Source organism: Pseudomonas sp. Marseille-Q1929 (assembly GCF_017316265.1).
Taxonomy (GTDB): domain Bacteria; phylum Pseudomonadota; class Gammaproteobacteria; order Pseudomonadales; family Pseudomonadaceae; genus Aquipseudomonas.
Genome location: NZ_JAFLWU010000012.1, coordinates 1 through 56895, shown reverse-complemented (window position 1 = coordinate 56895; position 56895 = coordinate 1). Strand labels below are relative to the sequence as shown.

Genomic DNA, 56895 nt, shown 5'->3' with positions numbered 1-56895 from the left:
CCTAGCTCCAGCCCCATAAGCATATTCATTAAACTCCCATCATTACCACCGTACCCTACCACCACAGGTGTAAAATATTGGAATAGCTTCTTTAAAGCAATTTTCCATCCTTGCTCCATCGTTGATACGCCTACCGCATCATTGATAGGGTGCAGATACAAATCACGATGTATCTTTGCGACTAATGGCCGACGTAACTGCGGCCTTACAAAACCAGCTAGCGATTCATGAGCAACTACTAAGGGAGATTGGTGCGCATGCATTGCTAGCGCATCAGCTACCAGATTATCGAAATTCGTGGTGACTACCACCTTATGCCTCGTGTGCTGAATTATTTCCGCCAACAATGAATAACCCAAACTTGGCGATTTCCCTTCCATGGCGGCTTCTAACTCAGCGTACCCCGCCTCCCTATCGCCATCAAACCTTCTTTCAAATATCTTCGGATAATTCTCAGCAGCGGTTTCCCAAGTTAAATCATCTACACCGCAGGAAGTGATCCACTCGTTGAGAGAACGATTGTCTCCACACTCGCGTAAATGTAAGTCTTTGAGCCACCTTTGAGCCAGATGCTGACCTGTTGGGATGCCTGAAGTGAAGGATGCTCCTGCTCCGAGAATGAACGCAAATTGTCGGTCTTTCATCGAACTGTGAATCCGTGACATCTCATCTAGGACACCATCCAGCGTCCACTCAGTAACATTCGAATCTGCCATGTCACTCAATCCTTTTGATCAAACATCGGGCAGCTAACAACCTCGACGTTCTACGAACGAAAAATTTGGTTCCAATGCTAGCAGTTTTATTCGACACAAACGCAGCACTTGATTTTATTGAACCACTTCTTGCTTTTTTGGAGGCTACTTGAATAGCACCGGATTCAGTGACAGTCGAGGCTTGACCGTCGCTATCCGGCGGTGAGCAATCACTCAGAACCTACAATCACAGCCTGATAGCCAACAAAATCAACCACTCCCTTAAGGCCTCCATTGTTGCCTGCCGGCCCCAATCCCCCTTATAGTCCGCGCCATCGCCCACATGGCGATCAGGTTTGGCGACCTGACTATCGGATGCAAAAGCACTGCGCTTTTTTGCAGATGCTGCTGCACCTACGCAAAGCTGCCGTTTATGGCCGCTGTGCGCGGGAGACCTTCGGGTCTGCCGGGTCTCCGATACCGGTTCGCCAACCTGCGTACAGCTGCCACCCTCTCGTTTGGCGACGTTTGAGTGGCGGTCAACCTGCATTTATCGGAGTTTCAACGATGGAAAGATATATCCCGCTGACCGGTATCGATCTGGTTCCCGCATCCCTGCTGATTGATTCCGAAGCGCCGCTTGATGTGCTGCAAGCGATGGCGGATTTTCGCATTCGTACTGTGACGCAAGTCCTGGAAAACATCGCGTTTCGTAGCGAGTTGGAAACAGATGCCGTGGTGCTTTCGGACTTCGCACAATTGCTGGCCATTCCGCTACGCGATGGTTGTGATCTGCTGGATGTCATCGGTCAACGCTTGCGTGCGGAGGCTGCAGATGCGGAGGCAGCACCTGTACCCACTGCGATCTAGCCTTTAGCCAGTCAACGCGCGTTCGGGTCGCTGCACTTGCAACGCGCGTCTTGATATATGTGTTGCTGATCCACCGCCATCGCGGGCAAGCCCGCTCCCACATTTGGATCGTGGTGTATCAGTTACTCAAGAAAACGCAGCCTCTATAAATGCCTCCAGCGCTTTGTCTTCCAGGACTTCGATAGAGAAGTGCCCAAACCGCTTAGGCAACCAAATAATCTGTGCCCCCGACGGGGATTGCAGGTTCGCGCGGGCCAACGGTTTTCCATTTTCGTTCTCTGGCTGAACACCGACGGCCATCAGTTCGTCATACGCCCTCTCGATATCCGGCGTCGAATAGCCGTGGCGATAAATCATCCCTTCTCCTGCGGAGTCCAACAGCCCCTTCAGGTTCCCCGCCAATGGCTGGACCAACATGAAACGCTCTTGACCGGTCAGCGCAATCGCTTAGCGTACGTGCAGGCACCTCTTTCCCAGGCGAGGGTTTTGGAGATCCTGGCATTCAGGATCTGTGCGTAGTAGGCGCAGGCCTCTTCGAGGGGGCAAAAAGGGGAAAGATTTATTTTTTCAGAAATAAATCTGTCCATTTCCACTTTTTCTATGGGACCAGCGCCGATAAAGATTGGCTGGTCCCGCGTGATTCGGAGATCAACGCTTTAGGGCTTCACATTCGTTACGCAAGTTGCTGTCTTGAATGTTGCCGCAGCTTTGTCCGTTGATTTTGGCATTGCAATAAGCGCGTTGATCGCTGTCACTGATGTTGCTACAGCTTTGACCGTTCATTTCTGCCAAGCAACTGGCCCGAAGGTCGCTGTTCTGGATATTGCCGCAGCTTTGACCATTAGTTTTGGCGTTGCAATAAGCGCGTTGATCACTGTCACTGATGTTGCCGCACCTTTGACCATTGGTTTTGGCTTCGCAATAAGCGCGCTGATCGCTGTCACTGATGTTGCCGCAACCAGCATGGGCGTAGGTACTCAACATCAATAACATCGCAATGATGGCTCTCATCACTCTCTCCCTAGGGTGTCAGGAAATAGCCTGACGCTGACTGATCCAAGATGATCTTGCTGCTGCAATGAGCCATCAAATTGGCATCATTTTTTGGGAAAGTTCCATGGGGGGGGGAGTGTAAAAACGTACATCGAGATGCATCACATCCAGCTAGCAATCTGGGCCAACCGCCGGAACGCTCTGACGAACATAATAATTGTCGAACTCGCTGCTTTCGACCAACTGGAAGCCATGGCGGATATAAAAGCGATTCGAAGCGCTTTCTTTGAGAGCACCCACTTTAATAGAGAGCGCAGCTGCATCCGCCATTTTGAAAATCTGAGTGAGAACAGCAGACCCTACACCTGATCCTTGCGCGTTCGGTCTCACATACAAGTGGTCGAGCAAGAGTTCATTGGGGTGATGCTTGACCACTACAAAACCAACCCTCTCTCCAGATACCTCGATGTAGTGTGTGTTGCGGGCTTCAAAACCGCTAAGAAACCGCTCGCGTGCACGCACCGGATCAAATCGCCCAACACGCTCCAGACTTTCGCGCATGGCTTCAATTCGAATGGCTACAAGATTGTCCAGGTCGCTTTGTTGAGCCAGGACCAAAATGACTGGGGAATTTTGATTGGGTGCGACGGGCATATTTTGTGCTCTATTTACCATCCCGGAAGGCCAGTATAGAGGGCCTGATAGGTTCAAGGCAGTCAACAACCGCGACCGCAATTTCACCAGCCCAAAGCTGAAGCGGCGGATGGGGGAGATTGAATCAAAAAAAGGACAGATTCATTTCTGAAAAATAAATCTGTCCCTCATAAACGCAAAAACGCATAAACGATGCTCGAGCCTGTGTCACCCCTTGGTCAGATCAACCAACGGCGTCTGCCGCACCTCAGTCTCTCGCCCATCCTGAATCTCGCTAACCTGCTTCAACGCTCTATCCACCGCCGCCTTATCCGCCAACAAGCTATAGCTGATGCGGAACTGCTTGTGCTCCTTGGGCCCAATTGTCGGTACTAGATTCAGTGGCCGCTGATAACGGCGGTTGTAGGAAAAACTTGTCCCAGGCTCCAGCCCTGTGACATAGCCCTGGCCTTCGGTGTCGGTGTTTTTCCACAGGGAAAACACGGGCAGTGTCTGGGTATTGAAGCCGACCGCAACGCCCAGGCTGCCGGCCTTGTTATGCAACACGGTCAACGTATCGCCTTTGGCATCGGCATACGGCACCACGTTGTACACCGTTTCGTCGTAGTCCCTGGTCGGTGCGCGGTAGGTTTGCCAGTCGGGCAGATCGTCCTTGGCCTTGTCGTTGAACGGCGACACCTGTTTCACCGGCGCGGCGAAACGAGCGCCCTGCTCCAGGAACGGGGTGCTGAAGTTGCTGTGATACAGCGCCTGGTATTCCTTCGGATAGTCGCCGTTGTTGGTCAGCGTGTCGTTGAGGGCGAACACGACACTGCCGGGTTCGGTCACCAGTTCGGTCGCGACCGAGAAGTCGACCTTCTTGAACGCCTGCTCTTTCAGCTCGCCGCGCAGGGTAATGGCGTACGGTGGTTTTTCATCGATATGCAGCGTGACTTTATTCGCAGGAATGTTGGCAGCACGACCGTGCAGGGTCAGCAGTTCGCCGTTGTCGACGCCGGGGTGGCCGACCCATTCGTATCCGCAGCGAGTGACCAGCTCATTGAAACCTTCCAACCAGCCCAGACCACCGCGGCCATTGAGTTCGATAAAAGACGGATTGACCACTTCCTTGACCGGCGAATCCCAGCCCATGCGTACATTGCCAACCGAGGCCTGCAAGACGTTCATTCCGCGAGTCGGCACTACCGAGAGTTTCATCGTGCCGTTATCGATGTCGACGATACTGACGCCCTCCTGCCGACCGCCGTGCAAGGTGCGCAAGGTAACGCTGAAGGGTTTGTCGGTTTTTATTCCGAGTTGTTGACTGGTGATCTGCCAGCTCTGGGCGGCTTTGTCAGTGTCGAGCAGAACGTAATCCCAGGCCATGGCGTGGGACGCCGCGGACAGTGCGCTGATGGCAACAAAAAGTTTGAGCGGGGTCATGGCGGCAGCCTTTCTTGGAGTTGTGCCATTTTTATAAACGCGATGAAACGTTTCAGCAAGCTAAAAGATCGACACGGTGATGTCGCTGATAGCCCATTTCTGCATGCTGTGACCGGCTAAAATCGACCCTAGGATGCTCTTCGCGAAAGGCGGCAATCGGCCAAAAGCTGCCGCTACCTGGGATAAACCTCAAGCGTTCCAACGCCCGAAATGAGCCCCCCCGTAACCGCAAAACAAAGCCTGTCAACATGCCTCTCAACGCGTCGCACATTGACCTATCCGAAGAAAATCTTTAAGCGCCGCCTGATAAAGCGTCAATGGCTGATTGTCCGCATTGAATAGTGCAAACGGAATCATCGTAAGATGTGAAAACGACGTGGAGTTTATCGAGTAGGTTTTCTGCCTGCAAAAGCGCTGATCCTTATTCAATATAAAATCGAACTTGAAAAGGTTTGTCCGCGTACACCAACTGGGGATCAAACCCAGACTCAGGCCCGTCAAGTAATCTTGTCCGCAAGCGCCGCCAGATGAGAACTCCGAGATCTTTATTTCTAATGCCGGCAGGGTCGGAGCGGCGAGGCTGGAGCCCGTATCCTGTGCATCGGAAATGACTTTGAGTGTCGCTGCGTATGCGTCCTTGCCGAAGCGACTGTCTTTCCATGGGGAGTTTATTGCGTAACTGAAGCTGGAGATGATTTCTTGTGTTTCGGGTTCAGCGGGTTCGCTGATTGTCGGCTGGGACGAATAAGATGTGCAGCCGGAACAGAGTATCGCAATGCTGACAAACACAAATCCGTTGGCTATTAAGCGACGCATACTCAATTTTCCCTAACTATCAATTAGCCGACATTCCTGTCACTTAATGCCGTATAGCATCTTATCTACACGCCGGATTGCTGAATCAGCATAACAGGGCAGACTGTATGCGCGACACATCGGGAGAGAGAAAAGGCCACCGCCATGCGTTCTTTGCCCCAATCCGATGCGAACGATTGGGCAAGTGCAATGCAAATGGGCGGTCAGATGGAGTGCAATTACCCACCCTAGAGGCCAACAATGTGGTGTAGGCCAATTTGGAAAGGCAGCATCAGAGCACATATCCAGCCCCCCTCCAAAACTGGTGCAACCGGTGTTACGAGTGTAACGCCCTTCACCAAATGCCCGGTTTCATTGGCTTTTATGCCTGTTACACAGTTGGGCGACATAGCGTACCCCCGATGTAACGCTGCCCCTGCGTGTAACGCTAAAGTCAGCATCTTCCAGGGTCCCCACCATCGAACCCAAGCCAAGAGCATGACCCACCCGCTTCGCTGAAGGAGCAATACCACAGGGGCTAAGGGGCTACCCCAATAAAACCGTGTCACCAGTGTTACGCATGTTACATAAGTATATAACTATATGATTTTATTAGATTTATATTGCGTTACACAGCTATGTCTGGCTTGCCGACATGCGTGTTACATGGCGAAGAGTTGTTACATCAATTAATGCCTTGGCAGGAGCTGACTGTGATGATTGCGGCGGGTACCATCGACCTAGGGGCTGCGTTTAAAAGGGCCGCTACCGGCCAAAAGCAGTTCCTCAATTCAGTGGCGTTTTCGTCCGAAAAAACACCATTCAGAAATGTCTGAAAGAGGACGCGCAGGCACCTACCTCAAGGACGATGCAGCCCTGTCGCATCCCGCCAGTACAAGGTTTGTTCGAACTGAAAGCTAATAAGAAAGAAGGCCGAACACGAGTGAAATATGGACTGAGCGATTTTATCCAAATCTTCCATAGCCGACTCCCCCTCTGGTTCGGGCCCTTTAATTCTGATGGTGCAACGCACCGCGACAGGGAAGGCGATACCCATTGTATTCTCAGCATAAATCGTAGGGTCATCGAGTACGTCATTGGTACTCAATTTAAGTCCCGAGTTAAATTCAGCGGATAGCCCATTTCCTGCGACCTCTATTTCCCAAGCACCAGCATTCGCAAGTGCTTTGCTCAGCGTCGAAATTGTGAGCGTACTATCAGCTTCCAAGCACAGATCAAGACTCATGAATCCTCCCTTTTCCTTGGCTGCACACTTGCACCAAAATTTTTGAATGCGATCTTCTCGACAGTGTATTTGGCTAGCGGTTTGAATGTCTGCTTTTGGCCGAAAGCAGTCATCACTACCCTGTTCAACATCGCCTTTCGTAGCGAGTTGGAAACTGATGCCGTCTTCGCACAATTGCTGGCCATTCCGCTACGCGATGGTTGTGATCTGCTGGATGTTATCGGTCAACGCTTGTGTGCCGGGGTTGCGGGTGCGGAAGCAGCGCCTGTACCCACTGCGATCTAGCCCTTAGCCAGTCAACGCGCATTCGGGTCGCTGCACTTGTAACGCGCGTCTTGATATATGCGTTGCTGATCCACCGCCATCGCGGGCAAGCCCGCTCCCACAGTTGGATCGTGTTGTATCAGATACTCAAGAAAACGCTGTCTCTATAAATGCCTCTAGCGCTTTGTCTTCGAGGATTTCGATAGAGAAGTGCCCGAAGCGCTTAGGCAACCAAATAATCCGTGCTCCCGACGGCGATTGCAGGTTCGCGCGGGCCAGTGGCTTTCCATTTTCGTCCTCTGGCTGAACACCGGCGGCCATCAGTTCGTCATAGGCCTTCTCGATATCCGGCGTCGAATAGCAGTGGCGATAGATCATCCCTTCTCCCGAGGCGTCCAACAGCTCCCTCAGGTTCCCCGCCAATGGCTGGACCAACATGAAACGCTCTTGACCGATCAGCGCAATCGCGTAGCGCACGTGCAGGCCACCTCGTTCCCAGACGAGGGTTTTGGAGATCCTGGCATTCAGGATCTGCGCGTAGTAGGCACAGGCTTCTTCGAGATTGTTCACCAGTACATCTACGTGACTGAACTTCAGATCCATTGCCGCCCTCCTGTTGAATGACGTGCGTGTTAATCAGATTGCGCAAACCGGTCGCTCGCCCAGCCGCTCTACCAGCCTGACGAGATAACCATCAGGATCCTGAACGATGAATTCGCGCTGGCCGACTTCCAGATGTTCCGCCCGATACCAGGTGTCTTTGCATTCCAGGTACAGCGCAAATCCAGCCTCTTCTAGTTTCTGCATGATCGGTGCGACAGCCTCAACATCAATTTGTAGGTTGATACCTCTGCCAAACGGCTTGGCGAGTGGCGCGGAAAGCCATTGGCCCGCGCTGGGCTCAATCTGCTCAAGCATGACTTGAGCGCCGCTTGAATCAAGGTAGGCAAATCCGTCTTCCGGGCGTTGATAAACTACTTTGAATCCCAGGCAAGAAACCCAGAAATTCAGGCTGCTCTCCAGGTTGGTTACCATTAACTCTGGAACCAGTTTGTTGCGTTCGAACATCAGATGACTTCCATTTCACAAAGGTCTTTCGGTCAGCGGGCATGATCATGCCAAGCCTACAACACGCGTATTGATACAGGCTTCACTGATCCACCGCCATCGCGGGCAAGCCCGCTCCCACAGTTGGGGTGCGTTGTATCAGCCTCCTCCGTCAACAAGATCAATCGAAGAACTCCATACCTGCATACGGCTGGCGTCGGCATTGTTCAAGCCGGGAAGCCAGGTTGCCGACATGCACTTCCAGGCGATGCCCGTCGGGATCTGCAAAATAAAACGAGCTGCCTTCGCTCGAATTGGATTTCCACTCGGTAACGTCAAGACGCCGCAAGCAAGCGGTGACTGCTTCAAAATCGTCCTGCGCCACTGAAAACGCGTAATGGGTGTAATCAGGCTGTTGCTCCGACACTCGGTTCTCATCGAGGGACAGACAAAGCCAGAGATCACCGAGGGACAGATAAGCCCCCTTCTCCCATCGAGCGGCCAATTTAAAGCCGGGAAGAGCACGGTAAAACTCAATACTGCGAGAGAGATCCACAACCGCCAACGTAAGATGATTCAAGCCAATCAACATGAGCATTTACCCGGTACCAATCCATTAGAACCGGTGAGAGTATCAACACCGACTTTTTCAATACAATCGACCAAGATCGGCCTGGCGAAATTTTGCCGGTCTTGCAATGCGCGTCCTTTCTTGTGGTCTCTACCCCGACTCCGCAAAAGGACACGCTCCATGTCGATCCGCCCTGCCCTTTGCCTGCTGGCCCTGCCGTTGTTCGCCGGCTGCCAGTATTTCCCCCACACCGATTACTTCACGGCACCTGCAAACGAGGCCAACCCGGCCTGGATACGCATCGTCAACTTCACGCAGCATGCCGATCTGTACCAGTACGAAAACAGCAGACGTTCGGGTGGCGTCATTCGCAGTGGGCCGCTGCCGTTCACCGTTACGCAGGATGAGGGGATGCCCAAGGCCGGGCAGAAGCTCACGTCGGACTATTACGAAACGCGGGTAAGACCCGGCATTGAAACGCACGTGGGCATGTTCTGGGAGGGGGCGCGCACGCAATCCTGCTCTGTCACGGCGAAGTTCACGCCCCAGGCTGGGCGCTTTTACCAGTTCCGGCTGACTTCCGGCTCGGCTGGCAGCTGTACGCTGTACCCGTCGCTGATCGAGCGCGACAAGGACGGAGACGGCTGGCATCTCACGCCAAACCCGCAGGTGACGTACAAGGGCGAAGGGCCCACGGCGAAAACCCATTACGGCAATAGCCGCTTCGAGGATCCCGATTACCATCCACCTGCGGAGCTTTATCCGGGCGTGGACGTTTTATAAGGAGTTGTGCAGTGGGTGACAGGAATTACTGGCTAACGCTCGGCTTACGAGCATCAGAAGATCTGTTTGCATGGTCGGCTTTTGTCGCGCAAACCGAGTTCCTGTGGCAGGACACAACTTTGGTCCAGGACGCGGTCGCTTGGCAGCGTGTTTGGTTCGAACTGGAGATCATCAACGGGCTGGCGTTGGCGCAATGGGACGATGAGGGAAGGCCTGATGATTGGGCAGGTGCCTGGAACAAAGACTATCGGCAAGATGCGGCTGGCCTGGCGGCTGAGTTGGTGGGAATGCTTGGCGATGGCCGAAAATAATTCATGCCTTGGTTTTTCTTTCACTGGTCCACCGCTATCGCGGGCAAGCCCGCTCCCACAGGTGGAGTGTGTTGTATCAGCGACATTTAGCGCGATAACGGCAACTGGTACCTCACCTCCGACAAGGTAACTCCGCCCCTCTCCAGCGTACGCTCACTCCCCGCCTCCTCAACACACCCCGCCCTGCGATAAAACCGGATAGCCCGTTCATTCCCCGCCAACACCCACAGCGTCAAACGCTGAAAACCCTGCGCCCTCAACTGCTGCACACCGGCTTGCCACAAGGCCAGCCCCACACCCGTGCGCCAGTGCGCGGCCAGCACGTAGATAGCCATGACCTCACCACTCTCCCCCACGACTGCATCTTCATCGCGGCCGGCGCCCATGCATATCCAGCCAACTACCTGCCTGTCCGCCTCCGCGACCACCACATTGGATTCACCCGATTCAATCGAGCGGCTCCAGAACGCTTCTCGCCTTGCCAGGGTTGCGCTCAGCGAGTGCAGGTAGTCGACAGGCATCAGGTCACGATAGGCGGCTTGCCAACTGCTGATGTGCACGTGGGCAATGGCCTTGGCGTCGGAGGGCAATGCGGTACGGATCATCGAAGTCGTCCTTCTTCGGGTAGGGAATGCAGGTGGAGCCAGTCTGCCGCCATTGCGTGACAAAACCGGTTCACTACAGACAAACGCTGCGGTGGCATAATCAGTCTCCATTCATACCAGAGCCGTATCAATGAGCGCCGATCGTTACGACCAACTGGCCATTTTTTCCATCGTCGCCCAGGAGCGCAGTTTCACCCGCGCCGCCGCCCGCCTCGGCATGTCACAACCGGCCTTGAGCCGTGCCATGCGCCAGCTGGAGGAACGCCTGGGCGTGCGTTTGCTGGCGCGCACGACCCGCAGTGTGTCGGCGACCCAGGCCGGGGAGCATCTGTTGCAGGTGATCGCGCCGCGCTTCGAGGAGATCGACAGCGAGCTGGCCTTGCTCAGCAAGTACCGTGACACACCCGCCGGCAAGCTACGGATCACGGCCGGGGAGCATGCGGCGATTTCGGTGTTGCATCCGATGCTCGGCAAGCTGCTGCCGGACCATCCCGACCTGAATATCGAGATTATTGTGGATTACGGTTTCACCGATATCGTCGCGCAAGGCTTTGATGCCGGGGTGCGCCTCGGTGAGCAGGTGGCCAAGGACATGATCGCCATGCGCATCGGCCCGGATATGCGCATGGCGGTGGTGGGGTCGCCGGCGTATTTCGCGCGGTACCCGGTGCCGCTGATTCCCAACGAGTTGATGGCGCACAACTGCATCACCTTGCGCATGCCAACCCATGGCGGGCTGTATGCGTGGGAGTTCGAAAAGGCCGGCCAGGTATTGAACGTGCGGGTCGAGGGGCAGTTGGTGTTCAACACCATTGCCATGCGCCTGGAGGCGGTGCTCCAGGGCTTGGGGTTGGCGTACATGCCCGAAAACCTGGTGCTGGAGCATGTGGCGCAGGGCCGCCTGGTGCGGGTGCTGGAGGATTGGTGCGAGCCGTTTTCGGGCTACCACCTGTATTACCCGAGCCGGCGCCAAAGCTCGCCGGCGTTTACCCTGGTGCGCGACACTTTGCGTTATCGCGACTAGTGCGCGTCGAGGGCGGCGGTGGTGCGCTGGGCCGCCGCGACGTCGCCTTGCTCGGCCAGTAGCTTCGCCACTTCGCGCAGTTGTGCGGTGCTCAAGCCTACTCGCAGACTCGCCGCGATATGTGAGCGCAGTTGCGGCTCGACACCGGGGGTGACGGCCAACGCAGCGACGGTCGCCAGTTCGCGGCTCTGCCAGTCCAGGTTGTCCCGCGCGAAGATGTCGCCGAACAGGTGCGTTTGCAGGTATTGATTGATCACCGGGGCGAACTCGAACAGCGGCCCTTGGACTGGGGCGCCGGCGATTTTGGTCTGGTTGGCTTTGCCGAGGATCAGTAACTGTTCGCCGACAGGAATCAGCGCGACGGGCTCTCGTCCTGGCTCATCTTTAATACCGTTTTGCTGACGCGCTTGCACCACGCGCATCAGCTCGCCGAGGGCGTTGAGGCTGCGGGGGAAACCGGTGTAGGCATACAACTGCACAAGGATTTCCTTGGCTTCGCTGATCGTCAGGCCGGCGTTCAGGCCCTGGTTCAACGCCGCGTTCAGGCCGGACAGATTGCTGGTTGCCATCGCGGCGGCAATCAGCGGGATGGCCTGTTGTTTGGCTGAGAGCGCGCTACCGATGGCCGATTTTGGCAACGGTTTTAGGTACTCCGCATCGGTGACTTTTTCCAGCCACTCGACGTTTTTGCCGTCAACCGATCCTGTCACCGCGAGGTGCATCATCGCGCTATTCGGCGCAGCGCCATGCCAGTGCTTGACGCCCGGCGGGCAGACGATCACATCCCCCGGCAGGATGCGCTGCACCGGTTTACCCCACTCCTGGGTCAAGCCGACACCCGACATCACCACAAGGCGCTGGCCCGCTGGATGCGTATGCCAAGCCGACCGTGCGCCTGCTTCAAAGCTGACGTAGGCACCGGACGCATTCACCTCGTCAGACGCGGGAAACAGCGGATCCACCCGCACCTTCCCGGAAAAATAATCCTCGGGGCCCACCATCGGCGCCTGGCTGTTGGCGCGGCGGATCTGCTGTGATTCGCCGCCACTCTCGGCGCCTGCGGCAAACGGCGCCGTGGCGCACAGTGCAATGCCTAAAAGCGTGCTTTTCATACCGTCCCCCTTACAGCGTACGGGCGTAGAACGCCGTCAGTTGCTCGATGGCGCTGTCCACATACGCAGGCACCCAATAGGTTTCGATGTGCGTGGCGCCCTCGATCTTGAACAACTGCTTGTCCTGGGTGCCTGTGGCCTTGGCAAACGCCTGCTCGGTCATGTAGAGGCTGTCGGCCTTGCTGCCGGCGATCATCAGCAGCGGCTTGTCGATCAGTTCGATCTGGTCGGTGGCATCGAAACTCATCAGGTCCAGCAGGCTGCTCAGGGTGTATTTGAAGGTGGAATTGGGGTGCGCGTGGGTCTTGCCGTAATACTCAAAACCCTGGCGATACAGATCGAACGGCAGCTTGGCGACTTGTTCATCGGTCAGCTTGACGTCGCCGGTGTACACCACCGCGCCGCCAGCGACTTCTTGCGCGCGGGCGGCCGACGCTTGTTGCAGGCGCTCCTGGATCGTCGCGACTTGCGAGTCCTGGTAGCCATTGCGCCGCACCAGGCCCGAGTTGAACATGCTCACCGTGGCAATCGAAGCGAAGCGCTTGTCGGTGCGCGCCGCCGCCAGGGAATACCCGCCGCCGCCACAGATGCCCAGCAAGCCCAGGCGCGTGGCGTCGGCGCCAGGATAGCTGGCGATAAAGTCGGCCATGCCGTGGATGTCCTCAATGCGATGGGCCGGCTTGTCAACGTTACGCGGCTCGCCACCACTGGCGCCCTGGTAAGCCGCATCGGCAGTGATGGTGATGTAGCCCTGATCGGCCATGCGCTGGGCATACAGGCCGGCGACCTGCTCCTTCACCCCGCCATTGGGATGGGCGACGACCACCACCGGGTATTTCCGCTGCGCGTCATAGTTCGCCGGGGTGTAGACGTTGGCGGCGATATCAAGGCCATTGAGCTTGTACTTCACCGGGTGGATGTTGACCTTGCCGGGCTGGTTTTTTGTCAGCGCACCGGCGTACGTCAGGGTGAAGGGGTTTTGCTTGTAGTCCGCTGCTTGCAGCTCGGCGCCAGACAGGCCGATCATCGCGGCCATCAAGGTGGTTTTCAGTGGGGTGCGCATCAGGTCAGTGCTCCGTGTTGGCTTGAAGAGCAAACTACCGTTCACGCATTGATGGATAAACCGGCTAAATCACATAGCACTGATACCAAAATCACATAAACCCGTTCATACACCAAAGTTGAATGCGATGGACATCCGTGGCCGAGTCCCTTCAAAACGCCGTACGGCATGCATCAGCCAGGATGGAAACATCACGAAGGTGCCGCTGGAGGCCGAGCAGGTGCTGCTGAATCCCGCCGTCAGGCAATCTTCGACGCGCATGCGCAGGGCTGGGTTGTAGGTCGAGGCCACCATTCCCCGTGGGTCGATGAACTCCAGGTCACCGCCGACACTGGCATTTTCTTCGCGCCCGCCTGCATCGACCCAGTAAACCCCGGACCAGAATGCGCCAGGATGCCCATGCAAGGCGTTGCTGTGGCCGGCCTCATTGACGTTGGCCCAGGCGTTGAGTTTCCACTCAAACGCTGGCTCAGTGAAACCGTATTGCTCGTTGTGCACGGCGGTCAGTTGGTTTGCGAATTCCCTGGCAAAGGCCACCAATGCATCGCAGGCTTTCCCGCCCCACTGCGCGAAGTCGTGGGCGGATTGCCAGCCGCCATCGTTGCTACGTTGGGTGCCGCAGAGGTCCTGCGCCATGCGGGTGGTGATGAGCGTCTTCAGCTCAGCATTGAGCCATTCTGCGTCGGGATACTGAAGGCTTGCCAAAGGCGTGGCGAAGAGCCGGCGGATGTTGATGAGGTCAGGGTTTACACGCGTGCTGCTGGGTTGCATGGGCGGTTCGCCAGGTTGTGCCAGAAGGCACAGACCATACGGGGCGAACGCGCTGAGCGATGTAAACCTTTGTTAAGGTCTAGGGGATTTTAGTAATGCGGGCCTCGTCATAGCACGGCAACTCGATGGCGTCGGCTTTCGGCGACAGGAGCTTGCCGAACAGGGTCTTGAACCCCGGCGCGGTGGCCAGCCTCAACACTGCGTGACCGAGGGCAATGCCCGCGCGCGAGTGCGGCGATGCCAGCCGTGGAGCGAACTTGGGGACACTCTGCGCCTGCTTGACGTAAGGCCGCATCAGCTTTTCATACGCCGCAAACGCCTGGCGGTGGTCAGCGTGACGCCAGAGTTCGCCGGCCAATACATAGGCGCCACACAGCCCCAGGCTGGTGCCCATGCCACTGATGGGCGATGCGCAATAGGCGGCGTCCCCCACCAACGCAATGCGGCCCTTGGACCAGCGCGGCATTTTGACCTGGCCCACCGCGTCCAGATAAAGATCAGTGGCGTGTTCCAGCGCGGCGAGTACACGGGGCGCCTCCCAGCCGGCATCGGCAAACACGCGCTTGAGTAATGCGACTTGTGCGTCCCTTGTGAGCTTTTCGTAACCACTGGGCGCTTGCTGAAACGACAAGAAGGCACGCGTGGTGCCCAGGTTGTCCGGGCGCAAGCAGATACAACGGCCGCCCGGCAGGTTGTGCCAGCGCATCACCTGGCCATCGCTCGGCTGGCGCGGCACGGTGAAGTACGCGGTGTAGAGATCCAGGGAGCGGCGCTCGACTTCGTTGCCGAACACTTGATTGCGCGTCGCTGAACCAATCCCTTCGGCGATGATGACCAGATCGTAAACCTGCTCAACGCCCTGCTCGAAGCGCACGTGCACCTGGTCGCCATCATCTTCCAGGGCGTTGATGCTGTCACCGAAGCGGTACGTGACCCGATCCTCACTCTGTTGGATCAACAGCTTGGCAAGTTCGCCGCGCAGGATTTCCAGCTCGGCGATCGGGCCGTCCCCGTCGAAGGCGTTTACGCCAATGAACGCCTTGGTCCGGTTGCCCTGGTCAACAAAAGCGATGCCCTGTTCCTGGGTGCTGTTGGCCCGAATCAGCGCCTCCAAGCCCATACGTTGCACCACCACCCGCCCTGCCCCACGCACGTCGATGGTTTGCCCGCCATCGCGAAACGCCGGCGCCTTCTCGACCACCGTGACGTCCATGCCCTGACGCGCCAGCCAATACGCCAACGCGGGACCGGCGATGCTGGCGCCGCTGATCAATACCTTTTTAGCGATCATGACTGCTCCCCGGCAATGTGCTGCGGTAGACCTCGATCACCTGCCCCAGAAACCCCTCGACCACAGCGCGATCCTGGCCTTCGAGCGCGCCAAGTACGCCGCTCAGCCCTTCGAGCATCGGCGCAATATGCCGATACGCCTGCGCCACCGACGCGGGCAGCGGACACACCAACACCCGGCGCTTGTCCTCCAGCTGCCGCTCGCGCACCACATGCCCCGCGCGCTCCAGCCGGTCGATAACCTGGGTGATGCCTGCGGTGGTCACCGAAAGGCGCGCGGCGAGCTCGGTCGGCGGCAGTGGGCCGTCGGTGATCAAGTGCTCCAGCGCGGCCATGTCAGTCTGGTTGATGCCCAACGCCGCACCCAGGTGACCGGCGGATTTGCGCGTCAGGATGGCGATCTGTTGCAACTGCTGGCCGACGGGATCACTGGCGATTTGCAGAGTACGTGGGTCCTCGGCGGGGGATTGGGGGGACTTCATGGGTGCGGCTCAGGTGGTTTGGAGAGGCGCGAAGTTAACATCTAGCTAACTTGCTTAGCTACCTTAATTCAAAATAGAGCCGAATTGCCCAAGGGCCTGCCCAACCTTTACTCTCACGCGTCCGCCACCCACGCGAACCCGGAGCCGCCATGGACCTCGCCACCCTCGCCCTTTTCCTCCCCGCCTGCTTCGCCCTGAACATGGCGCCCGGCCCCAACAACCTACTGTCCGTGAGCAACTCGACCCGCTACGGCTACCGCACCTCCTGCCTGGCCGGCATCGGCCGCCTGCTGGCGTTCGCCGGCATGATCGCCCTCGCCTCTGCAGGCCTTGCGGTGGTGCTGCAAACCTCGGAGTTGTTGTTCTACGGGATCAAGATCCTCGGGGCCGCGTATCTGTTTTACCTGGCGTTTCAGTTGTGGCGGGCGAATCCGCAGGGGGAATCGGAGGCGGCGACGGCCAAGGTAGGCTTGTGGGCGTTGGCACGTCAGGAGTTTTTGGTGGCAGCAGGCAATCCCAAAGCCATCCTCATCTTCACCGCCTTCCTCCCGCAGTTCGTCGTCCCAGGCCAGCCCATCACCCCGCAATTCGCCCTGCTGGGGGCGATGTTCCTGGTGCTGGAATGGATCGCCATCAGCGCCTACGCCTATATGGGCCTGCACATGCGCCGCTGGTTTGCCGAACCGCGTGGCAAGCGGATATTCAATCGGTGTTGCGCGGCGTTGTTGTCGGCGGCGGCGACGGTGTTGTTGATGGCGCGACGGGCATAAGCCAGGAATAAACGCAGTCTTTACTTGCTGACGACGGCTGACAAACACTAGGATGCGATGAATTCTCAAATGCACTGTGTTCTTGCAGAGGCTTTCCGTGTCGTCGTCATCCACTCCCCCGGCTCCGCACGCCGATATTCGCGCGTTGTACATCGATCATCACGCCTGGTTGCTGGGCTGGTTGCGCAGGCGGCTGCACCACGGTGACAGCGCCGCCGACCTGGCCCAGGATACGTTTGTACACATCCTCGGCAAGCCACAGCGGTTGCAGGAGTTGCGCCAGCCACGGGCCTGGCTGAGTGCAGTGGCCCATGGCTTGTTGGTTGATCGGGTGCGCCGGCAGCGGGTCGAGCGGGCTTATCTGGAGGCCATTGCTCACTTGCCGGAGGCTGAGGTGCCGTCGCCGGAATCACAGTTGATCCTGCTGGAAACCCTGGCGCGCGTGGACGCGTTGCTCGATGGCCTGCGCCCCAAGGTGCGCATGGCCTTTCTGCTGTCGCGCTTGGAGGGGCTCAGCTACAAGGAAATCGCCGTGCGCCTGGCCGTGAGCCTCGGGTCGGTGGAGAAGTACATGGCCAGCGCCATTCGCCATTGCTACTTGGCTCAGCGATGAGCGCACATCCCCTGCCCGATAACGTACTGGACCAAGCCATCGGTTGGCTGGTGCGGATCGAATCCTCCGGTTCAAACCCTCAAGTGCTGGCAGCCTGCCTGGATTGGCGCCAAGCCGATGCGCTGCATGAAACCGCCTGGCAAGCGCTGAGTAAAAGCGACGCGTCCTTCCAGGCGCTGGCCGCACTGCCGGGCACAATGGCGCTGGATACCTTGGAACGCTTGCACAGCGGCCATCACAGTCGGCGCCACACGCTCAAATTGCTGGGGATGGGATTGCTCATCACCGGGGCCACCGGCTGGCAATTGCGCGACAGCACGCAGCTGCCCTGGGGGGCGGACTATGCCACCGGGGTCGGCGAACGGCGGCAGTTCCTGCTGCAGGATGGCACGCGCCTGCAACTGAACACCGCCAGTTCAGTCGACGTCGAATTCACTGCCCAGCGCCGGCTGATCAAACTGCGGCGCGGCGAAATATTTGTCGATACCGGCAAGGACGGCGCCGCACCTGATGGGCGTCGCAGTTTTTGGGTCAGCACCCGGCACGCGCAGTTGCAGGCGATCGGCACCGCCTTCGGCGTGCGTGATGAGCAACGCGGCACACGGGTTCGGGTCGAGGACGGCGTGGTGGCGATTCACGGCAGGGGGGAACCGGTCCTGATCGCCGCCGGCGAGGAATACCTGATCAGTATCAACGACAGTCAACGTGTCCAGACCAGCACCCTGAACGCCAGCGCCTGGACACAGGGGCAGTTGGTGGCCAAGCGCATGCGCCTGGGCGACCTGACCGCCGAATTGGCGCGTTACCGTCACGGCTGGTTGCGCTGCGATCCCGCCATCGCGCAGCTAGAGGTGTCGGGGGTCTTCCAGCTGGATGACATCGACCGCGCGTTGAGCGCCCTGAGCGATACGCTACCGGTACGTGTCGAGCGTTTTACGCCGCTCTGGACCCGCGTGATCGCCCGTTGAGCCAGACGAGAAATAATCGCAAAAAGATTTACGGGTTTTGCCCCGTCCTTCGACAAACAGGACATACCCCCTGTTATTCGAAAGGAGCTCGTCGTTCATGTCCTCTGCTTTGATTTCCCCTCGGTCGCTGTCGCGCAGTGCCCTTGCACTTGCCCTCCAGGGCATTCTACTGGCCAGTGTTGCGGTGCAGGCCGCGCAGGCTGAGAGTCGTCATTACGAATTGGCCGCCGGTCCACTGGAGGAATCGCTCAACCGTTTTGCCCAGGCGGCCGGGATCACCCTGCCCTTCGACCCGGCATTGGTACAAGGCAAGCGTGCGCCGGCACTGCGTGGCGACTACGGCGTACACGAAGGTCTCAGCCGCCTGCTGGACGACAGCGGCCTGAGCGTGATGCGCAGCGCCAGCGGCAACTACCTGCTGGTACCGCGCGGCGGCGACACCGGAGCGCTTGAATTGGGCGCCACCAACATCAGCGGCCTGAACCTCGGGGCTACGACCGAAAACAGCAGTTCCTACACCACCGGCGCCATGCAGACCGCAACCAAGCTGCCATTGTCCCTACGGGAAACGCCGCAGTCGGTCACCGTGATTACCCGCCAACGCATGGACGACCAAGGTATGCGCAGCCTCGACGATGTGGTCCAGGCCACACCCGGGCTGCGCTTGGCCGCCGCGCGCCCGGCCAACAGCGAATTCTTCGCTCGGGGTTTCCCCATCACCAACCTGATGTTCGACGGCCTGCCCACCACCTACAACGCCGACTGGGTCGCCACCGCCGACCTCGCCCCGTACGACCGTGTCGAAGTGGTGCGCGGCGCCACCGGCATGATGCAAGGCGCCGGCAACCCCTCGGCCGCCATCAACATGGTGCGCAAGCGGCCCACCCAGGCTTACCAGGCGAGCATCACCGCCAGCGCCGGCAGTTGGGACAACTACCGCAGCGAGCTGGACGTTGGCGGCCCGGTCAACGACAGCGGCACCCTGCGTGGCCGTTTTGTCGGCGCCTACCACGACAAGGACAGCTATCAGGATTACGCCGGCCGCGAACGCGGCGTGTTCTACGGCGTCAGCGAATTCGACCTGAGCGACAGCACCACCCTGACCGTCGGCGCCTCCGATCAGAACGACAATAACAACATCAACTGGGGCGGCTTACCGGTGAACCCCGATGGCAGCCACATGGGCTTTTCACGCTCAAAGACCTTCGGCTACAGCTGGTCGCACCAGGACATCGACAACAAGACCCTGTTCGCCGAACTTGACCAGCGCTTCGACAACGACTGGCGCCTGCACCTGGGCGCATCGAAAAACTGGTCCGAGTTCAAGATGATGGGCGCCGTGCTCGAACGTAACAACGACGCCACCTACCGCCAACGCGTGTTCAATCAGGGCCGCGACTTCGACCAGTCCACCTACGACTTCTTCGCCAGCGGCCCCTTCGCCCTCCTCGGCCGCCAACATGAACTGGTGGTGGGCGCCAGCAAGCGCCAACTCAAGACCGAGGCCGTCGGCGGTACGGTGTTCGTCAACAACATCGACATTAACCGTTTCAACCCCAACGGCCTGGCGCGGCCGAGCGTGCCGGACGTGTACACCCTCAGCGAGAAAGTCGATCAGGAAGGGCTCTACGTCACCACCCGCTGGAACCTCGCCGACCCGCTGAAAGTCATTCTCGGCGCCCGCCTGGATTGGTACGACGCGACCTCGATCTACGACCAGATCAACGACCAGTACTACACCTCAGGCAAAACCCGCGAGGTCCGTCACCTCACCCGTTATGCCGGCGTCATCTATGACTTGGACGACAACCACTCGGTGTACGCCAGCTACACCGACATCTTCCAGCCGCAGACCGAAAAGAACGGCGACGGGGGCGGGATCAAGCCCATCACCGGGGAAAACTACGAAGTGGGCATCAAGGGCGAATACTTTGGCGGCGCACTGAATGCCAGCGCCTCGGTGTTCCAGATCGACCAGCTCAACCGCGCGGCAGAAGTGGCGGATGCCAGAACCTGCAAGTTCATCCCGGTCGGCGCCTACGCGTGTTACGAGGCTGCGGGCAAAGTGCGCAGCCAAGGCGTGGAGCTGGAGATCAACGGCGCACTGACCCCGAACTGGCAGGTGGGCGCCGGCTACACCTTCGCCCAGGCCAAGTACGAAAAAGATGCCGACGCCTCCAAGGAAGGCACCCTGTTCGACACTGACGTACCGCGCCATATGTTCAAGGCCAACACCACCTATCGCCTGCAGGGCGAGCTGAACCGCTGGCGGATCGGCGCCAACCTCTACAGCCAGAGCAGCACCTACAACAAGGGCCGCAATGTGTTCGGCAACTTCCATATCGAGCAGCAGGCCTATGCCTTGGTGGGGCTGATGGCCGGGTATCGGGTCAATAAACACCTGGACACCCAGCTGAACATCAACAACGTGTTCGACAAAAAGTACTACCAGGGGATTGCCAGCAACTCAACGTGGAGCCCGTATGATGTGTACGGCGACCCGCGCAACTTTACGGTTACGGCGAAGTACAGTTTCTGACAGGGACACGCTTGCAGTACAAAAAAACCGCATTCATTGATGAATGCGGTTTTGTGTACTGCGCTGTTATCTGGGGTTGAAAAGCCAGCGCACATGCACGCTCGGCCTGATATCAACTATTGACCTTACCAGACGGCTGTTGCGCTGAGCTGTTTGAAAAAATCGCCTCAGCCCTCGCCTCCCAACTGAGAAACGCTTTTTCGATACGCTTGCATTCTGGCTGATCCAAGTAATGATGAAACATCCCGAGTGCGAGATATTCGCTGAGGCCAATCAGTTTTTCAGTTTCGGTATACGTCGCGTTTTTTTCACCAGGAGGATACTTGACCACTGGATCGACCTCAGGCTCGGCCTCCAAATCCGGTAACTTTGATGTCACATTCCAACCCGTTCTTAAGTCGGCAAGGAACACAGCGATGGATGCACAGAACTCCGAAGTATGAAGAGCCAGAACAGCATCCTTATGTTCAAACGGCGATATTCTCACCAATTGCTCGACAAACGCCTCAAGCTGTCGAATCTGCACGCGGATATCCGCAGCTTTAAAACGCCAAGAAATCCAAGCTTTACCCGCCTTTACCTTTGATTCCGGCGCTCCGGTTTGCGGTCCGATGTCCTGACTCGTCAGGCTACTGTCATAGGCATTTTCACGTACGAAACTAAAGCACAAAAAGGCGCGAAGCACGATTTGATAGATGGCCCTCGTCGTCTCTATTTTTTCCTCGGCGACGCGTCGAGCTTCACGTCGATGTTCTTCAGCGACCTTTTGCGCCTCACGCCTGTGGTCTTCAGCCCGTTCTTGCCTGCTTCGCTCTTCAGAGCGTCTACTTTCATGCCGAGAAACGAGAATGGCCGCGACAATTGCATAAATACTCCCAATGCCTTGGAGCCAAGCGGGAAAGTTCGCAGAATCCCAAACAAGCGCCGCCGCCATAACAATCACGAACGATTCAGTAATTGCACTATAAAAAATCACTTGATCGCTGGGGTCGGGATGTTTTCTGACTCTACATACTCCACAGACAACCGCACACACCAGCAAGCTAGCAATAAGGACGATGAGAAACGTGGAGAGTTTCCCAATAGATTCAACGCCGAGAGCATCCATAAATTTTATCTTTTGTGTGATTTGTGTTTCACCAAGGTGTGCAAGGCGACTTGCCCAATTGGCGTAAGCGACACTTCAACACTCTAGGAGTGAAGACGGTGGTGAGTGGGCCTTGGCAAAAGGCCTAAGTTGGGCTTGCGATCCATGCACACTGAAGCATCCTTAGGAGTGATGGCCTAATGCTAGACTTCGAGCCCGAGCATCTACAAGCAATAAACATCCGCTCTGCGTCAAACAGCACGGGAAGAGTTCGTGCAAACCCGTATTAACGCTGTGGTTGTTCGCACGCAGTGACCACGCCACAATCGAGCGTTAACCAAAACCCGCCCCCTTCGGTCAAGGAGACCACGCATGAAAACCCTAGTGATCGGCGCCAGCAAAGGCCTGGGCAAAGCCCTCATCGAAGGCCTCGGCGAGCCCGGCGATACGCTGATCGGCGTATCCCGCAGCCAACCCGCACACCTGGACCACAAGGCTGGCGTCAGCGTGCACTGGGTCGAGGCCAACCTGGCTGACCCCGCCGTAGCCGCGCAGACCATCGCCGCAGCGGTCGCCGAAGGCGGGTTGGATACGCTGATCTACAACCTGGGCATCTGGGAAGAATTTGCCTTCGACCCGGCGTACAACTTCCTGACAGACGACGACAGCCAGATCGAAGCCATTGTGACCTGCAACATCACCTCGACGCTGTTGCTGATCAAGCGGCTGTTGCCGGTGCTGCTCAACAGCGCAAACCCACGGATAATCCTCACCGGCTCGACCTCCGGCCTGCCGCAAAGTGGCCGCCCGGAAGTGACCTTTGGTGCCTCCAAGTTCGCCCTGCGCGGTATCGCCGACGCCTTGCGCGAGGGCTATCGCCAGCAGCGGCTGGGCGTGACGTGCCTCAACCTGGGCTACCTGAATACCGAAGACCCACTGAGCACGCCGCGCGAGCTGGCTGCGCAACGGGGTGAGGGCCACGCGATTCCCGTGCACGATGTGGTGCAGGTGGTACGCATGGCGTTGAGCCTGTCTTCGGCCAGTTTCGTCAAGGACATCACCTTGCCGGCCATCCTGGACGAGCGTTTTTAGAGGAGCGAACGCTGGGCATTGTCTAAACTTCACACAGCCATTTTCCGTGGAGACCCGACATGCCCAGCAAAACCACGCTCTGCCTCTGGTACAACGGCACCGCCCTGGACGCCGCCACCTTCTACGCCAAGACTTTCCCGGACAGCCGCGTGGTCGCCACGCACCTTGCCCCGGGTGACTACCCGTCGGGCCGGCAAGGTGATGTATTGACTGTCGAGTTCATCGTCATGGGCATTCCCTGCCTTGGTTTGAACGGCGGCCCGGCGTTTCCCCACAGTGAGGCGTTTTCGCTCCAAGTGGCCACCGATGACCAGGCCGAAACCGACCGCTATTGGCACGCCATCATCGACCACGGCGGACAGGCCAGCGCCTGCGGATGGTGCAAGGACAAGTGGGGGCTGTCATGGCAGATCACGCCACGGGCCTTGACCGCTGCGGTGACCCATCCCGACCCGGCCACCGCCAAGCGCGCGTTTGACGCGATGATGACCATGACCAAGATCGACATTGCTGCCATAGAGGCCGCCGTCGCCGGGGCTTGACACATTCGCTCACATCCCCTGAAGATGGTCACCTCATTCAGGGTGTGACAATTCATGTCTGCTAAGTCGCTGGTTAACCTTTCCGTCATTGGCTCGATTGCCAAGGCGCAAGGTTGCGTGGCGCACGCCCTCAAATCGAAGAAACAGTCGCTCATGTGACCGGGGCGCGCTGTCCCGTCAGATGAGCTGACAGGACATTGAGCGCGACGGTCTCCCCCCTTGCACAATTCCCTCTGCCCTTCTGACGGTGACTTGATCGGTCAATCATCAGGAGTAAGTGCATGTCAGCGTTTCAAGGTATCTGGGTTCCCGTGGTCACGCCGTTTCAGGACGGCGCCATTGATTTTATCGGCCTGCGCCGCCTGGTCAGCCATCTGCTGGAAAAGCACGTGGCCGGGATCATGGTGTGCACCACCACCGGCGAAGCCGCCGCGCTGAGCCGCCAGGAACAACTGGCCGTGCTGGATACGGTGCTGCAGCTGGTGCCCGCGCAGCGCGTGGTGATGGGGTTGTCGGGCAACAACCAGATTGAATTGCTGCAGTTCCAGAAGGACATCCTCCAGCGCCCGGTGGCGGGTTTGCTGGTGCCGGCGCCGAGTTATATCCGCCCGTCCCAGGCGGGGCTGGAAGCGTTCTTCCGCACGGTGGCGGATGCGTCCAGTGTGCCGATCATTTTGTACGACATTCCCTACCGCACCGGCGCAACCTTCGAACAGGCCACGTTGCTCAACATCATCGCCCACAAGCACATCGTCGCGATCAAGGATTGCGGCGGCAACCTGGCCAACACCCTGGCGTTACTGGCCAGCGGTGAGGTGGATGTGTTGTGCGGCGAAGACCTGCAAATCTTCAACGCGCTGTGCCTAGGCGCCAGCGGTGCGATTGCGGCGTCGGCCCATGTGCGGACGGAACAGTTCGTGGCGCTGTGGCACCAGGTGCGGGATAACCAGTTGGCCGAGGCGCGAACGACGTTTTTCCAACTACTGCCACTGATCAACACAATGTTTATCGAGCCCAATCCCGCGCCGGTGAAAGCCGCATTGGCCTTGGAAGGTTTGATCGGCAGTGAGCTGCGGGCGCCGATGCAGCGTGCCAGTGACAAGGTTATCACCCGGCTCAAGCAGCTATAGGAAACAACCTACAGCGCGATTCAGCACCCGCCGCCTCGGTTACCAATCGTTATATTTTCCCTTGCCGTTGGGGCGTTTACCGGTTGGATAGCAGGCGGGCAGCCGCGTAAGGTCGGCTGCAATCTGCGCCGTTTGGGGGTATGCGATGAACTTTCTGCGTTTGCTGGTGCTGCTCAGCCTGGTGGGGTGCGCCGACCGCTCCACGGCGATTAACGCGCCCAGCCCCACCAGTTTCGAACAGTACCGCCAGCAGACGCTGGTGAGCCTTGAGCGTGACCGGCGCTTCCAAAACCCCGACCACGGGCTGGAACTGGACTGGAATGCGCCGCGCGAGTGGGTCGCGCAAACACCCAATGGCCACGGTGTCCTGCTGGTGCATGGCCTGGGGGATTCGCCGGGTTCGTTCAGCGATATTGGCGCTCAATTAGCGTCACAGGGTTATCGGGTGCGCACGCTGCTGTTGCCCGGGCATGGCACGCAGCCCTACGACATGCTGAAGGTCGATATCGCCGACTGGCGCAGGACGGTAGCGCAGCAAGTGGCGCTGTTGCGCCTGGACGTGGACCAGGTCTATTTGGGCGGTTTCTCCACCGGCGCCAACCTGGTGCTGGAATACGCCATGGACGATCCGGGCATCGCCGGTTTGCTGATGTTCTCTCCGGCGTTCAAGGCGCGTAACCGTTTTATCTGGATGCTGCCGTGGCTGACCTACGTCAAGCCTTGGCTACGCGACCCCGAGGGCCCACGGCAATTGCAGTCGCCGCTGCGTTACCAGAACGTCCCCACCAACGGTTTTGCCCAGTTCTATCGCACCAGCGCTGCGGTGCGCGACAAGTTGGCCGACGCCACGTTTGACCGCCCGGTGCTGATCGTCAGTGCCGCCCACGACTCCGTGGTGGACGTGCAGTTCGTGAGGGAGGCCTTTACCGAGCGCTTCCCTCACCCAGCCTCGCGAATGATCTGGTACGGCGAACTGCCGGCCCCGCAGCGATCACCGCGCATCCTGGTGCGCAGTGACCACTTGCCGGCCGAGCGCATCAGCCAGTTTTCCCATATGGGCGTGTTGTTCGCCCCGGGCAACCCGCAATACGGCCGCCAGGGCCAGCAGCTGGAGTGCTGGAACGGCCAGACGGAGGAAGGCCTGCAACATTGCCTCGCCGGCAAGCCCGTGTGGTATTCGGCCTGGGGCTATCGCGAACCGGACAAGGTGCATGCACGGCTGACATTCAACCCGTACTTCGTGTGGCAGGCCGAGGTCATGGAACAGGTGATGCGCCGCTAACAGACAAGCAACCGCCGCGCCGCTGGCGAGCGCTGCGATCAAGGCCTATGGTCCAAGGCATGCCTTGCACTTTGCTGTCCCACCTACGCTGCCCCGTAACAGGTGACACCATGCCCAGCCTCTCCCCTCCCGCCGTGCTCGAACTGATCGGCAACACACCTCTGGTTCGAGTCAGTCGCTTCGACACCGGCCCCTGCACGCTGTTTCTCAAGCTTGAATCCCAGAACCCGGGCGGCTCGATCAAGGACCGCATCGGCCTGGCCATGATCGACGCCGCCGAACGCGACGGCCGCCTGCGCCCCGGCGGCACCATCATTGAAGCCACCGCTGGCAACACCGGCCTGGGTCTGACGCTGGTGGGCCGGGCCAAGGGCTACCGCGTGGTGCTGGTGGTGCCCGACAAGATGTCCACGGAAAAGGTGTTGCACCTCAAGGCCATGGGTGCCGAGGTGCATATCACCCGCTCAGATGTCGGCAAGGGCCATCCCGAGTATTACCAGGACGTCGCCGCGCGCCTGGCCAAGGGCATTGCGGGTTCATTCTTCGCCGACCAGTTCAACAACCCCGCCAACCCCCTGGCCCACGAGACCGGCACCGCCCCGGAAATCTGGGCGCAAACGGAGCACGACCTGGACGCGATTGTGGTGGGCGTCGGCTCGGCCGGCACCCTCACCGGCCTGACCCGCTTCTTCAAGCGCGTGCAACCTGAACTGGCGATGGTACTGGCCGATCCCGTGGGTTCAGTGATGGCCGAATACAGCCGCAGCGGTACCCTGCCAACACCCGGCTCATGGGCCGTTGAAGGCATCGGCGAAGACTTCATCCCGTCGATTGCCGACCTGTCCAGCGTGCGCCACGCCTACTCCATCAGCGATGAAGACAGCTTCGACCACGCCCGCCAACTGCTCAAGGCCGAGGGCATTCTCGGTGGCTCGTCCACCGGCACCCTGTTTGCCGCCGCCTTGCGCTACTGCCGCGAACAGACCTCGCCCAAGCGCGTGGTCACCTTTGTCTGCGACACCGGCACGCGCTACCTGTCGAAGGTCTACAACGACCAGTGGATGAACGACGCCGGCCTGCTGCAATACAAGCACTACGGCGACCTGCGCGACCTGATCGCCCGTCGCTTTGAAGACGGCCGCGTGATCAGCGTAAGCCCCGATGACACCTTGCTCACTGCCTTCCAGCGCATGCGCCTGGCGGATGTCTCGCAACTGCCGGTGCTGGTGGACGGCCGTGAACTGGTGGGCGTGATCGACGAATCCGACATCCTGCTGGGCATACACCATGACGCTGCGGATTTCGCCATGGTGGTTGCCAGCGCCATGACTGATCGCCTTGAAACCCTCGCCCCCAGTGCCAGCCTCGCCGAACTTCAGGAAGAACTGGATCGTGGCCTGGTGGCAATCATTGCCGACGCCTCCGGCTTCCATGGCCTGATCACCCGCGTCGATCTGCTCAACCACCTACGGAGATCCCTTGCATGAGCCAGCCCGATAAAAGCGCGTTTGCCACCCGTGTGATCCACGCCGGGCAAAGCCCCGACCCGACCACGGGCGCGCTGATGCCACCGATCTACGCCAACTCCACCTACCTGCAAGACAGCCCCGGCGTGCACAAGGGCTTCGATTACGGGCGCTCCCACAACCCCACGCGGTTTGCCCTGGAGCGTTGCGTGGCGGATCTGGAAGGTGGTACCCAGGCGTTTGCCTTCGCCTCCGGGCTGGCCGCGATTTCCACGGTACTGGAGTTGTTGGATGCCGGCTCGCACATCGTCTCCGGCAATGACTTGTATGGCGGCACCTTCCGCCTGTTCGACAAGGTGCGCCAACGCAGCGCCGGGCACCGTTTCAGCTTTGTGGATTTAAGCGATGTGTCGGCGTTCGAAGCCGCATTGCAGGACGATACGCGCATGGTCTGGGTCGAGACGCCCAGCAACCCGCTGCTCAGCCTCACCGACCTCAGCGCCATCGCGCGTATCTGCCGGGCACGCGGGATTATCTGCGTGGCCGACAACACCTTCGCCAGCCCGTGGGTTCAGCGGCCGCTGGAGTTGGGGTTCGACGTGGTGGTGCATTCCACCACCAAGTACCTCAACGGCCACTCGGATGTAATCGGCGGCATTGCCGTGGTGGGCGACAACCCTGAACTGGCGGAACGCGTGGGTTTCCTGCAGAACTCCGTGGGCGCCATCGCCGGGCCATTCGACGCCTTCCTTACCCTGCGCGGCGTGAAAACCCTGGCCCTGCGCATGGAGCGCCATTGCAGCAACGCACTCGACCTGGCCACCTGGCTGGAGCAACAGCCGCAAGTCGCGCGGGTTTACTACCCCGGCCTGGTTTCCCACCCACAACACGCACTGGCCCGCCGGCAAATGCGCGGGTTTGGCGGGATGATTTCGGTGGATTTGAACAGTGACCTGGCGGGCGCCACGCGCTTCCTGGAAAACGTGAAGATCTTCGCCCTGGCCGAAAGCCTCGGAGGCGTGGAAAGCCTGATTGAACACCCGGCGATCATGACCCATGCCAGCATCCCAGCGGCGACGCGGGCGCAGTTGGGGATTGGCGATGGGTTGGTGCGGTTGTCGGTGGGGGTTGAGGATGTGGAGGATTTGCGGGCGGACTTGGCCCAGGCCCTGGCACATATCTAACACTTGCCTGGAAGCTTGTTTGTGTGGGAGCTGGCTTTTCTGTGGGAGCTGGCTTGCCTGCGATGCAGGCACCTCGGTCCTTCAGTTGAACCGAGGGGATGCTATCGCAGGCAAGCCAGCTCCCACCAAAAGCAGTCCCACAGAGAGGCCAGTGCCCGCACTTGCCGGGTTAGCTTGCGGTGACGTTCGCCCGCGCCGCATGCAGCTTCTTGTAGCTCTCAATCAAGCGCTGATGCCGATCCAACCCTTCCAGCTTCATGCTGGTCGGCGTCAGGCCATAAAACCGCACGCTGCCATTGACCGAGCCAATCACCGCGTCCATCCGTTCATCACCAAACATGCGGCGGAAGTTGGCTTCGTAGTCCGCCAGTTCCAGGTCGTCGTCCAGTTCCATCTCCAGCACCGCATTCATCGCCTGGTAGAACAGGCCACGGTCGGCGGTGTTGTCGTTGTATTGCAGGAACATCTCCACGCATTCCTTGGCTTCTTCATGTTGCTGCAAGGCGAGGAAGATCAGCAGCTTCAATTCGAGGATGGTCAACTGGCCCCAGGCCGTGTTGTCGTCGAACTCGATGCCGATCAAGGTGGTGATGTCGGTGTAGTCGTCCAGCTCGCTTTCGATCAGGCGCTCGGCCAAGGCGTTGAGTTCGGCATCGTCGAGGCTGTGCAGGTTGAGGATGTCGGCGCGGAAGAACAGCGCCTTGTTGGTGTTGTCCCAGATCAGGTCGTCCACCGGATAGATTTCCGAGTAGTCCGGCACGAGGATGCGGCAGGCGGTGGCGCCGAGGTGTTCGTACACCGCCATATAGGATTCTTTACCCATGCCTTCCAGAATGCCAAACAGGGTCGCGGCTTCCTGCGCATTGGAGTCGGCGCCTTCGCCGGAGAAGTCCCATTCGACAAATTCGTAGTCCGACTGCGCGCTGAAGAAGCGCCACGACACCACACCGCTGGAGTCGATGAAGTGCTCGACGAAGTTGTTCGGTTCGGTCACCGCCTGACCTTCGAAGGTCGGCGCTGGCAGATCGTTCAAACCTTCGAAGCTGCGACCTTGCAGCAGCTCGGTAAGGCTGCGCTCCAGCGCCACTTCCAGGCTTGGGTGCGCGCCAAACGAAGCGAACACGCCGCCCGTACGCGGGTTCATCAGGGTCACGCACATCACCGGAAATTCACCGCCCAGGGACGCATCCTTGACCAGCACCGGGAAACCCTGGGCTTCCAGGCCCTGGATGCCGGCGAGAATCCCCGGGTACTTGGCCAGCACCTCAGCCGGTACATCCGGCAAGGCGAATTCGCCTTCGATGATTTCGCGCTTCACCGCCCGCTCGAAGATCTCCGACAGGCACTGCACCTGGGCTTCGGCGAGGGTGTTGCCCGCGCTCATGCCGTTGCTGAGGTAGAGGTTTTCGATCAGGTTGGACGGGAAGTACACCACCTCACCGTCGGACTGGCGCACGAACGGCAGTGACACGATGCCGCGTGCCTCGTTGCCCGAGTTGGTGTCGTACAGGTGCGAACCGCGCAACTCGCCGTCGCGGTTGTAAACCTTGAGGCAGTAGGCATCGAGAATTTCTTCCGGCAATTCATCCTGCGGGCCGGGCTGGAACCAGCGCTCGTCCGGGTAATGCACAAACGGCGCGTTGGCCAGTTCTTCACCCCAGAATTGATCGTTATAGAAGAAGTTGCAGTTGAGCCGCTCGATGAACTCGCCCAACGCCGACGCCAAAGCGCCTTCCTTGGTCGCGCCCTTGCCGTTGGTAAAGCACATCGGCGAATGGGCGTCGCGGATATGCAGCGACCACACGTTGGGCACGATATTGCGCCAGGACGCGATCTCAATCTTCATGCCCAGGCCGGCGAGAATCGCCGACATGTTGGCGATGGTCTGCTCCAGCGGCAGGTCCTTGCCCGCTATATAAGTGCCCGCGTCGGAGGTGCTATTGGGCATCAACAAGGCCTGGGCATCGGCGTCGAGGTTTTCAACTTCTTCGATGATGAACTCAGGACCGGCCTGCACCACTTTCTTCACGGTGCAACGATCGATGGAACGCAGGATGCCTTGGCGATCTTTCTCGGAGATGTCCGCCGGCAACTCGACCTGGATCTTGAAGATCTGGTTATAGCGGTTTTCCGGGTCAACGATGTTGTTCTGCGACAGGCGAATATTGTCCGTGGGGATATCGCGCGTGGAGCAATACAACTTCACGAAGTACGCCGCACACAACGCCGACGAAGCCAGGAAATAATCGAACGGCCCCGGTGCCGAACCATCGCCTTTGTAGCGGATGGGTTGGTCGGCAATAACCGTGAAGTCGTCGAACTTGGCTTCAAGTCGAAGGTTGTCGAGAAAGTTGACCTTGATTTCCATGCGGGCACACCAGAATAACGGCTAAACAAAAATGGCCGCCATTATGAGGTTTTTCCTCGGGAAGTTTCAGGCTTTTGACCAATGGCTGGCGAAATAGCCAATGTAGATTAATCTTTTCCCAGCTGAGGCCGATTGGCTGAGTGCAACCAGGGAGTAGTCGGAATGCGCAACAACCAGCCAGTAACACAGCGCGAGATTTCACTCGCGCCTCAGCAAAAACTTATTTCCGCCACCGACGTTAGAGGTGTGATCACCTATTGCAACGACGCCTTCGTTGAAATCAGCGGTTTTGAACGTGCCGACCTGATCGGCGCACCGCAAAATATCGTGCGTCACCCCGACGTGCCACCCGCGGTTTTCGCGCACATGTGGAGTGCGCTCAAGCAGGGCCTGCCGTGGATGGGCATCGTCAAGAACCGCTCCAAGACCGGCGACCACTATTGGGTCAACGCCTATGTCACGCCGATCTTCGACGGCAGCACGGTGGTGGGTTTCGAGTCGGTACGGGTCAAGCCCAGCGCCGATGAGATCCGCCGTGCCCAGGCGCTGTACCGGCGCATCAGCGCCGGCAAACCCGGCGTACCGCGCCAGGACGCGTGGCTGCCAGCGGCGCTTAACTGCGTGCCCTACGTGGCAACCGGTGTGGCCGGGAGCCTGGCGGGCCTGTTCCTCAGTGCGCCTCTCGCGCTTGCCGTGGCCGTCGCCGTGGCGATACCGGTCGGCGTGCTTTGCGCGCGCGTGCGTCAGGGCAGCACCTTGCACTTGTTGCGTGGTGTGGAACCTTCCACGTCAGACGCGTTGATCGCGCAGATGTACAGCGACGCCCGCGGCCCTCAAGGGCGCCTGGAAACCGCGTTCCTCAGCCAGGCTGCGCGCCTGAAAACCTGCCTCACCCGCCTGCAGGACAGCGCCGAACAACTCAGCGCCCTCGCCGGCCAATCCGACCAGTTGGCCAGCGCCAGCGCCAGAGGCCTGGACCGCCAGCGCGTGGAAACCGAACAAGTCTCGGCCGCCGTCAACCAGATGGCCGCCACCACCCAGGAAGTCGCCAGCCACGTGCAGCGCACCGCCGATGCCACCCAGCAAGCCAACGCCCTGACCGGACGCGGCCGTGAAGTGGCACGTGATACCCGCGAAGCCATCGAGCGCCTCTCCGCCGTGGTCGGCGAAACCGGGGTGACCGTCGCCCAACTGGCCCGCGACAGCGACGAAATCGGCAGCGTGGTGGACGTGATCAAAGGCATTGCCGATCAAACCAACCTGCTGGCCCTCAACGCGGCCATCGAAGCGGCCCGCGCCGGCGACATGGGCCGTGGGTTTGCGGTGGTGGCCGACGAAGTGCGCCAACTGGCCCAGCGCACCTCACAATCCACCACGCAGATCCATGCGTTGATCACGCAACTGCAAGCGTCCTCCAACAACGCCGTACACAGCATGGAAAACGGCCAGCGCCAAGCCCAGGAAGGCGTGGCGTGGGTGCTGGAGGCGGACCAGGCCCTCGTCGGCATCAGCGAGGCGGTGTCGCATATCACCGACATGACCACGCAAATCGCCGCCGCCACCGAGGAACAGAGCGCGGTGGCCGAGGAAATCAGCCGCAACATCACCACCATCGCCGGGTTGGCCGACCAGACCTCGATCCAGGCCCATCAGTCTACCGACTTGAGCAAAGAACTGACCAATACCGCCGCCACCCAATACGCATTGGTCGCCCGCTTCAATCGCTGATCCCTTCCCTTCACGCGCCCTTTTACAGGGCGCCTTTGCATGCGCTATGCCGGCGCTAGTGCGTTGAGTTCAGGAAAACACGCGCACGATCACCAGCAGCAACACCCCGAAGGCGCCAGCGCAGACCAGGTTCAGCTTGGCGTTCTGGCGGTCCAGCTTGCTGTCGATCGACTCAAGCAAAGTGTGTATATCGCCGGGATTTGCCGGTGCTGCGCTTTTGGCGTCTGTGGCGGTGACATCGCCGTGCGCAGCCAGGATGCTGCCGCCGACACCGCCACATGCGATGGATATCAGCAGGACCACGGTATCGATGGTATTAGCGGTGATAAATGCAGAAGGCGGCACAGCGTCCTTGCACGTACCCGGTGCGTGAGTCAGCTCAAGCGCGCACTTCACATACTCCGCGACGCCAAACTTGTAGACCATCGACGTGATCACGCCCAGCCCGATAATCAATATCCCTTTGCGCACGCGCAGGGTCTTCATATCCAGGAGCAGGCCGAACAGCAGCACGGCGACCACGCACAGAAAGCCACCCGTAGCCAGCGGCCTCTCACTGATGGACACGGTTTTTGCGTACACGACAATCGCCACCATCACGCAAAAAAGAACAGCCCATTCCCACGATTTGAACCACTGCTTCATCTTCATGAGCGCTTCCTTGCCGATTTTTTTGGGCGCGCAGTGTAACGACAAACAGTCTCCCCGGTTGGCCAGCCCGTGAAAAAAACGCTATGGTCGCGCCTTTTGCAACAGGTCTACAGCGAGGGAATGCGATGGGCTTTTTAGATCGGTTGTTCGGAGGCCGCTTCACTATGCCGCCACCTGACGAAACAAACGCCAGCCATGCGGCGATCATGCGCGAGATGCGTTCGCCGGAATCTGTCGCGCAAAAACAGGCGCTCAAGGTGTTCACCGAAACCCTTCTGTCGCGCATGCCTGAGGCAGAAAGCGCGAGGCTCGTGCGTCGTGTGCTACGTAAATATGCCGTCGACCAGGACCCCGCCAGTGCATTGACCGAAGGTGTGCTCGACACCTCAAGAGGCCAGAAGCTCGCCGACCTTGCCTTGCTCGGCGTCGACTTTCGTGGCTTCGATGGTTTTGCGTACCTGGCGTCCTATCTGGTGGCCGCCAGCGGTGTGCAAACGCCCTACCACTATGAACACACCGGCACCCGGCCGATGCTGGAAGTGCTGGTGAGCTTTGATCAGTGGCTCACCGGTTTCGACAAACGCTACCTGCACCTGGACTCAGGCGATGACGATTACGTCGGGTTTATCGTGGATGCCGACCGCGTTGAACACACCCTCGAATTGGCCCAGCAGGCCGGCCTGACCGTGACCCTCGGTACCGATCATGAGTGAAGCCGTCACCCCATCACCGCGCAACTACTTGATCCGCCACTGGCGCGGCGAGTTCTCGCTGGCCCACTCATTCTGGATCAACGAAGTGTTGCTCAGCCTGGTGTGCCTGCTGGCGACATCGCCTCTGTACTTCCTGCTGGTGCGCAACCCGCCAAGCCCCGCCGGCTTGCTGATGATGGGCGTGCCGTTCATGGCCGGCGCGCTGGCCATCACGCTCTGGCAAGGGGTGGGCGTGTGGCGCTCTGCCCGGCACCACCGCCAGCGCGGCGGCAAGTCCCGCTGGGTCACCGTGGTGCGCGTACTGGTGATCGTCGGCGCGGTGCAGACGGCTTACTCGTTGTTCGATGTGGTGCCTGCGTTCAAGGCGGCGTTGCGGCTGGCCATGGACCCCAGTGCGCTGCCCGCCTACCGAATCACCGCGTTCAACGATACCGAGCTGGAATTCAACGGCGGCATCGCGCCCGGCAGCTTTTCAGCCTTCGCCCAGGCAGTGGCGGATCACCCCAACGTCACCACAATCCAACTGGACAGCCCCGGCGGCCTGTTCGGCGAAGCGCGGGCCATTGCGCGGCTCATCGAAGACAAGGGCCTGAACACCTATACCAACCACGAGTGCGTGAGTGCCTGCGCGTTGGTGTTCATGTCCGGCAAGCAGCGCTTGCTGGGCGCTGAAGGCAAGCTGGGCTTTCATGCCGCGACGCTGTTCGAATCAGGCGAGGCATCGGCGGCCGTCGTCGAGCAGTATCGTGACGCGCTGCTCAAACATGGCGCGTCGAGACAGTTCGTCGACAAGGTGCTGGCGACCGGTCGTGAAGACATGTGGTATCCCGACATCGCTGAGCTCAAGCGCGAACACATCATTACCGCCACCGCAGATGCCCGCGACTTCACCGATGCGCGCCTGGCGAGGCTGCGGGAACCGGGACAACTGGACGCCCACCTGCGCAAGTATTTCCAGCTCAAGACCCTGGCCGAAGACGCGCCTGCGCAGTACGAGGTGGAAAAGGCCAAGGCACAAAAAGCCCTGGATAAGGCCTCAACCTTTACCGCGTTCGATCAGCTCACGCGGGATCACGATACCTGGCTGATCCAGGACGCACTGCGCAAGGCTCCTGCCCCGCAACTGTTGCGGTTCTGGCAAGCCCAGGCGGCGCTCGTGAACGCCGTGGGACAAGGCGACGAGCAGGTCTGCACGTTCTACCTCAGCGGCGTCTACCCTGGGGGGTACAGCGCACTGCCAGCACCCTTGCTGGCGCTGTTCACGGACAGACGGAACAGCCAACGTGAACTGGTCAAGGCGGCCGCCGAGGTCACGGGTGACGTCACCCCGACCGCCCAGGCCCGGGCCGACCTGAACCGTGTGTTCACCCACGCCGAACCCGGCACCTACGATGCCTATCGGCAGCCGACTCAACACGCACCTGCACAGGTGTGCCAAGCCCACCAGGAGCTGTACCGCCGAGTGCTTGCGTTGCCGAATCCAACGCGTGTCGCCGAGGCGTTTCGACTATTGCCGGGCTACACACGCTGAGTGGTGTCAGATGCCTGCGTCTTGCAGCATCTGGAGCAGCGCTTCCGGCCAGACCGTGTCGCGGGTGGTTCTCAACTCGCTGAAGGACCACCAATGGTGATCAGCCATGACCTGGGTTTCTGACAGGGTCCACTCGGCTTTTGACAGCGCCGTGCTGGGCGCATGCACGACAAAATAGTGCTCGATGGCCAGCACCGTTTCGCCACTGGGCAGCATCAAGGCAACGCGCCGGTCGGCCACGCAGGCGCCAACGCTGTCGCGCACAAGACCGGTTTCTTCGCGCAGTTCACGTATCGCGGCGGCTTCGAAGGTCTCGCCCTCTTCAACACCGCCGCCGGGTGTGGCCCAGTAGTTTTGCCCGGCCAATGCGCCGTCCTTATGCACAAAGCGGAACAGCAGCACCTCCTGGGCGGGGCTGATCACCAACAGGCGCGAGGCCTTGCGTTCACGCATGGGTCGGTGCCTCCAGCAGTTGCGCCAGCGCCTTGCGCAGTGGGCCGTGCACGGCCTCGGCGTAAGGTGGCGCATTTTTCCAGTCGTAAAACCAGGCGGGCATCCGCCGCTTGTCATCCGCTTCCGAGGCATAACGCGGGAAAATATGACAATGCAGTTCCGGCTCGGAATTGCCGAGAATCTCGTAGTTCATGCGCAAGGCATCGGTGGCTTTCAGCACGGCGTCGCCGAGGCGCGCCATGTCCAGCAAGTACGTGGCGCGGGCTTGCGCATCCAGGTCGTTGAGGCTGGCCACCACCGGGTCGGGCAACAACAGACAGTACCCCGGCAGAAATTGCACATCGCCCATCACCGCCCAGCCTGAGGCCATGCGGCAGATAACCTTGTCATTGACCCCCTTGCGAGCCAGTTCTACGCGTTCCGTGATGAGCGCCATGTCATGTCCTTGATCAAGATGAGGTGCAGGCGGCATCTTACCCGCCACGACTGCCCGGAAAACAGGCAAACCCACGTTACGACAATACGCGATAAGACTTGTAGACAAATAACCGCTAAAGATTATCGACCTACAGGCCGACATAGCAGTGATAGCAAATCGCCGCCTTCCACCCAGACGCGACGATTTGGCCGCCCTCCCCGCTGATGGTCGTCTCGATGAAAATAAAAAATAAGCTGGTCCTTGCTTTCGTTTCCGTCGCTTTTATCCCGGTCAGCCTGGTTGCGGTGATCTCCGTCCTGAACACGCGAACCCAGGCGGTCGATCAATTCATCGATGGCAGCACCCGGGAAATACGCCAGATCGATGGCAACATCCGGCAGTTTTTCGACGGCACGACGCAGAACGTCGATCAATTGTCCGCCGATCCTGTATACACTTCCGTGAACACCCTCAAGGATTACCAACCCGCCAATGCCGCCAGCCAACCGATGCCGGCCGAGGCGCAACAGGTGATCGAACATTTTGCGCGCTACGGTGCGACCCACCCCGCCGCTGCGATCCTGTCCATTGGCCTGGAAGACGGCACCTACGCCAAATGGCCCGATGACCCGCAACTGGCTAAATATGACCCGCGCACGCGCCCTTGGTACAAGGCGGCAATGGCCAGCCCCGGCAAGACCGTGCGCACCCCGGCGTATTACTACGACAAAGACGATGTAGCACTGGTGGGCACCGCGCGCGCGTTGCTGGACAACACCGGCAAGGCCAAGGGCGTGTTTGTAGTCAGCGTCTCGCTGAAGAACCTCACCGAGCTGGTCAAGAGCATCAAGCTCGGTGAAAGCGGCTACGTGATGCTGATCGAAGACGGCGTGGTGCTGGTGGACCCGCGCGACAACGCGCACAACTTCAAGCCCCTCAAAGACCTTGGCGAACCCTACGCACAGCTGGCCAACACCGCCCAGGGTTCCACCGAGGTGGTGATCAATGGCGTGCGCTACATGGCCAATATCTGGACCTCGCCCGGCCTGGGCTGGCGGTATGTCGGCCTGATCGAATACAGCGAAGTGATGGCCGAGGCCACGCGCATGACCTACCTCACCAGCGCGATCGTCGCGGTGCTGGTGCTGATCTTCGGGCTGGTGGCGGCAGCGTTCTCCAAGGTCATCGTCAAACCCATCGGCCAGGTCAGCACCGGTTTGCAATCCATCGCCCAGGGCGAAGGTGATTTGCGCCACGAACTGCACGTGCAGGGTAAGGACGAAACCGCCGAACTGGCCGGCTGGTTCAACAAGTTCCTCGCGGCGATCCGCCAGTTGATCCAGCACATCGGCGCCGCCTCGGCCAATCTGCAGGATGCTTCACGGGTCAACAGTGAAGTGGCGAACAATATGAACGACGCAGCGGGGCGCCAGCGCGAGGCGGTGGAATTGGTCTCCACGGCGTTCAATGAAATGGTCGCCACCGCCAACGAAGTCGCCCGTTCGTGCAGCGGTGCGGCGGAGTCGGCGGAGAACGGCCATCGCCGCGTCGCCGAAGGCAAACAGCAGATCGAAGTGACCACCGACAACGTCAACCGCCTGGGCCGTCGCCTGACCGAATCGTCCCAGGCCATGGTCGAGCTGGAAGCCGGCAGCCGCAGCATCAACCAGATCCTCGGCACCATCCGCGCGATTGCCGAGCAGACCAACCTGCTGGCCCTCAACGCCGCCATCGAAGCCGCCCGGGCCGGCGATCAAGGCCGTGGGTTTGCCGTGGTGGCCGACGAAGTACGAGCCTTGGCCAAGCGCACATCGGACTCCACCGGCGAGATCGAAAACCTGCTCGGCACCCTGGAAACCAAGACCCAGGAAGTCACCCAGAAAATGGGCAGCTGCCTGGACCTGTCGCGCGCCAGCGTGTCGTCCATCGAAAGTGCGCGGGACAGCTTCGAGGGCATCCAATTGTCGGTCAACGAAATCCGCGACCAGAACCTGCAGATCTCAGCCGCCGCCGAGGAACAGCACAGCGTGGCCGAAGAGATCAACCGGCATATCCAACAGATCTACGACGAAGCGCGTTTGGTGGAAAGCCTGGCCAACTCGGCACAGGACGACTCGGGGCGGTTGTCGAACCTGTCGGATGAGTTGAATGGGTTGGTGGGGCGGTTCAAGTCCTAAGCCTTGCGCCGATTCCCTGTGGGAGATGTCGAGCTTTAGCGAGGCTGCGAAAGCGGTGGGTCAGGCGACAGAGGTTTCGCCTGTGCCGCCGCTATCGCAGGCAAGCCAGCTCCCACACTTGATTGGGTTCACAATTCAAAATCTGGGAGTCGTCGCCTGGCACACCGAAATCACATCGCCAGGCGATGCATCTCAATCACCAACCCCTCCTCCTCACTCGGCACACAAAAGTGACGAGTAATCAGGTCGAACTCAGCATCGGTTGCCGCAAAATCATGCTCGCCGCGGGCATTCCTGGCATGCAGCCGGGCACGGCACGTGGCGTCATCCAGTTCCAGGTAATGCAGGCAATGCGGCACCTGGGCCGTCTGCGCCAGGCCGCGCAGCCATTCGCGGTTGGCCAGCGTGGATTTGCCGGAGGCGATCTTGCCGCACAGCAGATGCAGGGTTGGCATGGGGACGTTTCCTTGTGTCGGGTCAAAGAGAATGCCCGCCGTTGCATGGCAGGGCAACGCTCTTCAATCCCTGAACTATGCTCTAGCAGCCATTGGGAGCCCAACGCGTCCGAAGGCACTGGGCGCGGCGGTTGATGCCCGCCATCCATGGCCTTTTGGATAGGAAGTCCTATGACCAGACAGACAAGCGTATTGGGCTTGCTCGCCCTGCTCCCCCTGGCCCTGGCCCACGCCGACGATGGTGGCATCAGCTTCTGGCTGCCCGGTCAGTTCGGTGCACTCGCCGCCGCCCCGGTCACGCCTGGCTGGAGCCTGCCGCTGATCTACTACCACGTTAAAGCCAGCGATAACAAAAACAAGGCCTTCCCACGCGGCGGGCGCACCGTGGTAGGACTGGATGCCGAAGCCGACCTGCTCTTCGCCAGCCCCACCTACACCTTTGAAACGCCAGTGCTGGGTGGTGCCCAGGCGGCGATTTCGGCGGTGGGTGCGGTGGCGCGCTCCGAAGCCAGTATCGATGCGACGGTGACCGGCCCGCGTGGCCGTTCGTTTTCCGGCGGAACCAACGACAACCTCAAGGGCGGCAGCGACCTTTACCTGCTCGGCACCTTGAAATGGAACCATGGCGTGCACAACTTCATGGCCTACACCATGGGCAACCTTCCCATCGGCGCCTATGACCCGAATCGCCTGGTGAATATCGGCCTCGGCCACGCCGCCCTGGATGCGGGCGGTGGCTACACCTACTTCGACAAGACCAACGAGTTCTCCGCCGTGGCCGGCATGACCTACAACTGGGAAAACACCGACACCCGCTACCAGAACGGCATCGACGCCCACCTCGACCTCAGCGCCTCGCACTTTTTCACGTCGCAAACCCTGGTCGGCCTGGTCGGCTACTACTTCGAACAAGTCACCGGCGACAGTGGCAGCGGCGCGACGCTGGGGGATTTCAAATCACGGGTCGCCGGGATTGGCCCGCAGGCCGGGCATTTCTTCAAGGTGAGCGATGAGTTGTGGTACGCCAATATCAAGGGCTACTACGAGTTCGACGCGAAGAACCGCCCCGATGGCTGGAACATGTGGGTGTCGCTGGTCATCCCCCTGAATGGCAAGAAATGACCGCCCTCACGCCATGCGCCGCTGCCAATGCTCGTAAAACGCCAGTGATGCGACGTTCTTGTCCTTGGCCTCCAGCATGATGTCGAAACGGTCGAGAAACTGCAGCGCGTAGTCATTGGTCCAGCGGTTCCACATCTGCGCGCTGTGGCCGTACAAATCACGTTTGGACACCACCTGCATCAGCGCATCCATTTCCAGTTTGTGGTCCGCGTCAAAGCCCAACTCTTGCAAGCTCTCCTGCGGCTGGGAGTAATGCATCGTCGGGCGCACCCCGCGCCAACTGTCGATGACTCGTGCGACTCGTTCCGAGTGGGGGTCGATGTAGTCGTTTTCGTTGATCCAGCAGTGGTGGATATCCAGCACCACCGGCGCCAGGTCGGCGACTTGCAGGCAGTGGTCGAGGCCGTAGGTCTTCTCGTCGTTCTCGAAGGTGATGCAATTACGCGCCACTTGCGACAAGCGCGCCCACACCGCACGCGTGCCCTCCACCCCCAGGCGGCCGGCGATGTGCACGTTGCACTTGAGGTCCTGGAACTGCCGGCCATAGCCCATCATGCGGATCATGTCGGCGTGGTATTCGAATTCGGCCAAGCTGTTTTCCACCACGCCGGGGTTTTCCGAGCCGAGCACGCAATATTGGCCGGGGTGAAAGGACAGGCGAATATCCGAGGCCCGCGCCAGTTCGCCGATGGCGGCAAAGCCCTCGATCAACTGCTGCGCGATGGCCGGGTCCTGGTACACCGCGGCGACTTTCGGGTGGCTGTAGAACGGCAACAGGTCGCTGCTCAGGCGCAGCATGCGCAAGGTCGGCGGCAACCCGGCAACGTAGCGCAGCAGGTGCAATTGCGCGGCGAGGTTATGGGTGACCACTTCCACCAGCTTGGCGCGGGCCACTTGGGGCGTGACCCCGTCCATCCAGCGCAGGGTGGTGGTGCGCGGGTTGTACGGGCCTTCGATCAACTTCAGGGCACTGGCCGAGAGCAGGCGTTCGGGATGCTTGTATTGGCATGCGAAGCCGATGCGTGGATGAGTCATGGGAGTGCCTGGCGGAAATAAGGACGGGATGATACGGGGTTAGGCGCGGCGCAACCCAGGAGGTTCAGTGGATTTGTCCATTGACATGCTTGCCTAAGGCAACAATATAATTGCCAAGGGCAACTATATGGACTCCATCATGTCTACCACCTCCCTTGTCGAACGCGCTGGCATCATCCGTGGCTTCAATCGTTTCTACACGCACCAGATCGGTGTATTGCAGGAACACCTGCTGCAAAGCGCCTTCTCGCTCACCGAAATCCGCGTGATGTACGAGCTGTCTTCCCGTGGCGACCTGACCAGCGCCGACCTGTGCCAGATGCTCGGCCTGGATGCGGGCTACCTGAGCCGGCTGATCAGCGGGCTCGAAAAACAAGGCCTGATCCAGAAGGTCCGCTCCGTCACCGACGCCCGCGCCGTGCAACTGCACCTCAGCGACCTCGGCCGCTCGGTATTGGCGCCCCTGGAGCAAAAGACCCAGGACGAAGTGATCGCCTTGCTGGAGGCCCTGCCCGAACCGCAACAGCAGCAACTGACCGCCGCCATGCAGCGTATCCAGACCCTGCTGCAAGGCACGCCGCCGAGCTTCCTGCTGCGCGATCCGCAGCCTGGCGACATGGGCCTGGTGGTGCAGCGCCAGTCCGCCCTGTATGCGCGTGAGTACCACTGGAATTGGGAGTTTGAAGCGTTGGTGGCGGAAATCGTCGCCAAGTACTTGCGCGAATTTGACCCGAGCTGCGAGCGCTGCTGGATCGCGGAAAAGGACGGCGAGGTGGTGGGTTCGGTGTTTGTGGTGCGCCATGACGACAGCACCGCCAAGCTGCGCATGCTCTACGTGGATGCCAGCGCGCGTGGCATGGGCATCGGCCAGCGCCTGGTGGATGAGTGCCTGCGGTTCGCCCGGCATGCCGGCTATAAACGCATGGTGCTGTGGACGATGAGCGCGCTGGTGGATGCACGCAAGCTGTACCAGAAGGCGGGGTTTGAATTGGTTGAAGAGGAGACTACCCAAAGCTTCGGAAAAGAATTGATCAGCCAGACCTGGGCACGGGACCTGTGAAACATTCCCGCGCTGCCGGCAGCGCGGGAAGCTTCGCATTAAAGGTCAGTGATTTCCTTGTGGCGTGGCACCAGCGTCTTCATCACGCTCCAGGCCACCAGGTACGCCAGTGCACAGATCGCGAACATGATCATGTAGCCAGTGTGGATATCGTTGATCGACTTGTAGTAGTCGAACACCCAGCCGCCGATCTTGGTCATCACCACGCCGCCCAGGCCGCCGGCCATGCCGCCAATGCCGACCACCGAGGCCACGGTTTTTTGCGGGAACATGTCGGACACGGTGGTGAAAATATTGCACGACCACGCCTGGTGCGCTGAAGCGCCCACGCCGATCAGCAACACCGGCACCCAGAAGCTGATATAGCCGAACGGCTGCGCCAACAGCACCACCAGCGGGAACAGCGCGATAATCAACATCGCCTTCATGCGCCCGTCATACGGCGCGTCGCCGCGGGCCATGAAGTAGCTGGGGAACCAGCCGCCACCGATGCTGCCGACCATGGTCATGCTGTACAGCACCGCCAGCGGCATCACGATATCGGCGCCTTTCATGCCGTATTGCGCCGACAGGTACGTGGGCAGCCAGAACAGGAAGAACCACCACACGCCGTCGGTCATGAACTTGCCGAAGGCAAATGCCCACGTCTGACGGTAGGTCAGCAGCTTGAACCACGAGACTTTTTTCCCCACGGCACCGGCAGGCGCCGGGTTGAACGGTTGTACCGTTTCATCACTGCGGATGTAGGCCAATTCTGCGGCCGACAGGCGCTTTTGCTGCTCGGGTTTCTCGTAGAGCGCGATCCACACCGCCACCCACACAAAACCCAGCGCGCCAATCACGATAAACGCCGCTTCCCAGCCCCAAAGGCCTGCAATCAACGGCACGCAAATCGGCGCCAGGATCGCACCGACGTTGGCCCCGGAGTTGAAAATGCCGGTGGCGAATGAGCGCTCTTTCTTGGGGAAGTACTCCGCCGTGGCCTTGATCGCAATCGGAAAGTTACCCGCTTCACCAATCGCCAACACCGCACGGGACAGCATGAAACCGGCAATCGACACCGGAATCACCGCCAAGCCAATCGCCCCGCTGACAGCAGCGATGCCCTCACCCATCGGCACCGAGAACGCATGCATGATGGCGCCCGTGGACCAGATGCCAATCGCCACCACATAGGCGGTCTTCGTGCCGATCTTATCGACCAGGCGCCCGGCAAACAGCATGGAGATGGCGTAGACAAACTGGAACACCGCCGCGATGTTCGCGTAGTCGGTGTTGCTCCAGCCAAACTGCGTGGACAGTTGCGGCGCCAGGAGGCTGAGCACCTGGCGGTCGAGGTAGTTGACGGTGGTGGCAAAGAACAGCATCGCGCAGATGGTCCAGCGATAGTTGCCTACAGCTTGGCCAACGCGCTGGGCGTTGATGGGCTCGTTCAAGTTCATGGCATCACTTTTTTATTTTTGTTAGGTAGGACATACGTTACGTCATATGTCGTCGTACAACTGTGACTTTTATAGCGGGCGTCCTACACGCTGTCAATCTGAAAGATTGCGGTTTATTGAGGTATGTGATGCGCAAGACAAAAGCAGTTGTAGGATGACAAAGCCCATTCACCCGACATCGCTCAACTGTGGGAGCTGGCTTGCCTGCGATGCAGACGCCTCGGTCTGTCAGCTAAACCGCAGCGATGCCATCGCAGGCAAGCCAGCTCCCACACAAGCCAGCCCCCACATTCGATCGGCGGTGTTCTTACGCCTTTTCAATAAAAAACACGCCATCGGGTGAATTATTTCGTGTCCGCTTGTATCTGACCTTTCAGAGCGGTGCCATCGCGGCGATGGCACCACCCCTGTTCAGATTTAGAGTGGTCCCCATGAAAGCTCGCAAGAAACGCGTCAACCCCATCGGATTGAAAGACATCACCATTGTCGATGACACCAAGATGCGCAAGGCGATCACCGCCGCGGCATTGGGCAATGCCATGGAGTGGTTCGACTTTGGCGTCTACGGGTTCGTCGCCTACGTGCTCGGCAAGGTGTTCTTCCCCGACGCCTCCCCTAGCGTGCAGATGATTGCCGCGCTGGGCACCTTCTCCGTGCCCTTCCTGATCCGCCCGCTGGGTGGCTTGTTCTTCGGAGCGCTGGGCGATAAATACGGACGACAAAAGGTCCTCGCCGCCACCATCGTGATCATGTCCCTGAGCACCTTTGCCATCGGCCTGATCCCCGGGTACGCCACGATTGGCATCTGGGCGCCGATCCTGCTGTTGCTGTGCAAAATGGCCCAGGGTTTCTCGGTGGGTGGCGAGTACACCGGCGCATCGATCTTTGTCGCCGAATACGCACCGGACCGCAAGCGCGGCTTCCTTGGCAGCTGGCTCGACTTCGGCTCCATCGCCGGTTTTGTCCTAGGCGCGGGCGTGGTGGTATTGATCTCCAGCGTGCTGGGCGAAGAGCAATTTGAAACGTGGGGCTGGCGCCTGCCGTTCTTCCTCGCCCTGCCCCTGGGCATCATCGGCCTGTACCTGCGCCACGCCCTGGAGGAAACCCCGGCGTTCCAGCAGCACATGGACAAGCTCGAACAAGGCGACCGCGAAGGCCTCAGCCACGGCCCCAAAGTATCCTTCAAGGAAGTCGCGACCAAGCACTGGCGCAGCCTGTTGACCTGCATCGGCATCGTCGCCGCGACGAACGTGACGTACTACATGCTGCTCACCTACATGCCGAGCTACCTGTCCCATAACCTGCATTACAAAGAAAACAGCGGCGTGCTGATCATCATCGCCATCATGGTCGGCATGCTGTTCGTGCAACCGTTCATTGGTTTTGTCAGCGACAAGATCGGCCGCAAGCCCTTCATCATCGCCGGCAGCATCGGCCTGTTGGTGTTGTCGATCCCGGCCTTCATGCTGATCACCAGCGGCAAGATCGGCCTGATCTTCGCCGGGCTGCTGATCCTCGCCATCGTGCTCAACTTCTTTATCGGCGTGATGGCCTCGACCCTGCCGGCGATGTTCCCCACCCACCTGCGCTACAGCGCGCTGGCCAGTGCCTTCAACGTCTCGGTACTGATCGCCGGTCTCACCCCGACGGCCGTGGCCTGGCTGGTGGAAAGCACCAACGACCTGTACATGCCCGCCTACTACTTGATGGTGTTTGCCGTGGTCGGCCTGATCACCGGCCTGACCATGAAGGAAACCGCCAACAAACCCCTGCGCGGCGCAGCGCCGGCGGCGTCGGACATGGCCGAAGCCAAGGAGTTGTTGCAGGAGCATCACGACAATATCGAGCAGAAGATCGAAGACATCGATGCCGAGATTGCCGAGCTGGAAGCCAAGCGCGAGAACCTGGTGCAGCAGCATCCGCGCATCAACTAAAGGCCGCTACCTGAAAAACTGACTCGGCGTCTTGCCAAACTGCTTCTTGAACATGCTGGTAAAGGCGCTGGGGCTTTCATAACCCAGCTCCAGCGCCACATCGATAATCTTCTCCCCCACCGCAATGCGCTCCAGCGCCAACAACAAGCGCGCCTGCTGGCGCCATTGGCCGAAGGTCATGGCGGTTTCCTTGCGGAACAGGCGCTGGATGGTCTTCTGGTCCAGGCCCAGGCGTTCACTCCAATCGGCCACGGTGGAGGCATCGCCCGGGTCGTCCTGCAACGCCGCGCAGATCTGCTGGATACGAGGGTCAGCCGGCTGCGGCAACGAGAGCGGCAAGGCCGGCAGCAACGCGAGTTCATCGAGGATCAGGTGCATGATCCGCGCATCGCGCGAGTCTTCGGCATACGGCGGTTTCAGGCTCACCGACGCCTTGATCAGCTCGCTCAACAACGGCGAGATACTCACCGCCTTGGTTTCGCTCGGCAAGTTGGGGAACGCGTCGGGGCGCACAAACACGCTGCGCATCTTCAACGCCCCTACGCACCGCAGCGAGTGAACCTGCCCGCAGGGCATCCAGAACCCACGGTTGGACGGCACCGTCCATTGGCTTTGCGCCGAGTGCACCACCATCACGCCTTCGATGGCGTAGAGTAATTGGTGCTTCTCGTGACTGTGCTCGGGGATCACCCAGTTCTCGGGGTAGTCGGTGGCCGAACTGATCACGGCCCAGTCGCCTTCGTCGATTTCCTGTAGAAATTTATCCAGTGATTTGATCATTTCGCCCTTTTTGCGATGATTGCTGCCCGAATTTCGCGAGACAGGCATTTTCCGCAAATCTAGCATGAACGCCGAATCATTTTGAAATAGATGGCGAGCCCAAGTACTCGCCACCCTGTATGGAATGCCTGCATGTCGACCCTGACCGCGTCACCCGCTGCTGCTACCACCGCCACGCCCCACGCCAGCCCCTTGGTCATGCGCATTCTCGGCGCCTGTGCCCTGGCGCACCTGATCAACGACCTGATCCAGGCCGTGCTGCCGTCGATCTACCCGATGCTCAAGGCCAACTACGGCCTGAGCTTCGCCCAGGTCGGCCTGATCACCCTGACCTTCCAGCTGACCGCCTCCCTGCTGCAACCGTGGATCGGCTACCACACCGACCGCCATCCCAAACCGTGGCTGCTGCCCGCCGGCATGGTCTGCACCTTGATCGGCATCCTGATGCTGGCGTTTGTCGGCAGCTTCCCGGCGATCCTGCTCGCCGCAGGCCTGGTGGGCGTGGGTTCCTCGACCTTCCACCCGGAAACCTCGCGCGTTGCGCGCCTGGCCTCCGGCGGCCGCTTTGGCCTGGCGCAATCGACCTTCCAGGTCGGCGGCAACACCGGCAGCGCCCTCGGCCCGTTGCTCGCGGCGGCGATCATCATTCCCTACGGCCAGGGCCATGTCGCCTGGTTCGGCCTGTTTGCGGTGTTTGCCATCCTGGTGCTCTACGGTTTGAGCCGCTGGTATCGCAACCACCTCAGCCTGTTCAAGCTCAAGCAAGGCGGTAAAGCCACCCATGGCTTGTCCAAGGGCCGGGTGACCTTTGCCTTGGTGGTGCTGGCCGTGCTGGTGTTTTCCAAGTACTTCTACATGTCCAGCCTGACCAGCTACTTCACCTTCTACCTGATCGAGAAGTTCCACCTGTCGGTGGCCAGTTCGCAGATGTACCTGTTCCTGTTCCTCGGTGCAGTCGCCGTGGGCACCTTTGCCGGCGGGCCGATTGGCGACAAGATCGGCCGCAAGAAGGTCATTTGGTTCTCGATCCTCGGCGCCGCGCCGTTCACCCTCGCCCTGCCCTACGTCGATCTGTTCTGGACCGCCGTGCTCAGCGTGGTAATCGGTTTTATCCTTGCCTCGGCCTTCTCCGCCATCGTGGTGTTCGCCCAGGAACTGGTGCCCGGCAACGTCGGCATGATCGCCGGGATCTTCTTCGGCCTGATGTTCGGCTTCAGCGGGATTGGCGCCGCGCTGCTCGGTCTGCTCGCGGATAACCACGGCATCGAGTACGTCTACAAGCTGTGTTCGTTCCTGCCGCTGGTGGGCATCCTGACGATATTGCTGCCGTCCACCAAGGGCGTCTGACCCGCCACTCATCGGCTGGCGCAATGCCATGACGATGAGTGTTCTGAAAACCTGCGTGTGCGCTTACAATCCCGGTTTAAACGCACACCAGGCAGACCCGGCAAGACATGACGCTCGACCCTCCTACGATTTTGGCCCTCACCGTGGCCCTCGCCGCCGCTGCTGCCCTGTACCTCGCCGTCGAATGGCGCAGCGTGCGCGAACCGTCGCTGCTGTGCTGGAGCGCCGGTTTTGCGACCATCAGCATCGGCTCCACCCTCGCCCTGCTGCGCAGCAGCGGCTTCTTGATGATCGGCATCTGGTTCGCCAATGGCTTGCTGGTGATCGCCCACTTCCTGTTCTTGCTCGGCGTGGCGCGGTTCACCCAGGCGCGGCTGTCGCGCTGGTGGCTGTTGATGCCCGCCGTGTGGCTGGGCATGTTGCTGCTACCGGCCGACTTGCCGTGGTCCAAAGCCATGCTGGCGGTGCAGTCCCTGTTGGTGGCGGCGCCGACCTTGTGTGCCAGCAGCCTGCTGCGGCCCCACGGCAAGTCATTGAGCATCGGCGCGGTGCAACTGCGCTATGTGCTGCTGATCCACGGCTCGTTCTATGTGGCCAAGGCGCTGTCGGTGCTGATCCCCGGCACCCTGATCGACCTGGCGGCGTTCAAGGGCGAGATCATCCAGGTGTCGTTGGTAGAAGGCGCGATGGCGATCATGCTGATCGCCTTGTCGATGACCGGCTCGGAGCGCTATCGCCGCGAACAGCAGATCGCCCGCCTCGCCGCCCGCGACCCGCTGACCGCCCTCTACAACCGCCGCGCCCTGGACCTGCGGGCGCCGCGCTTGCTGGCCCAAGTGTCCCCGGCCCGTCCGGGCGCGCTGCTGTTGATCGACATCGACAACTTCAAGCCGGTCAACGACCTTTACGGCCACATCGCGGGCGACCGTCTGCTGATCGCCTTGAGCGAAATGATCCGCGCGGTAGTGCCCCGTGGCGCATTGGTCGCGCGCTTGGGAGGCGATGAATTTGTGATCCTGCTGCACCCGGCCTCCACGGAACAAATCGTCGACCTCGGCAGCCGCCTGCGCGGGCAATTTTTTCAATTCACCTCGCAAACCTTTGCGACCCCGACAGCGGTGACCCTGAGTATCGGCGCCAACCTGTTCGACCAGCCGCCGGCAAGCCTGACGGAATTGATCGAACAAGGGGACACCGCGCTGTATGAAACCAAGCGCGGTGGGCGTGACAGCATTCGGTTGGTGGATCGCACCGGAGCGAGTTCGTTTGGCTAATCGTCGCTGAGGGTGATTTTCACCGTACCTACCTATCCAGCCGACTTTTCCTAAGTGATGGCCGGAAGCGTCCGACTGTACTTCGAATATCCAAATTATCAGGGTAGCTGCGCAATAAACGCATGTTTACTGACTGCATAAAAAGGACATTTTGAATGGGTGACGGACACTTCATTGGCTTGGGTGACAAAACCACCTGCGGCGGGAAAGTCCTGGATGGCGACCCCAGCATAAACATCTATGGCCTCCTCCACGCTTGTGAGGGAGACCGCGTGACCTGTGGAAAGCACCCGGGCATATATAAAATACTCGGCGGTATTTCACACATGAACAGCCATGGCAGGCTGATGGCTGGCACGCTGGACAGCTTCAGCAGTTGCCCCTGCCGAGCCAGATTCATTCCCTCGATCTACACGGCGATCTACCGCAACGAAAGCTACGAACGGCCGGCCATGAGACGCGCCGCTGAGCCGGCGCCAGTGGCTCAGGCCCGCAGTTCGGCGGCACAGAATCAGTCGACGTACCGTCCTTCGAGTCATTGGACGCCCTCTGCGTTTAACAGCCCACAACCTCAAGAACCCGGCTTCTATATCGTGCCCCAAAGCACGACCCGCGAAGCTCTAGAGGCCACGTTATTTCCAACGCCAGACCCAGCGGTAATGGCCAAGTTCCGAACACTCAACCCTCGAACAGACAACGTCAAAGCCGGCTCATTGATCGTGCTTGGCGATCCAAACAACTTTCAATGCAGCAAAGAAGAAAACCACTTACTGGAAGCCGCGGCACTCACCCATGACGCTATAAACCCGCTTAGTGCAGCCGATGCGGACTTCATGATGCGCCATCGCGAGCAGATCCAAAGCTTCCTGGCCCACAGTTCAACCGCTATCGGAGCGGGTGAAACCATGCTCGCGAGGAACCTGGATAATTTGAAAACAATCTTGCAGGACATCGAGGCACTGCACCAAAAAGCATTCCTCAAGGACGGACACTTGCGATCACCGGAATTTTTCGCCGAACGTAAAAACCTGCTGGCCCGACTTGATACCCACCTCACCGCCCTGACCCGCAGAAGCGCCGGTATTCCCGACCATCCCAATCTGAAAACCGCGCTGGGAATATCAAGCCGCAGCCTTGTTCATCGGTGGTCGCAGGCCGGGGCACCGGGCCAGATACCTGGTTACGCGACCCACATCCAACAGTTGGCGAAAGCTTCGACGGTGATCAAACATGGAGGCTGGGTCGGTACAGCGATTGGGGGTGGGGCAACGGGTGAGCGGATAGGGGAAAAGATTTATGAGGCCGTTAAATGAGCCTGGGCTTAGGCGACAAGGTGTTTTTGGTCATTGCCCTGGCAGACTTTGCCGGTATTTTTCTATGGATTGGTATTTGTCTGCACCTTGCCTATACAAAAATGGACCTCATTCTGGAACACCTGAAAAACAGTTCGGCAATCACAGTCAGGGCACCGTTGCGGCATGGGGGGCCGTTGGGGAAATTGCTGTTGATCGGTGGCATCTCAGGAGTCGTCACATTTCCAAGGATCCACATCAAAAGAGGTACGCTGAGCACCGCAGATCTCGCGGGTTTTCCAGTTGCGCTCAAGGTTAAATTCGTGCGTCTGCAATGGAGCGCGTTCGGGCTGATAGCGGTCATGATGACCTTTGGCAAAGCCATTAAGCTCGGATTGATTTAACCGCGACTCGTAACGCCGGGGGGAACGGGGGCGTCCCCATTCCCCCACCAACGCCTACCGTTAGAGGTCGTAACTCACCGCCACACTGCGCCCACTCTTCACCGACTCCAGCGCGCAATCCGCCAGGTGCAACGCATACAAACCGTCGCGCATATTGGTAGGCAGCGGCTGACCGTGGTTCAGTGCATCAATGAACTGCGTCAGCTCATTACGATACGCATCCGCATACCGCTCCAGGAAGAAATGCTGCAACGGCTCCAGCGCCTCGGTGTGCTCGGCGCTCCAGTGGCGCAAGGTGCTGGGCCGATGGTTATCGGTGAGCAGTACGCCGCTGGCGCCGGACACTTCGACGCGCTGGTCGTAGCCGTACACCGCCTGGCGGCAGCAGTTGATATGGCATTGCTTGCCCGAGGCGGTGCGCAGCAAGACCATCACGCTGTCGTAATCGTCGATCTCGGCCAGGCTGGGGTCGACCAGGCGGCTGGCGATGGCGCTGACTTCCACCGGTTCTTCGCCGAGCAGATGGCGCGCGGTGTCGAAGTCGTGGATGGTCATGTCGCGCAGGATGCCGCCGGAGTGGGCCAGGTAGTCACGCGGCGCCAGGCCGGGGTCGCGGCTGGTGATGATCACTTGGCGCACGGCACCGATCTGCCCGGCATCCAGGGCTTGGCGCAGGCGCAGCATGTCGGGGTCGAAACGCCGGTTGAAGCCGAGCATCACCTGGCCACCTTGGCGCTCCACGGCTTTTGCCGCGCTGCGCGCCTTGGCGATATCGAGGTCGATGGGTTTCTCGCAGAGTACCGCCTTGCCCGAAGCCACCGCCGCCAGCAGCAGGTCGATATGGGTGTCGGTGGGCGTGCCGATGACCACGGCGTCGATATCGTCACGGCTGAGCACGGCGGCGCAATCGTAAGCCGCCTCGCAGCCCAGCTGGCTACTCAGCGTGTCGACCCCTTCACGCCAGGGATCGGCCACCAGCACCAACGTGGCATTTGGGTGGGCGGCGACGTTGGCGGCGTGGATCTTGGCGATGCGCCCGGCACCTAGAACGGCGATTCGTAGCATGGTGAACACTCCTGGTTTTGTTGTTGGGGAGAGCTTCAGTCCGGCAGGTTGAACGGCGTGACGATCTGCACCTGCGACGGCGCAATCGGCCCGGCCTTCCACAGCCGATGAAATTGCAGGATGTGCAGGAACACGCTGCGCGCGTCGATCTGCAGGTTGTGGTCAATGATTGCGGCGACTTTTTCTTCGCGCAGCAACTGGCGGTTTTCTTCGTCGAGGTCGTGGCCGATAAACACTTCCAACGGGCGTTCGAGGGCGGCGAAGGCATCGACAATCGCGCGGTTACCGCCGCCGACGCTGTACACCGCCTTCAGCTCGGGATGCTGTTTCAGCGCCTGGGTCACGCGCTCGAAGGTGCGCTCGTAAACCCCATAACCGCCACTCACATCCAGCACCCGCAGGTGCGGCGCACGCCCGCGTAACCAGGCGCGAAAGCCCATCTCGCGCTCTTCTTCGCCACGGAACAACTCGCTGCCGATCACCACCGCGACGTCCTGGGCTAACGCCGGCAGCCAGCGCGACATCAGGTACGCGGCGGTCTGCCCAGCCGTGCGGTTATCCATGCCGACGTAGCCGATGCGCTCGCTTTGCGGCAGATCTGTCACCAGGGTGACCACCGGAATGCCCGCCGCGATCAGTTGCTTGACCGCCTGGTTCACCGCCGGCTCGTCGGCGGCCTTGAGCACCACGCCCTGGCTGCCGGTGTCGAGGCAGCGCAGCAGTTGGTCGTGCATGGCCTGGGGTTCGATCTCTTCGAACAGGTGAAAGCGCGGGGCAATCCGAAACGGCGCCAGGCTGGCCAGTTGCGCGACGATGGCCGCTTGCACCGCCGCACTGAAACGCTTGGGCGTGTGCATGATCACGTCCACATGAAAGGTGCGGCCAACCGCCAGGCCGTTTTTCTCCTGGGACTCCAGCTCATCCAACGCCTGCTCGATGCGCCGCCGGGTCTGCGCATGCACGCTGCCACGCTGGTGCAGCACACGATCGACCGTGGCTTTGCTCACGCCCGCCTGGGTCGCGAGTTGCTTGATGGAGAAGTGTTTTGCGCGTTCGAGCATGCGGTTCGCCTGAGGTGTTTTTGAGGTCTTATTTGGGCGTTACTGAGGTTTCGCAATGCTAGTCTCAGTTTTGCCCGGCGTCGAGCCGGGCGATGCACAACAACAAAAATCAGGAGAACTGCATGCCTAACACCGATCTCGCCACCTCGTTCAGCGGCCAATACTTTGTCGTCACCGGCAGCACCCAAGGCCTGGGCGCCGCCGTCGCGCATACCCTGGCGCGACGTGGCGCTGCCGGCCTGATCATCTGCGGGCGGCGCCGCGCCCAGGGCGAGGAACAGGTGCGGCAGTTGGCCCAACTGGATTGCCAGGCGTTTTTCGTCGAGGCCGACCTTGAAAAAGTCGAGGATTGCCGGGCGATCATCGACGCGGCGCGCACCCACTTCGGCACCTTGCACGGCTTGGTGAACTGCGCCGGCATGTCGGATCGCGGCACCATCCTCGACACCTCGCCGGAGCTGTTCGACAAACTGTTTGCGGTGAATGTGCGGGCGCCGTTTTTCCTTATGCAGGAAGCGCTGAAGCTGATGATCAGCAAAGGTGTGGAAGGCGCCGTGGTGAATATCCAGAGCGTCACCGGGCATGGCGGGCAATCGTTTTTGAGCGCGTATGCGGCGTCGAAGGGCGCGCTGGCGATCCTCACCAAGAACGTCGCGTTCACTGCACTGCGCAACCGTATCCGCGTCAACGGCTTGAATATCGGCTGGATGGACACGCCCCACGAAGATGACATCCAGCGCCAGTACCACGGCGCCCAGGACGGCTGGCTGGCAGAGGCCGAAAGCGCGCAGCCGTTCGGGCGCCTGCTCAAGCCGGAGGAAGTGGCGCGCAGCGTGGCGTTTTTGCTGTCCAGCGAATCGGGGATGATGACCGGCTCGGTGATCGACCTGGAACAAGGCGTGGTCGGCTGCACCGACGGCGGCAGCCCGCAACCGCATCAGGCCCTGAGCCTGCCAGGGGGTGTGTGATGTCGGCATTTGTCAGCGCCGAGGCCGTGCGCCTGGCGGATTTCAGCCAGCTGTGCGCGCAACAGGCCCACGCCGAGGATTACCCGCTGTGCCAGGAGGTGCTGAGCAATGTGCCGATCTATCAGGCCCAAACCCTGCGCAACAGCGACCGCCGCAGCGTGATGAATGAGCTGCACCGGCTGTTCCGTGACGGGCCGGGGGTGATGGTGGTACGCCGGGCCTATGAAGATCTGGAAGTGGTGGACCGCCACAGCCAGGTGTTCGAAGCGATCTTTGCCAATGAGGCCGCCCAAGGCGTGGCCGCCGACCACTTTGCCAAGGCGGGCAGCAACGGGCGCATCTGGAATTCGTTGCAGAAAGCTGCGTTGCAGTCGCCCGAGTCGTTTGTCGAGTATTACGCCAACCCGCTGCTGGGGCTGATTGCCGAGGCGTGGCTGGGGCCGAGTTTTCAGGTCACGGCGCAGGTCAACGTGGTGCATCCCGGTGGTCAGGCGCAGCAGCCGCACCGGGATTACCACCTGGGGTTCCAGACCAACGACGTGGTGGAGCGCTTCCCCCTGCCCTTGCACCTGCTGTCGCAGTATCTGACGCTGCAAGGCGCGGTGGCCCACACGGATATGCCGCTGGAAACCGGGCCGACCCAACTGCTGCCGTTCTCCCAGCAATACGCCTTGGGTTACCTGGCGTGGCGCCGCGAAGAGTTTATCGACTACTTCCAGCAACATGCCGTGCAGTTACCGCTGAACAAGGGCGACCTGCTGTTCTTCAACCCGGCGCTGTTCCACGCTGCCGGCACCAACCGCACCGCCGACCGCCAGCGCATGGCCAACCTGCTGCAAATTTCCTCGGCATTCGGCAAACCCATGGAAGCCCTCGACCGCGACCGCATGATGCTCGCGGTGTACCCGGCGTTGCTGGCCAATCCGTCCCTGGATGCCCAGGCCGTGATCGCTTGCACGGCGGACGGTTATTCCTTCCCCACCAACCTCGACACCGACCCACCGCTCAAAGGCCTCGCGCCACAAACCGGACAACAGCTGATGCAACAAGCGTTGAGCGAACGCTGGCCGCCCGCGGACTTTGCGGCGGCGGTGGCGCAGATGCGCGCCAAGCGCCAGGCCTGAATCACCCCTGCTTTAACAACAACAATAACAACGGAGCAAAACCATGAAAAAGCACCTCCTTGCGGCACTGTTTACCCTCGCTGTCACGCCGTGGGCGCTGGCCGATATTCGTATCGGCGTGAGCATCGCCCAGGTCGATGATGTATTTCTCGCGCAGATGCGTGACTACATGGCCGCCCATGCCAAGGAGTTGCCCGGGGTGACCCTGCAATTCGAAGATGCCCAGGGCGATGTGGTGCGCCAACTCAACCAGGTGCAGAACTTCACCGCCCAGGGCATGGACGCGATCATCGTCAACCCGGTTGATACCGCCGCCACAGCCAAGATGAGCACTAACGCCCAGCAGGCCAAGACCCCGCTGGTCTACGTCAACCGCCGCCCGGACGCCCCGCAACTGCCGCCTGGCGTGGGTTACGTAGGCTCGGATGAGGTCAAGGCCGGGGAGATCCAGATGCGCTACCTGGCCGAGAAAATGGGCGGCAAGGGCAACCTGGCGATCATGCTCGGGCTGCTGTCCAACAACGCCACCCACAACCGCACGCTAGGGGTGAAAACCGTGCTCAAGGAGTACCCGGACATCAAGATCGTAGAAGAACAAACCGCGGAATGGCAGCGCAACAAGGCGATCGACCTGATGAACAACTGGATCGTTTCCGGACGCAAGATCGACGCCGTGGCGGCGAACGCCGATGAAATGGCGATTGGCGCCGCCATGGCCATCAGCCAGGCCGGTATGCAACCGGGCAAGGACATCCTCGTGGCCGGCAGCGACGGCGGCCCAGCCGGGCTGGATGCGGTGAAAAAGGGCCAATTGCTGGTGACGGTGTACCAGGACAACAAGGGCCAGGCGGTGGGCTCGATTGATCTGGCGGTGAAGATGGTGAAGAAGGAACCGTACACGGCTGAACTGACGATTCCGTATCAGCGGATCACCAAAGACAATTACCAGGCGTTCCTCAACCCATAACCCCGAACGCTCCCACATCTTGATCTGTAAACCCGCTCAAATGTGGGAGCTGGCTTGCCTGCAATGGCGGTAGCACAGGCAACATCTCTACCAGCAGTGCCGCCGCCTTCGTAGCCTCGCTAAAGCTCGACAACTCCCACATTTTGACTTGTGAACCCGCTCAACTGTGGGAGCTGGCTTGCCTGCGATGGCGGCGGCACAGGCAACATCTTTACCTGCAGTTCCGCCGCCATCGTAGCCTCGCTAAAGCTCGACAACTCCCACATTTTGACTTGTGAACCCGCTCAACTGTGGGAGCTGGCTTGCCTGCGATGGCGGCGGCACAGGCAACATCTCTACCAGCAGTGCCGCCGCCTTCGTAGCCTCGCTAAAGCTCGACAACTCCCACATTTTGACTTGTGAACCCGCTCAACTGTGGGAGCTGGCTTGCCTGCGAAGACGGCAACACAGGCAACATCTCTACCAGCAGTGCCGCCGCCTTCGTAGCCTCGCTAAAGCTCGACAACTCCCACATTTTGACTTGTGAACCCGCTCAACTGTGGGAGCTGGCTTGCCTGCGATGGCGGCGGCACAGGCAACATCTTTACCAGCAGTCCCGCCGCCATCGTAGCCTCGCTAAAGCTCGACAACTCCCACATTTTGACTTGTGAACCCGCTCAAATGTGGGAGCTGGCTTGCCTGCGATGGCGGCGGCGCAGACAACATCTTTACCAGCAGTCCCGCCGCCATCGTAGCCTCGCTAAAGCTCGACAACTCCCACATTTTGACTTGTGAACCCGCTCAACTGTGGGAGCTGGCTTGCCTGCGATGGCGGCGGCACAGGCAACATCTTTACCAGCAGTCCCGCCGCCATCG

The 56895-nt window shown here is 60.0% G+C and carries 55 protein-coding genes and 2 pseudogenes (1 of these 57 only partly in view); 30 read left to right on the top strand and 27 right to left on the bottom strand.

What is annotated here, in order from left to right:
• On the bottom strand, positions 1–716 hold the 5' end (the start) of the coding sequence (locus J1G37_RS14955; RefSeq protein WP_207042864.1) for a tetratricopeptide repeat protein. The gene continues 1438 nt to the left of window position 1, outside the view; 716 of the gene's 2154 nt are visible here — the first part of the coding sequence; its start codon is at positions 714–716; the stop codon falls past the left edge of the window.
• A 546-nt stretch (positions 717–1262) separates the two neighbouring features.
• Between J1G37_RS14955 and J1G37_RS14950 the strand changes: the two genes are divergently transcribed.
• On the top strand, positions 1263–1565 hold the full coding sequence (locus J1G37_RS14950) for a hypothetical protein (RefSeq protein ID WP_207042860.1): 303 nt from the start codon (positions 1263–1265) through the stop codon (positions 1563–1565).
• A gap of 126 nt (positions 1566–1691) precedes the next feature.
• Here J1G37_RS14950 and J1G37_RS14945 read toward each other — a convergent pair.
• The 3 genes and pseudogenes from J1G37_RS14945 to J1G37_RS14935 all read right to left on the bottom strand — a co-directional run bounded on the left by J1G37_RS14945 (position 1692) and on the right by J1G37_RS14935 (position 3212).
• A pseudogene (locus J1G37_RS14945) lies at positions 1692–2152 on the bottom strand (methylmalonyl-CoA epimerase).
• A 61-nt stretch (positions 2153–2213) separates the two neighbouring features.
• Positions 2214–2576 carry a hypothetical protein gene (locus J1G37_RS29015; protein WP_242551595.1) on the bottom strand — a complete coding sequence of 121 codons (363 nt, stop codon included), beginning with the start codon at positions 2574–2576 and terminating at the stop codon, positions 2214–2216.
• 153 nt (positions 2577–2729) lie between these two features.
• Positions 2730–3212, bottom strand: a complete 483-nt coding sequence (locus J1G37_RS14935) for a GNAT family N-acetyltransferase (protein ID WP_207042856.1) — start codon at positions 3210–3212, stop codon at positions 2730–2732.
• Positions 3213–3261: 49 nt separating this feature from the next.
• Here J1G37_RS14935 and J1G37_RS29010 point away from each other — a divergent pair.
• A pseudogene (locus J1G37_RS29010) lies at positions 3262–3339 on the top strand (hypothetical protein); the annotation flags it as partial.
• A gap of 80 nt (positions 3340–3419) precedes the next feature.
• Here the strand turns inward: J1G37_RS29010 and J1G37_RS14930 are convergent.
• The 3 genes from J1G37_RS14930 to J1G37_RS14920 form a co-directional block, all read right to left on the bottom strand.
• Complete coding sequence (locus tag J1G37_RS14930) at positions 3420–4634, bottom strand: aldose 1-epimerase family protein (protein WP_207042854.1); 1215 nt, start codon at positions 4632–4634, stop codon at positions 3420–3422.
• A gap of 255 nt (positions 4635–4889) precedes the next feature.
• A complete protein-coding gene (locus J1G37_RS14925; RefSeq protein WP_207042853.1) occupies positions 4890–5450 on the bottom strand; it encodes a hypothetical protein in 561 nt (186 codons plus the stop codon).
• A gap of 838 nt (positions 5451–6288) precedes the next feature.
• Positions 6289–6675: a hypothetical protein gene (locus tag J1G37_RS14920; RefSeq protein ID WP_017737668.1), complete on the bottom strand. Its 387-nt coding sequence runs from the start codon at positions 6673–6675 to the stop codon at positions 6289–6291.
• A gap of 63 nt (positions 6676–6738) precedes the next feature.
• On the opposite strand from J1G37_RS14920, the gene J1G37_RS29005 reads away from it, so the two are divergent.
• A complete protein-coding gene (locus J1G37_RS29005; RefSeq protein WP_347402348.1) occupies positions 6739–6960 on the top strand; it encodes a hypothetical protein in 222 nt (73 codons plus the stop codon).
• Positions 6961–7086: 126 nt separating this feature from the next.
• On the opposite strand, the gene J1G37_RS14915 is transcribed toward J1G37_RS29005, so the two are convergent.
• The 3 genes from J1G37_RS14915 to fos all read right to left on the bottom strand — a co-directional run bounded on the left by J1G37_RS14915 (position 7087) and on the right by fos (position 8578).
• Positions 7087–7542, bottom strand: a complete 456-nt coding sequence (locus J1G37_RS14915) for a VOC family protein (protein WP_207042851.1) — start codon at positions 7540–7542, stop codon at positions 7087–7089.
• A gap of 33 nt (positions 7543–7575) precedes the next feature.
• Positions 7576–8007, bottom strand: a complete 432-nt coding sequence (locus J1G37_RS14910) for a VOC family protein (protein ID WP_017737671.1) — start codon at positions 8005–8007, stop codon at positions 7576–7578.
• A 160-nt stretch (positions 8008–8167) separates the two neighbouring features.
• Positions 8168–8578: a fosfomycin resistance glutathione transferase gene (fos, locus tag J1G37_RS14905; protein WP_207043070.1), complete on the bottom strand. Its 411-nt coding sequence runs from the start codon at positions 8576–8578 to the stop codon at positions 8168–8170.
• A gap of 159 nt (positions 8579–8737) precedes the next feature.
• On the opposite strand from fos, the gene J1G37_RS14900 reads away from it, so the two are divergent.
• Entirely contained in the window at positions 8738–9340 is a 603-nt protein-coding gene (locus tag J1G37_RS14900) for a hypothetical protein (RefSeq protein WP_207042842.1), read from the top strand.
• 11 nt (positions 9341–9351) lie between these two features.
• A complete protein-coding gene (locus tag J1G37_RS14895) occupies positions 9352–9651 on the top strand; it encodes a hypothetical protein (RefSeq protein ID WP_207042834.1) in 300 nt (99 codons plus the stop codon).
• 86 nt (positions 9652–9737) lie between these two features.
• Here the strand turns inward: J1G37_RS14895 and J1G37_RS14890 are convergent, their stop codons facing one another.
• Complete coding sequence (locus J1G37_RS14890) at positions 9738–10256, bottom strand: GNAT family N-acetyltransferase (protein WP_207042833.1); 519 nt, start codon at positions 10254–10256, stop codon at positions 9738–9740.
• A gap of 130 nt (positions 10257–10386) precedes the next feature.
• Here J1G37_RS14890 and J1G37_RS14885 point away from each other — a divergent pair, with 130 nt between their 5' ends.
• Positions 10387–11280: a LysR family transcriptional regulator gene (locus J1G37_RS14885; RefSeq protein ID WP_207042832.1), complete on the top strand. Its 894-nt coding sequence runs from the start codon at positions 10387–10389 to the stop codon at positions 11278–11280.
• Here J1G37_RS14885 and J1G37_RS14880 read toward each other — a convergent pair.
• The 5 genes from J1G37_RS14880 to J1G37_RS14860 form a co-directional block, all read right to left on the bottom strand.
• The gene (locus J1G37_RS14880; RefSeq protein ID WP_207042831.1) at positions 11277–12392 is read right to left on the bottom strand and encodes a carboxymuconolactone decarboxylase family protein; all 1116 of its coding nucleotides are present in this window, start codon (positions 12390–12392) and stop codon (positions 11277–11279) included. The two genes, J1G37_RS14885 and J1G37_RS14880, sit on opposite strands and share 4 nt — an antisense overlap.
• A 10-nt stretch (positions 12393–12402) precedes the next feature.
• Entirely contained in the window at positions 12403–13458 is a 1056-nt protein-coding gene (locus tag J1G37_RS14875; RefSeq protein WP_207043068.1) for an alpha/beta hydrolase, read from the bottom strand.
• A 102-nt stretch (positions 13459–13560) separates the two neighbouring features.
• Entirely contained in the window at positions 13561–14226 is a 666-nt protein-coding gene (locus tag J1G37_RS14870) for a TIGR02466 family protein (protein WP_207042829.1), read from the bottom strand.
• 79 nt (positions 14227–14305) lie between these two features.
• Complete coding sequence (locus J1G37_RS14865; protein WP_207042828.1) at positions 14306–15517, bottom strand: FAD-dependent monooxygenase; 1212 nt, start codon at positions 15515–15517, stop codon at positions 14306–14308.
• A complete protein-coding gene (locus J1G37_RS14860) occupies positions 15507–15998 on the bottom strand; it encodes a MarR family winged helix-turn-helix transcriptional regulator (protein ID WP_207042827.1) in 492 nt (163 codons plus the stop codon). The genes J1G37_RS14865 and J1G37_RS14860 overlap by 11 nt, the downstream gene beginning before the upstream one ends.
• A gap of 149 nt (positions 15999–16147) precedes the next feature.
• Here J1G37_RS14860 and J1G37_RS14855 point away from each other — a divergent pair, with 149 nt between their 5' ends.
• The 4 genes from J1G37_RS14855 (at position 16148) to J1G37_RS14840 (ending at position 20888) form a co-directional block, all read left to right on the top strand.
• Positions 16148–16768, top strand: a complete 621-nt coding sequence (locus J1G37_RS14855) for a LysE family translocator (protein WP_207042826.1) — start codon at positions 16148–16150, stop codon at positions 16766–16768.
• Between the two features lie 97 nt (positions 16769–16865).
• Positions 16866–17381 carry a sigma-70 family RNA polymerase sigma factor gene (locus J1G37_RS14850; RefSeq protein WP_207042825.1) on the top strand — a complete coding sequence of 172 codons (516 nt, stop codon included), beginning with the start codon at positions 16866–16868 and terminating at the stop codon, positions 17379–17381.
• Positions 17378–18349 (top strand): FecR domain-containing protein, encoded by a 972-nt coding sequence (locus J1G37_RS14845; RefSeq protein ID WP_207042823.1) that lies wholly within the window; start codon positions 17378–17380, stop codon positions 18347–18349. Before J1G37_RS14850 ends, J1G37_RS14845 begins: the two co-directional genes overlap by 4 nt.
• A 97-nt stretch (positions 18350–18446) precedes the next feature.
• The gene (locus tag J1G37_RS14840) at positions 18447–20888 is read left to right on the top strand and encodes a TonB-dependent siderophore receptor (RefSeq protein ID WP_207042821.1); all 2442 of its coding nucleotides are present in this window, start codon (positions 18447–18449) and stop codon (positions 20886–20888) included.
• A gap of 112 nt (positions 20889–21000) precedes the next feature.
• Here the strand turns inward: J1G37_RS14840 and J1G37_RS14835 are convergent, their stop codons facing one another.
• A complete protein-coding gene (locus tag J1G37_RS14835) occupies positions 21001–21996 on the bottom strand; it encodes a hypothetical protein (protein WP_207042820.1) in 996 nt (331 codons plus the stop codon).
• A 351-nt stretch (positions 21997–22347) separates the two neighbouring features.
• Here J1G37_RS14835 and J1G37_RS14830 point away from each other — a divergent pair, with 351 nt between their 5' ends.
• From J1G37_RS14830 to J1G37_RS14805, 6 genes are all read left to right on the top strand, one after another.
• Entirely contained in the window at positions 22348–23067 is a 720-nt protein-coding gene (locus tag J1G37_RS14830) for an SDR family oxidoreductase (RefSeq protein WP_207042818.1), read from the top strand.
• Positions 23068–23126: 59 nt separating this feature from the next.
• Positions 23127–23609 (top strand): VOC family protein, encoded by a 483-nt coding sequence (locus J1G37_RS14825; protein WP_207042816.1) that lies wholly within the window; start codon positions 23127–23129, stop codon positions 23607–23609.
• Between the two features lie 281 nt (positions 23610–23890).
• Positions 23891–24739 carry a 4-hydroxy-tetrahydrodipicolinate synthase gene (gene dapA, locus J1G37_RS14820; RefSeq protein ID WP_207042815.1) on the top strand — a complete coding sequence of 283 codons (849 nt, stop codon included), beginning with the start codon at positions 23891–23893 and terminating at the stop codon, positions 24737–24739.
• Between the two features lie 145 nt (positions 24740–24884).
• Positions 24885–26021 (top strand): alpha/beta fold hydrolase, encoded by a 1137-nt coding sequence (locus J1G37_RS14815; RefSeq protein ID WP_207042814.1) that lies wholly within the window; start codon positions 24885–24887, stop codon positions 26019–26021.
• A 110-nt stretch (positions 26022–26131) separates the two neighbouring features.
• Positions 26132–27508, top strand: coding sequence for a pyridoxal-phosphate dependent enzyme (locus J1G37_RS14810; RefSeq protein ID WP_207042813.1), 1377 nt, complete (start codon positions 26132–26134; stop codon positions 27506–27508).
• Positions 27505–28671: a cystathionine gamma-synthase gene (locus tag J1G37_RS14805; RefSeq protein ID WP_207042812.1), complete on the top strand. Its 1167-nt coding sequence runs from the start codon at positions 27505–27507 to the stop codon at positions 28669–28671. The genes J1G37_RS14810 and J1G37_RS14805 overlap by 4 nt, the downstream gene beginning before the upstream one ends.
• Positions 28672–28840: 169 nt before the next feature.
• On the opposite strand, the gene J1G37_RS14800 is transcribed toward J1G37_RS14805, so the two are convergent.
• A complete protein-coding gene (locus J1G37_RS14800) occupies positions 28841–31039 on the bottom strand; it encodes an OsmC domain/YcaO domain-containing protein (RefSeq protein WP_207042811.1) in 2199 nt (732 codons plus the stop codon).
• 162 nt (positions 31040–31201) lie between these two features.
• On the opposite strand from J1G37_RS14800, the gene J1G37_RS14795 reads away from it, so the two are divergent.
• Entirely contained in the window at positions 31202–32767 is a 1566-nt protein-coding gene (locus J1G37_RS14795; protein ID WP_207042810.1) for a PAS domain-containing methyl-accepting chemotaxis protein, read from the top strand.
• A gap of 69 nt (positions 32768–32836) precedes the next feature.
• Here J1G37_RS14795 and J1G37_RS14790 read toward each other — a convergent pair whose 3' ends face one another.
• A complete protein-coding gene (locus tag J1G37_RS14790; RefSeq protein ID WP_207042809.1) occupies positions 32837–33418 on the bottom strand; it encodes a hypothetical protein in 582 nt (193 codons plus the stop codon).
• A gap of 125 nt (positions 33419–33543) precedes the next feature.
• Here J1G37_RS14790 and J1G37_RS14785 point away from each other — a divergent pair, with 125 nt between their 5' ends.
• Together J1G37_RS14785 and J1G37_RS14780 are read left to right on the top strand one after the other, a co-directional pair.
• Entirely contained in the window at positions 33544–34131 is a 588-nt protein-coding gene (locus J1G37_RS14785; protein ID WP_207042808.1) for a hypothetical protein, read from the top strand.
• Complete coding sequence (locus J1G37_RS14780) at positions 34124–35662, top strand: hypothetical protein (protein ID WP_207042807.1); 1539 nt, start codon at positions 34124–34126, stop codon at positions 35660–35662. Before J1G37_RS14785 ends, J1G37_RS14780 begins: the two co-directional genes overlap by 8 nt.
• A 6-nt stretch (positions 35663–35668) precedes the next feature.
• On the opposite strand, the gene J1G37_RS14775 is transcribed toward J1G37_RS14780, so the two are convergent.
• Positions 35669–36115 (bottom strand): NUDIX domain-containing protein, encoded by a 447-nt coding sequence (locus J1G37_RS14775; protein WP_207042805.1) that lies wholly within the window; start codon positions 36113–36115, stop codon positions 35669–35671.
• Positions 36108–36551, bottom strand: coding sequence for an HIT domain-containing protein (locus tag J1G37_RS14770; RefSeq protein ID WP_207042803.1), 444 nt, complete (start codon positions 36549–36551; stop codon positions 36108–36110). Before J1G37_RS14770 ends, J1G37_RS14775 begins: the two co-directional genes overlap by 8 nt.
• A gap of 218 nt (positions 36552–36769) precedes the next feature.
• On the opposite strand from J1G37_RS14770, the gene J1G37_RS14765 reads away from it, so the two are divergent.
• Entirely contained in the window at positions 36770–38710 is a 1941-nt protein-coding gene (locus J1G37_RS14765) for a methyl-accepting chemotaxis protein (RefSeq protein ID WP_207042793.1), read from the top strand.
• A 170-nt stretch (positions 38711–38880) separates the two neighbouring features.
• On the opposite strand, the gene J1G37_RS14760 is transcribed toward J1G37_RS14765, so the two are convergent.
• Complete coding sequence (locus J1G37_RS14760) at positions 38881–39165, bottom strand: AAA family ATPase (RefSeq protein WP_207042791.1); 285 nt, start codon at positions 39163–39165, stop codon at positions 38881–38883.
• Positions 39166–39336: 171 nt separating this feature from the next.
• Between J1G37_RS14760 and J1G37_RS14755 the strand changes: the two genes are divergently transcribed.
• Positions 39337–40287, top strand: coding sequence for a transporter (locus J1G37_RS14755; RefSeq protein ID WP_207042788.1), 951 nt, complete (start codon positions 39337–39339; stop codon positions 40285–40287).
• A 6-nt stretch (positions 40288–40293) separates the two neighbouring features.
• Here J1G37_RS14755 and J1G37_RS14750 read toward each other — a convergent pair whose 3' ends face one another.
• Positions 40294–41322: a UV damage endonuclease UvsE gene (locus J1G37_RS14750; RefSeq protein ID WP_207042786.1), complete on the bottom strand. Its 1029-nt coding sequence runs from the start codon at positions 41320–41322 to the stop codon at positions 40294–40296.
• Positions 41323–41461: 139 nt separating this feature from the next.
• Between J1G37_RS14750 and J1G37_RS14745 the strand changes: the two genes are divergently transcribed.
• Positions 41462–42382, top strand: a complete 921-nt coding sequence (locus J1G37_RS14745; protein WP_207042784.1) for a helix-turn-helix domain-containing GNAT family N-acetyltransferase — start codon at positions 41462–41464, stop codon at positions 42380–42382.
• 38 nt (positions 42383–42420) lie between these two features.
• On the opposite strand, the gene J1G37_RS14740 is transcribed toward J1G37_RS14745, so the two are convergent.
• Positions 42421–43824: an MFS transporter gene (locus J1G37_RS14740; protein ID WP_207042782.1), complete on the bottom strand. Its 1404-nt coding sequence runs from the start codon at positions 43822–43824 to the stop codon at positions 42421–42423.
• Positions 43825–44255: 431 nt separating this feature from the next.
• Between J1G37_RS14740 and proP the strand changes: the two genes are divergently transcribed.
• Entirely contained in the window at positions 44256–45758 is a 1503-nt protein-coding gene (gene proP / locus J1G37_RS14735; protein ID WP_207042780.1) for a glycine betaine/L-proline transporter ProP, read from the top strand.
• A gap of 6 nt (positions 45759–45764) precedes the next feature.
• Here the strand turns inward: proP and J1G37_RS14730 are convergent, their stop codons facing one another.
• A complete protein-coding gene (locus J1G37_RS14730) occupies positions 45765–46586 on the bottom strand; it encodes a helix-turn-helix transcriptional regulator (RefSeq protein WP_207042778.1) in 822 nt (273 codons plus the stop codon).
• An 84-nt stretch (positions 46587–46670) separates the two neighbouring features.
• Here J1G37_RS14730 and J1G37_RS14725 point away from each other — a divergent pair, with 84 nt between their 5' ends.
• From J1G37_RS14725 to J1G37_RS14710, 4 genes are all read left to right on the top strand, one after another.
• The gene (locus tag J1G37_RS14725) at positions 46671–47885 is read left to right on the top strand and encodes an MFS transporter (RefSeq protein WP_207042776.1); all 1215 of its coding nucleotides are present in this window, start codon (positions 46671–46673) and stop codon (positions 47883–47885) included.
• A gap of 107 nt (positions 47886–47992) precedes the next feature.
• Positions 47993–49159: a GGDEF domain-containing protein gene (locus J1G37_RS14720; protein WP_207042774.1), complete on the top strand. Its 1167-nt coding sequence runs from the start codon at positions 47993–47995 to the stop codon at positions 49157–49159.
• Positions 49160–49314: 155 nt separating this feature from the next.
• Complete coding sequence (locus J1G37_RS14715; RefSeq protein WP_242551593.1) at positions 49315–50472, top strand: PAAR domain-containing protein; 1158 nt, start codon at positions 49315–49317, stop codon at positions 50470–50472.
• The gene (locus J1G37_RS14710; protein ID WP_207042773.1) at positions 50469–50855 is read left to right on the top strand and encodes a hypothetical protein; all 387 of its coding nucleotides are present in this window, start codon (positions 50469–50471) and stop codon (positions 50853–50855) included. The genes J1G37_RS14715 and J1G37_RS14710 overlap by 4 nt, the downstream gene beginning before the upstream one ends.
• Positions 50856–50915: 60 nt before the next feature.
• On the opposite strand, the gene iolG is transcribed toward J1G37_RS14710, so the two are convergent.
• Positions 50916–51920, bottom strand: coding sequence for an inositol 2-dehydrogenase (gene iolG / locus J1G37_RS14705; RefSeq protein ID WP_207042771.1), 1005 nt, complete (start codon positions 51918–51920; stop codon positions 50916–50918).
• Positions 51921–51955: 35 nt separating this feature from the next.
• Entirely contained in the window at positions 51956–52981 is a 1026-nt protein-coding gene (locus J1G37_RS14700; protein ID WP_207042770.1) for a LacI family DNA-binding transcriptional regulator, read from the bottom strand.
• A gap of 122 nt (positions 52982–53103) precedes the next feature.
• Between J1G37_RS14700 and J1G37_RS14695 the strand changes: the two genes are divergently transcribed.
• The 3 genes from J1G37_RS14695 to J1G37_RS14685 are packed head-to-tail and all read left to right on the top strand — an operon-like array spanning position 53104 to position 56040.
• Entirely contained in the window at positions 53104–53949 is an 846-nt protein-coding gene (locus J1G37_RS14695) for an SDR family oxidoreductase (protein ID WP_207042769.1), read from the top strand.
• Positions 53949–55073, top strand: a complete 1125-nt coding sequence (locus J1G37_RS14690; protein WP_207042768.1) for a phytanoyl-CoA dioxygenase family protein — start codon at positions 53949–53951, stop codon at positions 55071–55073. Before J1G37_RS14695 ends, J1G37_RS14690 begins: the two co-directional genes overlap by 1 nt.
• 43 nt (positions 55074–55116) lie before the next feature.
• Positions 55117–56040 (top strand): sugar ABC transporter substrate-binding protein, encoded by a 924-nt coding sequence (locus J1G37_RS14685; RefSeq protein ID WP_207042765.1) that lies wholly within the window; start codon positions 55117–55119, stop codon positions 56038–56040.
• The last annotated feature ends 855 nt before the right edge of the window (positions 56041–56895 follow it).

Coding starts and splice junctions, on each gene's coding strand:
- J1G37_RS14840 (WP_207042821.1), top strand. CDS start 18,447: ATGTCCTCTGCTTTGATTTCCCCTCGGTCGCTGTCGCGCAGTGCCCTT.
- J1G37_RS14830 (WP_207042818.1), top strand. CDS start 22,348: ATGAAAACCCTAGTGATCGGCGCCAGCAAAGGCCTGGGCAAAGCCCTC.
- J1G37_RS14815 (WP_207042814.1), top strand. CDS start 24,885: ATGAACTTTCTGCGTTTGCTGGTGCTGCTCAGCCTGGTGGGGTGCGCC.
- J1G37_RS14835 (WP_207042820.1), bottom strand. CDS start 21,996: ATGGATGCTCTCGGCGTTGAATCTATTGGGAAACTCTCCACGTTTCTC.
- J1G37_RS14915 (WP_207042851.1), bottom strand. CDS start 7,542: ATGGATCTGAAGTTCAGTCACGTAGATGTACTGGTGAACAATCTCGAA.
- J1G37_RS14855 (WP_207042826.1), top strand. CDS start 16,148: ATGGACCTCGCCACCCTCGCCCTTTTCCTCCCCGCCTGCTTCGCCCTG.
- J1G37_RS14880 (WP_207042831.1), bottom strand. CDS start 12,392: ATGAAAAGCACGCTTTTAGGCATTGCACTGTGCGCCACGGCGCCGTTT.
- dapA (WP_207042815.1), top strand. CDS start 23,891: ATGTCAGCGTTTCAAGGTATCTGGGTTCCCGTGGTCACGCCGTTTCAG.
- J1G37_RS14810 (WP_207042813.1), top strand. CDS start 26,132: ATGCCCAGCCTCTCCCCTCCCGCCGTGCTCGAACTGATCGGCAACACA.
- J1G37_RS14910 (WP_017737671.1), bottom strand. CDS start 8,007: ATGTTCGAACGCAACAAACTGGTTCCAGAGTTAATGGTAACCAACCTG.
- J1G37_RS14715 (WP_242551593.1), top strand. CDS start 49,315: ATGGGTGACGGACACTTCATTGGCTTGGGTGACAAAACCACCTGCGGC.
- J1G37_RS29015 (WP_242551595.1), bottom strand. CDS start 2,576: ATGAGAGCCATCATTGCGATGTTATTGATGTTGAGTACCTACGCCCAT.
- J1G37_RS14785 (WP_207042808.1), top strand. CDS start 33,544: ATGGGCTTTTTAGATCGGTTGTTCGGAGGCCGCTTCACTATGCCGCCA.
- J1G37_RS14730 (WP_207042778.1), bottom strand. CDS start 46,586: ATGCCTGTCTCGCGAAATTCGGGCAGCAATCATCGCAAAAAGGGCGAA.
- J1G37_RS14935 (WP_207042856.1), bottom strand. CDS start 3,212: ATGCCCGTCGCACCCAATCAAAATTCCCCAGTCATTTTGGTCCTGGCT.
- J1G37_RS14925 (WP_207042853.1), bottom strand. CDS start 5,450: ATGCGTCGCTTAATAGCCAACGGATTTGTGTTTGTCAGCATTGCGATA.
- J1G37_RS14950 (WP_207042860.1), top strand. CDS start 1,263: ATGGAAAGATATATCCCGCTGACCGGTATCGATCTGGTTCCCGCATCC.
- J1G37_RS14800 (WP_207042811.1), bottom strand. CDS start 31,039: ATGGAAATCAAGGTCAACTTTCTCGACAACCTTCGACTTGAAGCCAAG.
- J1G37_RS14695 (WP_207042769.1), top strand. CDS start 53,104: ATGCCTAACACCGATCTCGCCACCTCGTTCAGCGGCCAATACTTTGTC.
- J1G37_RS14825 (WP_207042816.1), top strand. CDS start 23,127: ATGCCCAGCAAAACCACGCTCTGCCTCTGGTACAACGGCACCGCCCTG.
- J1G37_RS14845 (WP_207042823.1), top strand. CDS start 17,378: ATGAGCGCACATCCCCTGCCCGATAACGTACTGGACCAAGCCATCGGT.
- J1G37_RS14710 (WP_207042773.1), top strand. CDS start 50,469: ATGAGCCTGGGCTTAGGCGACAAGGTGTTTTTGGTCATTGCCCTGGCA.
- J1G37_RS14750 (WP_207042786.1), bottom strand. CDS start 41,322: ATGACTCATCCACGCATCGGCTTCGCATGCCAATACAAGCATCCCGAA.
- J1G37_RS14900 (WP_207042842.1), top strand. CDS start 8,738: ATGTCGATCCGCCCTGCCCTTTGCCTGCTGGCCCTGCCGTTGTTCGCC.
- J1G37_RS14685 (WP_207042765.1), top strand. CDS start 55,117: ATGAAAAAGCACCTCCTTGCGGCACTGTTTACCCTCGCTGTCACGCCG.
- J1G37_RS14870 (WP_207042829.1), bottom strand. CDS start 14,226: ATGCAACCCAGCAGCACGCGTGTAAACCCTGACCTCATCAACATCCGC.
- fos (WP_207043070.1), bottom strand. CDS start 8,578: ATGTTGATTGGCTTGAATCATCTTACGTTGGCGGTTGTGGATCTCTCT.
- J1G37_RS14885 (WP_207042832.1), top strand. CDS start 10,387: ATGAGCGCCGATCGTTACGACCAACTGGCCATTTTTTCCATCGTCGCC.
- J1G37_RS14805 (WP_207042812.1), top strand. CDS start 27,505: ATGAGCCAGCCCGATAAAAGCGCGTTTGCCACCCGTGTGATCCACGCC.
- J1G37_RS14780 (WP_207042807.1), top strand. CDS start 34,124: ATGAGTGAAGCCGTCACCCCATCACCGCGCAACTACTTGATCCGCCAC.
- J1G37_RS14765 (WP_207042793.1), top strand. CDS start 36,770: ATGAAAATAAAAAATAAGCTGGTCCTTGCTTTCGTTTCCGTCGCTTTT.
- J1G37_RS14930 (WP_207042854.1), bottom strand. CDS start 4,634: ATGACCCCGCTCAAACTTTTTGTTGCCATCAGCGCACTGTCCGCGGCG.
- J1G37_RS14740 (WP_207042782.1), bottom strand. CDS start 43,824: ATGAACTTGAACGAGCCCATCAACGCCCAGCGCGTTGGCCAAGCTGTA.
- J1G37_RS14755 (WP_207042788.1), top strand. CDS start 39,337: ATGACCAGACAGACAAGCGTATTGGGCTTGCTCGCCCTGCTCCCCCTG.
- iolG (WP_207042771.1), bottom strand. CDS start 51,920: ATGCTACGAATCGCCGTTCTAGGTGCCGGGCGCATCGCCAAGATCCAC.
- J1G37_RS14860 (WP_207042827.1), bottom strand. CDS start 15,998: ATGAAGTCCCCCCAATCCCCCGCCGAGGACCCACGTACTCTGCAAATC.
- J1G37_RS14775 (WP_207042805.1), bottom strand. CDS start 36,115: ATGCGTGAACGCAAGGCCTCGCGCCTGTTGGTGATCAGCCCCGCCCAG.
- J1G37_RS14700 (WP_207042770.1), bottom strand. CDS start 52,981: ATGCTCGAACGCGCAAAACACTTCTCCATCAAGCAACTCGCGACCCAG.
- J1G37_RS14745 (WP_207042784.1), top strand. CDS start 41,462: ATGTCTACCACCTCCCTTGTCGAACGCGCTGGCATCATCCGTGGCTTC.
- J1G37_RS14890 (WP_207042833.1), bottom strand. CDS start 10,256: ATGATCCGTACCGCATTGCCCTCCGACGCCAAGGCCATTGCCCACGTG.
- J1G37_RS14725 (WP_207042776.1), top strand. CDS start 46,671: ATGTCGACCCTGACCGCGTCACCCGCTGCTGCTACCACCGCCACGCCC.
- J1G37_RS14770 (WP_207042803.1), bottom strand. CDS start 36,551: ATGGCGCTCATCACGGAACGCGTAGAACTGGCTCGCAAGGGGGTCAAT.
- J1G37_RS14865 (WP_207042828.1), bottom strand. CDS start 15,517: ATGATCGCTAAAAAGGTATTGATCAGCGGCGCCAGCATCGCCGGTCCC.
- J1G37_RS14790 (WP_207042809.1), bottom strand. CDS start 33,418: ATGAAGATGAAGCAGTGGTTCAAATCGTGGGAATGGGCTGTTCTTTTT.
- J1G37_RS14795 (WP_207042810.1), top strand. CDS start 31,202: ATGCGCAACAACCAGCCAGTAACACAGCGCGAGATTTCACTCGCGCCT.
- J1G37_RS14760 (WP_207042791.1), bottom strand. CDS start 39,165: ATGCCAACCCTGCATCTGCTGTGCGGCAAGATCGCCTCCGGCAAATCC.
- J1G37_RS14920 (WP_017737668.1), bottom strand. CDS start 6,675: ATGAGTCTTGATCTGTGCTTGGAAGCTGATAGTACGCTCACAATTTCG.
- J1G37_RS14720 (WP_207042774.1), top strand. CDS start 47,993: ATGACGCTCGACCCTCCTACGATTTTGGCCCTCACCGTGGCCCTCGCC.
- proP (WP_207042780.1), top strand. CDS start 44,256: ATGAAAGCTCGCAAGAAACGCGTCAACCCCATCGGATTGAAAGACATC.
- J1G37_RS14690 (WP_207042768.1), top strand. CDS start 53,949: ATGTCGGCATTTGTCAGCGCCGAGGCCGTGCGCCTGGCGGATTTCAGC.